This window comes from Roseivirga sp. E12 (genome assembly GCF_017592825.1).
Classification (GTDB): domain Bacteria; phylum Bacteroidota; class Bacteroidia; order Cytophagales; family Cyclobacteriaceae; genus Roseivirga.
In genome coordinates this window covers 1,557,131-1,614,801 of sequence record NZ_JAGFMD010000001.1, presented here as the reverse complement: position 1 = coordinate 1,614,801, position 57,671 = coordinate 1,557,131, and the positions used below count along the sequence as shown (strand labels likewise).

The following is a 57,671-nucleotide window of genomic DNA, read 5'->3' as shown; positions in this document are numbered from 1 at the left end:
GAATTTTCCATCGATAAGGACGGTATCGTAGGCACCTTTCAAGTGTACTGAGGCAGCGACAGTAATGGTGTCACCAATTTCATTCACTTCTTGACTAAAGATATCTATGTCATAAACTTTCATTCGCCCCGACTTGTAATTGTCAAGTTCTTGCGACTTAGTGATAACTTCTCCTGTAGGTATGGCAAAGCTCAATTGATCGTGCAGGAGTGACTCTAGAGTTAGAAAGTCAGCATTTAGCATTGCCTCCTTTAAAAGACCTTCGGCTTTGACTATTTGCGCTTTGTAGGACATGTTATCTTCCAATATCCTGAAGGTCTTTTTTGTAAGCTTCGAGCCTGGAGTCTTGCGTTTTTTCTGCTAGTTCAATTGCCTTTAAATAGTGTTTTTTTGCCTCAATGAGGTTGCCCTCGGCTCTAAATGCATCTCCCAGTCCGTTGACTGGCCTGGCATTTTCCGGGAATCGCTCAATCAGTTTTTCGTAAATAACCTTAGCGCCATTGGGCTTGTTGTGCTTTAAGTAGAACTCGGCATACCGCGTGTTCCACCCCAGGTTTATGTTTCCTAAAAAATCTGTTTCAATGAATTCGTTCATGAACCTCTCGAAAGTTGGATAATGGTCTGCATCCATCCCCAGACGGATTAAAAAGAATTTGCCCTCATGGGGTATTCCTGGAGCCAGGTTATACTTTTCAGCCCTTTGCTGGTAGTAGGACTGAACATGATCATGTCCTCCGGCTTCTTGAAAGTCTTCTATCGTATTGAACTCCAGTAAAGGATAGTCTGCATAGTGGTTTCGAAGTCCGTGATAGATGGTTCCCAGTGGAGTGGTTGTATGGCCTAATGCAGGAAGTTCTTCGTTTTTCATGACCTTGTATTCCCAGGAAAAATGCGTGGGAGCTTTGTCTTCAATAATGCTTGCTAGGCGTTGTACGTTCGCTTCGACACCATTCTCATTGAGTGAAGTGGTGAACAAGAGCGTTTGATCAAGCTCCGGCTTGGAGCTTAACAGCTTTGAAAAAGCATCTAATCGCTGATCGTTTAATGGGATAGGGCTAGCAGCAAAGTAGGCCTTGAATAATTCCGGTTTTCTAATCATCGTTTCAACCGTGAAGGCTGCTGCGAATTGCCATCCGAAGAGCATTCGGTCGTCATTTGTGCGATAGTTATCATCTACATATGTAATCACATCTTTTTCCAAGAAGTCAACTAGCTTACCTGAATTGGCAAAGAAACCAAAGCGGGGTGAGTCGCTAGTTTCGATACCGACAATGATGAACTTAGGTACATAGTCATATCGGCTCATCAATTGGTTTATGCTAACCGCATACGAGAACCAGTTTTGTCCATCTAATAAATAAAGTACAGGGTAGTCTTTTGTTGAGCTTTCGTAATCATCAGGTAAGAAAATGCTCAGGGCCCTTTCCTCGTTGAAAGCCTCGGATTTGATTTTTAGAGTTTGCCCGATCGTTATGTCCCTGTTTTGTCCTTGAATAAAGGTTATACAGGTAAAGAGGAGTACTAAGGCAAAGAGGGTTTTGGTCTTCATAAAAGTAAATATGACTTTATACTCCATAATGATTGCGGAGGTTATCGAATTAGCGATACTTGTGCTTGTTGGCATCCAAAAAGAATTAAATATCTTGTTCAACCGGAAAATGATCGCGTTCACCGATAAAATTTGAGCAGGTGCGACTTAGCCTGCACATTTGAGTCATCAAAAACTCAAAATATAAAATCTAAAGTCATGAAAAGAAAAATTAAAGTACTCGTAGCATTTAGCTTATTGATGGTTTGCATGAGTTCCTGTGTTGTTTACTCCTTATTTCCCATTTATACCCCCGACACCTTGGTGTACTTGCCTGAACTAGAAGGTACATGGCAAAGCGGAGATGACGAGGACGATCATATCACGTTTGAAAGAATGACAGAGAACGAGGCAGTTTTGCATGATGGTGAGCCTATTAGGGATGGCCAAATGATTACTGTAGAAAGTGAGTATACGGATTCCATCTCAGGCAATGGATGGTCGATTAAATCGGGAGATTCAATCTCTATAACAAGGAATGGTGTCAAGATCACGGATCGTGATGCTATAATAGCCCACTATGATACTCTCATAGGGGGAGGTAAGGAGAAAAACCACGTTGAAAAATCTCTGAGTCCACTCAGCGAAGGGATAAAGAAGCTTAATGAGAGTCTTAAAAAAGTAGAGACTAAGTTTCAAGGAACAGCTTATATAGTGAAAGACGAGAGTTACAAAATGACCTTTGTGGATGATGATGAAAGGTTTGTTTACCAAGCACATATCGTTCGTATAGGAGAAGACTACTTTCTCGACTTGTATCCACTGCCTGAGTACTCTAGTGGTGGTTTTGGCGAGAACCTTTTTCCAGTTCACACTTTTATGAAAATGGATGTGACAAGCGAAAAGCTAAATCTTACGCTATTTGATCTGGAAAAACTTTCCGATCTGTTCAAAAGTAATTTGGTCAGACTAAGACATGAGAATGTTGATGGAACTATCCTGATCACTGCACAACCCAAGGAGATACAGAAGTTTTTAGAACGCTACTCTGACGATGAGTCGGTTTTCGAATCTGTTGATACTTACAGCAAAATTTCAGGATGAGAATCTTCTACAAGATCATAAACTCAAAATGGTTACAGCACCCGGTCTTCTGGGTGTTGTCCATTTATGCAATTGGAGATTACTTCTCTATTTCCAATTTTTTTAAGTTCATCGACTTCTTCTATTCCTGCCTTTTTCATATCCCACTTTTCTTTCTGGTATATATAAATCTGGCGGTTCTTGTTCCACGATTTCTTCAGAAAGGCAAGTATCTCCAGTATGGTTTCTTAGCGATAGTGCTTATGCAAGCGACCTATGGGTTGCATGAGCTCACTTTTGAGGTTTTGTTACCACTGCTCCCAACAGAGTATTATATGGTTTCCTTTACCGATTATGAGGTATTGGTCACTGTTTTTCTCATCTACCTCGTGCTGACCACGCTGTTCAAACTCTCGAAATCTTGGTATCAATTGCAAAGGGTGGAAAAAGAGAAACTGTCTATAGAACTTAACTCGCTAAAGTCTCAAGTCAACCCTCATTTTCTCTTCAATAGTTTGAATAGCATTTATTCATTGGCATTAAGCCAAAGTGATCAGACAGCTGAGACTGTCCTAGAATTATCGAATTTGCTTAGGTATATGCTCTATGAGGTGGGTGACGATAAAGTGGAATTGAGCAAAGAACTTGAGATGCTTGAAAATTATATCGAACTGCAGAAACTTCGGGCTGATCAAAGCACCAAGGTGACTTTCAATATTTCTGGCGATCCGGCAGATAAACAAATAGCACCCTTGCTCTTTTTTCCTTTGATTGAAAATAGCTTTAAACATGGCGTTAAAGGTGTTTCTGATGACGGATTCATCGATCTGCAACTCGATCTTAGTAAGGGAATTGAATTGACCTTAAAGAACAACAAAGGTCAAGTGGATGATATGGAAGAAGGAAAGTATGGAGGTATTGGTCTGGAGAATGTGAAACGAAGACTTGCTCTTATCTATCCCGGTAAACACATTTTTGAAGTCAATGAGACGGATAGCGTATTTGAAGTGAAACTAACGATCCAATGATTAGATGCTTGATTATAGATGACGAACCGTTATCTCGAAATGTACTAAAGACCTTCACCAACGATCATCCTGATTTGACATTAGTGGGGGAATGCAAGGATGCTTTCGCTGCAATGGAAATACTTGCCAACGAGACTGTCGATCTTCTCTTTTTGGATATCAATATGCCGAAGCTTTCCGGGATTAATTTCTACAAATCACTAAATCAAAAGCCAGAAGTGATTTTTACTACGGCATACCCCGAGTTTGCAGTGGAAGGTTTTGAGCTGAGTGCAGTGGATTACTTAATGAAACCGATCGCTTTTGAAAGATTCGTTCAAGCGATTAACAAGGTGAAGACCAAGTTGAGTACCACAAAAACGCAAGACCCCGAACAAGATTATATCTTGCTCAAAGCAGATAAAAAGATGTATCGAACGCCTTTTGAGAATATCCTTTACTGCGAAGCGCTGGGGGATTATGTCAAAGTTCATTTAGTGGATAGAACATTGATTGTCACAACTACAATGAAAGGTATTCTGACTGATTTGCCAGATGACCAATTCGTGAGAACGCACAAGTCGTATATCATCAATAAGACCAAGTTTGAGTACATCGAGGGGAACCAGATTAAAATTGGAGAGCATATGGTGGCTATAGGGCAGTCATACCGAGAGCGAGTTCTTAGCGCCCTGAGCAACGGATAAGACTTTGGTGAGTTATGAAAGTTGGAGCGACTAGCTTTTTATTATAACTTCTGAGCTCATGAATATCCAGCAGCCTGTTTACATTCTTGCTTTCCTGTGTTTCCTGATATTTCTGAGCGAATGGTTATGCAAGTACACTAAACTTAAACATCTAAGTAGTTCACTTTTGGTCATCCTTCTAGGGGCCATTGCAGCGAATTTTGGTATGATACCTTCTGCCTCAAATGCAAGCCCGGTCTACGACTCAATATTTCAATATGTGGCACCTGCTAGTATTTTCTTTTTGCTATTGGGTGTAAACTTAAAAGAGCTACGACAAGCTGGAATGCCGATGCTGATTGCTTTTGGGGCAGGAGCTTTAGGTACAATGCTGGGCGTCACTGCTGCACTTCAATTCATCGACTACCAAGACGTTTTCGGAGAAAATTATGCCGCCATTGCAGGTATGATGACGGGTACATATACCGGTGGAAGCGCCAATTTTAATGCCATTGCCTTAGAATATGGAATGGCGAAGGAAGGTGCAATCTTTACGGGAATTGTAGTGGCTGATAACATCATGACTACAATATGGATGTTGGTAACATTGAGCTTACCCGCATTTATGCGAAAGCTTAGAAACAACCCCGAGACCATTTCGAAAAACGCATTGAAGACCACAGCCCATTCTGATAAAGAAGAGCTTTCCCCTTTAAATCTGGGCTTGCTGATAGCCATTGTCCTAACCGCTTTGTTTGTTTCCGATTGGCTTTCAGATTGGGCGAAAACGCAGGGTTTTGGAGTACCCTCGATTCTTATATTGACTACCATAGCTCTGGTTTTGGCACAGACGGATTTTATCAAACGCATACCTGGAGCCAAGCTTTTAGGTATGTTTTCGGTCTATTTGTTCTTAGTGGTGGTCGGTGCTTTCTGTGAGATAACCGCTCTGGCAGAGGTGGGTGCCGATGCAATAGATATACTAGTATTCACTGGAGCAATAGTATTAGTGCATGGCTTCATAATTATTCTGTGCGGCATAGTCTTTAAACTGGATTGGGCCATTGTAGCCATCGCCTCGCAAGCGAATATCGGAGGGTCAAGCACAGCATTGGCTTTAGCAAATACTTTTAAGCGTTCAGACTTGGTGCTGCCGGCAATACTAGCTGGTGCGTTGGGGACAGGAGTTGGTACTTACTTAGGTTTCTTGGTGGTGGGGATTGTCTAATCGATAATTTCAAAGATGCACCTGAGCCCTAGCCATGCTTCGGGAGACGTATATTCGAAAGTTTGTTGGTAGTTGGCCTTCTCATTAGGACCATACCAACTGCCACCCACGGCAATACCTTCCTCGCTCGTCATCTCTGCTACGTTATCGAATAGATTAAAGAAGCCAACCTTCGAATCTTTGGATTCATAGATATGAGATACTTTTTCATTGTTCTGCATGATCTTGGACTTTGAAAACTTGAAAGCCTTAAGGTTCCCATTAGCAATCTTATCCAGTCGCTTTAACATGGCTTTCTCTAGCGCCAGAAATCGCATTCTTGACCATTCACTGGCAGTTGGGAGTCTGAACCTGAACTTCTTCGGGAACTGAGCCCTTTCTCTCTTAGACATTTTTGCCAGCTCAGCTTCGAACATTTTTGTCCTCCAAACACAAAAGTCTTCGGCTTGCTGTCGGCTGATACCGACTATGGGCATCAATGCAAACTCATCAGTCTCGAAGAATTTTTCTTCTATGGCTTTTGCATCAAGTTTTTCAAAAACCGCTTCCCACTTGCTGAAGTCTGGAATTCTCTCTCTGAATTCAGCAGATTGTTCACCATCACTTTCAGCAGCAGTAGCCAAGTAGTCTTTATACATATAACCTGGTACTTCTGTAATGTCAATACAAAGCCTAGTGTTCATTGCCAAAGTATTGGCTGCACACATGTAAGGACTGTCTTGATCAGGTATGGAAGGCTCAGTATTTGGAATTGCCCAAGCGATATTAAAGAAGAAAACCAGAGCCAATTTTTTCATGTGGAGCATTGTATTGGCTCTAAGATAAATGATTTCAGCAAAGCTGAAAAGCTTGTCTCGCTATGCAGGTTCGAAAAGTGCACAGACAGCTCCGCCTGGATCTTCGATATAGCAAGTTCTACCATAAGAACCCATTGACTTAATCTCTGAAAGAAGTTTTCCACCTTTCTTTTCAACAGCCGCAACACTTTTATCTAGGTCAGGGACATTGATATATATCATCCACTGCGATGGGATGTCTTTATTAGGTCCGGTTTTATGACAAACTCCCGCTTTTGGTTGCCCATTGGCTGTCATACTATAGTCGTTGTAATCACCCATTGAAACCGGCTCAGGCTTCCAGCCTGTTACCTCTGCATAAAAGTCTTTTACGTCTTCTGCATTAGGAACAGTCAGGTCTATCCAACCGATGGTTCCGTAGATACTTTCGTCTTTGTCGCTCATAGTTTTTCTTTTAAAGGAAGAGGATTGGCTAGAATTATGGGTAATACTTTAGTATGATTTACCAGTTCATTCGCCTTTTTAGTGCTAGAATATGCTCAAGGTGATGTTTTCCGTGCCATGCGTACATACCAATTACTTCTTTAAGCACATTGACAGCCTTGGTTTCAGGGTGCAAGAAAGTTTTCTCTAGGTCTTCTTTGGTCATATTTCTCAAAAGGACTACCCATCGGGCATGTAAGGCTTTCAGTAATGACAAGGAGATCTCTATTGGTAATTCATTGTGATAAGGCAGGTTGGCAAAAGCCTTTTCATCATATGCTTTGATTATAGGGTTGTCCTCGGTAAGTGCCCAGTGAAACCGGCAATAACTACCAATGTGACTATCAGGTACGTGATGTACAACTTGACGAACTGTCCAGCCATCAGGTCTATAAGGAGTGTCTAACTGACCTTCGGTCAGGTCTCTCACGGCCGACTCCATCAATTCAGGCAACTCAGCTATTTCTTTAATCCATTGGTCAATTTGACTTTGATCAATAACTGAGGGCGCTGTAAACTCGCCAATAGGGAAGCTTAGGTTATTCATGCTTTTGTTTTTATGCTATGGTACATTTTCTCCTTTTGAAGCTACCCAGAGCTCGAACCATTGTTGTCTTGTAAGGTCAATGTCCAATGAAGTTACTGCAGCTTTTACTCTTTCTATCTTTCCTGAACCAACTAGCGGAATGATATTCGCAGGGTGTTTCAATAGCCATGCGTACATTATTTGATCGATGGTGACACCGTACTCATCGCTAATCTTGTGTAATACATTTCTAATGGTCAAGAATCTGTGAGTTTCCCCATTGAAAATACTACCACCAGATAGGGGCGACCAGGCCATAGGAGGAATTCCTACTTCCTGACAGAGGTCTATGGTGCCATTATCAAATTCTTGTAGTGCTGCTACCGAAATTTCTACTTGGTTGGTAACCAAGGGGAAGTCAAGGTGTGCTTGCAGGTTATCGAACTGACCCGGTAGATAGTTGGACACTCCAAACTCGCTAACCTTACCGGATTCTTTCAATTCAGAAAATGCTCGAGCGATTTCATTAGGGTCGCTGAACGGGTCAGGTCTATGAATCAGAAGGATGTCTATATTATCTCTTTTGAGTTTTTTGAGAGAGTTGTCTACTGACCAGACGATGTGCTCATAACTGGTGTCATAGTGTTTGATATAATGATCCGGTCGATTTTCGGAAAGGAGCTTTATACCACACTTGGTTATAATCTTTAGCCGTTTATTGAGGTCAGGAACCGTGCCGAGTGCATTGCCGAAGGCTTCCTCTACCATATAATCTCCGTAAATATCAGCATGGTCGAAGGTATCTATACCAAGTTCAAGGCATTGTTCTACAAAATTAATCAGTTGATCTTGTGTAAACCCCCACTCTGTCAGGCGCCACATACCATGAACAATATTGGAAATGGTAAGGTGCTCACTTATTTGGACTTGCTTCATGTATATAGTTTTCTGACACTAAAATTGAAATAAAATTGAAATTTTCGAGCTATTTAAACTTTTTTATCTTTGTATTGCGGTAGTACGCAAATTGGCAAAACACGGGTCTTATAAGATGAAATCAAGAAAGGTACATTCCTATAACGGAAAGCAGGCGTATTACGCGAAATTTGGAAGGAAATGGGTCGTTGAGCAAGATGGCATAGATGAAGAGTTCGTGAATATTGAAGCAATGATTGACAAGTACCCTGAGTTGCTCAATGTGACTGCCATTAATCTCTCATTCGAAAAGAGAAAAGCCGCAAGAGAAGAAGTTCTACCACCACCAATCGTCAGACATCAAGAGATCCATACGAAATCCGTGACTTGCTATTATTGTAGCGGGTCAGGTGAAATTGTGGGCGGAGTGCCATGCCCAAATTGTAATGGTAAAGGAACCTATGTCGTTTCAGACCGCGGTTTAGGCTAATTAAATAAGCATGCTACAGATTCTTCACAACCCTCGATGTAGTAAGAGCAGAGAGACTCTTCAAATCATTCAAGACTCAGATACACAAGTAGAGATCATTGAGTACCTAAAAGATGTACCATCAAGAGCAGCGCTTGAAGAGGTTGTTCAAAAGCTAGACATTAAGCCGATTGACCTGATCAGAAAAGGAGAGGACATCTATAAAGAACAGTTCAAAGGGAAAACCTTGTCGGATAGTGAGTGGATAGAAGCTATGGTTGCTAACCCGAAGCTTATTGAAAGACCAATAGTCATCAAAGGAGATAAGGCGGTAATTGGCAGGCCTCCAGAAACTGTCAAATCCCTGTTGTAGGGAAGTTTAGTACCCTAAAATGTTCAACATATCATTATGGTTTTGCTCTTCAGCAAAGACCGTTGTGACTAATTTTCCGTTTTCGTCCTTATCAATAAGTACGTGCTTAGGCGCTGGGATTAGGCAGTGCTGAATGCCGCCATATCCGCCAAGAGAATCTTGATAAGCCCCGGTATGGAAAAAGCCAACATACAGATTCTCATCCTCTTCAATTAAGGGCATGAATAACTCCGAAGAATGTGCCTCTGAATTGTAATAATCCATGCTGTCACAAGTCAATCCACCCATATTAATCTTCTGGAAAGGGTGATCCCATTTATTTATAGCCAGTAGAACGAATTTCTGGTTCATTCCCCATGCATCTGGTAGGCTTGTAATAAAAGATCCGTCCACCATGTACCAGAGCTCTTTGTCATTCTGGAGCTTTTGGTCAAGCACTGAATAAATAATGGCACCACTTTCGCCTACTGTAAATGAGCCAAACTCAGTGATGATATTGGGCATTGGCACATTACTCTTGTTGCAGATCCATTTGATGTTTTCAATGATTTGATCCACCATATAGGCGTAATCGTACTCGAACGTTAAGGAGGTTTTGATCGGAAAACCACCGCCAATGTCTATGGTGTCTAGCTCAGGGCAAATCTTCTTAAGTTCACAGTACTTGTACATGAACCGACTTAATTCACTCCAGTAGTATGCAGTGTCTTTGATGCCAGTGTTAATGAAAAAATGCAGCATTTTCAGCTTGGCATTGCTTCCTTTGATTTGATCTGTGTAGAGCGCATTTATATCGCTGTACCGAATGCCTAGCCGTGAAGTATAGAATTCGAAATTTGGCTCTTCGTCAGCAGCCACTCTAATCCCAATTTGAAAATCTTTTTCTATCCTGCCTTTATATTGATCTAGCTCGTTGAGGTTATCCAGAATTGGGATGCAATTGGTAAAGCCATCATTGACTAAATCCTGAATGTACTGGACATATAATGGACGTTTAAAGCCATTGCAAACCACCAAGGCGTCTTTGTCAATTTTGCCCTTTCTATAGAGGCTTTTTACAATCTGAAGGTCAAAAGCAGAGGAGGTTTCAATGTGGCAATCATTGTCCAAAACCTCGTCAAGTACAAATTCAAAATGAGAAGACTTGGTGCAATAGCAATAGGTGTAACCTCCTTGGTACTTATGCTTTTCGATAGCATCGCCAAACCACTTCTTAGCCCGCTGAATGTTCTCGGCAATTTTCGGGATGTATGTAATTTTTAAAGGAGTTCCATGCTCCTTGATGACTTCATGGAGAGGAATTCCATGGAATTCGAGATACTTTCCATTGACTTTGAATTCTTCAGTGGGAAACTCGAAGGTCTGGTCTATTAGATCAAAGTAGCTTTTCACTTGGTATAAGAATTAAAAAAGGTGCGCAAATATTACAACAATTCATCAATTCTAAACACAGGTAGGTTGGAAAATATTAACCAAAATTTCCAGCAAAAGAATTTATTAATAAGGTCGTGCATGAAGTGCCGATAAATTTTCACTTTTACCAAGTCAAAAATGTACCTTGTAGAATAGTAAGAAAACTTTAAAGGATGAGGAAAATTAGACTGGTAGAAGTGAGATCTGAACTTGCCGCAGGCACCCGCGGAGCGAGCATGGGAATAGATGCACTTAAGATTGCGAGTATTAAGAGACATTCGAATTTCTTTATGCGTTTTGAGCCTGTAAGCGTAAAAGATGAGAATCAATTACTTTTTGGCGATTCACAATTTGACTTTGCCAAGTACGGTGAAGGTGTATTTACAATGCTTAATAGAGTATGTGATACCATCGCTGACTTAAGAAGTGAGCAACTCTTTCCAATTGTTTTGGCAGGTGATCACTCCACAGCTGCAGGTACTATCTGTGGTATTAAGCAAGCTGACCCAGAAAAACGACTCGGGGTTATCTGGATAGATGCCCATGCTGATTTTCATTCTCCTTATACGACACCATCCGGCAATATGCATGGCATGCCTTTAGCCATGGTTACTGCCATGGACAATGAAGCCTGCGAGGTCAATGACGTAGAGGAAGAGACGGAAGCTTTATGGGAGCGAATTAAGAAAATTGGAGGCAGAGGGCCGAAAATATCACCCAGCGATGTCGTCTTTATTGGTGTCAGAGACACCGAAGCCCCTGAAGATCATATCATCCAAGAGCATGGTATTAGAAACTTTACGACAGAAGAGGTAAAAGAAAAAGGTGTTGAAACAGTTGCAAAGGAGGCCATGGAAGTCCTTAAGGATTGTGACCAAATCTATATCTCATTTGATGTAGACAGTCTAGATACATCTATCTCTATGGGTACTGGAACCCCAGTCGCCAATGGGCTCACAAAAGAGCAGGCTTTTGACCTGAATAGAGAGTTGATAAAAGATAAAAGAGTTTGTTGTTGGGAAATTGTCGAGGTGAACCCAACTTTGGACACTGAAAACCGGATGGCGGAGAGTGCTTTTGATATTCTCGAAGCTACAACCGACTCTCTGATTAAGAATTTCTAGTTAATGGAAGAACAGATTAAGCAAGGTGTTTCTGACGCCTTGAAAGCATTATATAGCCATGACGTGGCAGCTGATGAAATAGGCTTGCAGCCTACACGTAAAGAGTTTGAAGGAACATACACTTTTGTCACTTTTCCTTTTGCCAGATTTTCGAAGAAAAACCCTGAAGAAACAGGCAATGAAATTGGAGCTTATCTGGTAGATCATACCAATGTTGTCTCTGCATTCAACACGGTAAAAGGCTTTTTGAATATTTCTATTTCAGAAGCATCGCAAGTAGAAAGTTTTGCCCAAATGTTCAATGGAGATGATATTGAAGCATCGCCATTGTTTGCCGTTGAGCCTACAGGTCGAACTGTTGTGGTTGAATATTCATCCCCGAATACTAACAAGCCACTGCACTTAGGGCATCTTCGTAATAATTTTCTGGGTAATTCGGTATCAAGAATTTTGAAAGCCGCGGGTAATGAGGTGCATAAAGTGCAAATCATCAACGATCGCGGTATTCATATCTGTAAATCCATGTTGGCTTGGCTGAAATATGGAGAAGGGGAAACACCCGAGTCTTCTGGCCTCAAAGGAGATCACCTTGTTGGGAAGTACTATGTGGCTTTTGATAAGGCTTTCAAGGCAGAAGTAGCCGAATTGATGGGCAAAGGTTTTCAGAAGGAACATGCCGAAAAAGAAGCGCCTATTCTCTTAGAGGCTCAGGCAATGCTTAAAAAGTGGGAAGCCAAAGACCCAGAAGTCTATGCCCTCTGGGAGAAAATGAATGGCTGGGTTTATGAAGGTTTCAATACCACCTATGAAAAAATGGGAGTTGATTTCGATCAACTCTACTATGAGAGCGATACCTATTTGATAGGGCGCGATCGCGTGATGGAAGGACTCGAAAAGGGTGTTTTCTTCAAAAAAGAAGATGGTTCCGTTTGGGTCGACCTGACAGACGAAGGGCTTGACGAGAAACTATTGCTTCGTAGTGACGGTACTTCGGTTTACATGACCCAGGATATTGGTACAGCCTTGATGCGTTTTGACGATTATCCAGGCTTGAGTCAACTGATTTATACAGTTGGTAATGAGCAGGAGTATCACTTCAAAGTGCTCTTCCTAATTCTCAAAAAGCTTGGCTACGATTGGGCTTCTTCATGCTACCACCTCTCTTATGGGATGGTAGACCTGCCTTCCGGAAAGATGAAGTCCAGAGAAGGAACCGTTGTTGATGCGGATGATTTAATGAAGGAGATGGCAAATACTGCTCAATCAAGAACCGAAGAGCTTGGTAAGATTGATGGGTTTTCTCCTGAGCAAGCCAGTGAACTATATGAGATGCTTGGTTTGGGCGCTATAAAGTACTTCCTTTTGAAGGTAGATCCCCGTAAGCGGATGCTTTTCAATCCTGAGGAGTCTATTGAATTTCAAGGAAATACAGGGCCATTTATTCAGTATACGCATGCCCGAATTAGCTCTATTCTAAGGAAGGCAAATCAATTGGGTGTGAGTGTTGACAATGTGAATTTCGAAGAGGTCAAAGACATCCATCAGATGGAAAAGGATTTAATTTATGCTTTAGGTCAGTATCCTGAAAAGTTGAAAATCGCAGCTGATACATACTCTCCAGCAGTGATGGCACAATACATTTATGATCTCGCAAAGGATTATAATCGTTTCTATGCTGAGCTCTCTATTTTCAACGAGTCGGACAAGACCCTACAACAATTTAGAGTGGCTCTTTCTGCACTTACAGCACAAACAATTAAACTAAGCATGGGTTTGTTGGGCATTAATGTGCCTGACAGAATGTAAATGAAAAATTGGATAGCAGCATTCAGGCTAAGGACTTTGCCCTTAGCATTAGCTTCCATCGGAATGGGAGCTTTCTTGGCAGCGGCAGCAGGTGCTTTCAATGGTTTAGTTTTCGGCTTGTGTGCCTTAACTACCATTTTTCTTCAAGTGCTCTCCAATTTGGCCAACGACTATGGCGATTCCATTCATGGAGCAGATAGTGTTGAAAGAGAGGGACCTTCACGTGCCGTTCAAACAGGTGCGATTAGTAAAGAAGCAATGAAAATGGCTATTGTCATATTTGTCCTGCTTTCATTGGCTAGTGGGATTGCTTTGATCTATGTCGCCTTTGGTTGGCTAACTTTCAACTTTAACTTGTTCCTAGGGATTGGCGCCTTGGCAATCATTGCTGCCATCACGTACACCGCAGGTTATCGTCCTTATGGCTATGCAGGTCTTGGAGATATCAGTGTTCTTATATTCTTCGGTTTTGTGGCTGTTATGGGAAGTGCTTTTCTATATGAACAGTCAGTAAGTATGAACTATATACTTCCGGCTATTTCTGTAGGGTTCTTTTCAGTAGCCGTGCTAAACGTAAATAATATCCGCGATATTGAATCTGATGTAAAGGCGGGTAAGCGTTCCATCCCCGTTCGGCTGGGCAGAGCCTCGGCCGTCAGGTATCATTGGTTTCTTCTTTTCTCAGGCTTTGTAGCAGCTATGGCATATGTTGTACTAAACTACGTAGCTATCACCCAGTTTCTGTTCGTGTTAAGTTTGCCGCTTTTGCTAGTCAATGCAAAGGCAGTATATACAAAACATAAAGCCTCAGAACTCGATCCATTTTTAAAGCAAATGGCATTGTCTACTTTGCTTTTCGTTGTTCTTTTCGGTGTAGGGAATCTCTTATAATACTTCTGCCTAAAAATTTTGAGGTTGACCAAGTGTGGACTACTTTAGTAGAAAATCCATTCTATGAGTCTTAATAAATCAAGTCAATTGAATGTTCAGTGTCAGTTTTGCAAATCGCGTGCTGACTCTCACTTTGCAGACTTGCCTGATGAAGATTTGAGTATTCTTTCTGCTCATAAGTCTTGCGTGACTTATAAGAAAGGCCAAAACCTTTTCTACGAAGGAACCCGACCAATGGGGATTTTTTGTATCAACTATGGTAAGGTTAAGGTGTATAAAATGGGCTCAAATGGTAAGGAGCAGATTCTTTTTATTGCCCAACCTGGAGATTTTCTTGGATATAGGTCTCTACTGAGCGAGGAGTTCTACGGAGCCTCAGCAGCAGTGATTGAGCAAGCAGCCATTTGCTTTATTCCAAAAAGTGATTTCCTGACTATTCTTAATAAGAATCCAGCTTTCTTCAGTAAGCTTATGAAGGCCGTTTGTCATGAGCTGGGTGTAATGGAAGATAAACTGGCTCAGCTTGCGCAAAAGTCGGTGAGAGAGCGTTTAGCGGCTACTATTCTAATGCTGAAGGAAACTTACGGCATGGAAGGTGAAGGCAGCGACTTAATTGATATAGCGCTCTCCAGAGAAGATCTAGCCAATATTGTCGGTACCGCTACCGAAACGGTGATCAGACTGCTTTCCGAATTCAAATCCGATGGTTTGATAGGTTTGGAAGGCAAGAAAATCAAGGTAATCGACTCTCAGAAATTGGTTCACGAGGCGGACTTCTATGGATAAACATGACTTTTATCATGTTTTTCTCTGATACCCATCAATAGCCCTCCTTCCTAGCTCAAGTACTTTTGATTCAATACTTAGAATTAAAGGTCTTGAAACATAAAATACTCCTAGCCACAAATGCGACTGATGGTTTTGACAATCTTATCGAAGATATGTTGAAACTCTTGAATAAGACGCACAGGAAGTACGTTTCGGCCTTCTCTCCCTACAACTATCAGAGTCAGAGCTTAGTCACCATCAAGGGAGGTGTCCAATCGGCCAGTACTCAGTTGGATGATCTCGTTGATAGTTATGAAGTTGAATCCATTTTAGAGCACAAAGCAGAAGAATTTAATCTAGACTTTGAATGGATCAAAGGAAGGATAGATGATCAAAAGTTATCACGGCTAAGTACGGTATTTGACCTATTAATATTAGAGCAGAATGCCTTTAAAGATTCTGAGGTACATGTGGTCGATGAGATATTAGCTTCTGTGAAATGCCCTGTGATGTTGTTACCTCATGATTGGGAAATTGAGAACCTCGTAGTTTACCATGATGGCTCGATGGATTCGGTAAAAATGGTCAAGGACTTTTTAAACCTTTTCGATCCGTCATTAAGAGACTTGCCACTTTCTGTTTTGGTGAGTCAGCCCTCTGGAGGATATGATGTAGAAGCAGAAAAAGTGTTCATAGATTATCTCAAGTTATTTTTTGACAATATCGGAGTGCAACTAATTCAGGGAGATATTTTTGATAGCCTAACCGAAAAGGTAGTCTATAATAGTCATAAACCCTTCTTGATGTTAGGTATTAAGGATGGTGAAATATCTGGTGAAAAAATTCTTGAGTCACCAACTTTTCTCTTTAAGGGTTAGACCATGGTAGCAGAAGAGATAGCCCAAAAAACGGTTTGTTATCATTGTGGGGACGAATGTGCCTCAGATAAGATAGTGCACGAAGAAAAGTCTTTCTGCTGCAATGGCTGCAAGACGGTTTTTGAGGTACTGAGCGAAAATGACCTGTGTGATTATTATAGCTTAGAGTCCACTCCTGGGGTCACCCAAAAGATAGAGAAGAATACTCTTTTTGACTTTCTCGATAATCAGGATGTCAGCAGACAATTACTCGAGTATGCCGATCAGGAGCAAGAGAGAGTGACCTTATTGATTCCGAACATTCACTGCAGTAGTTGTATCTGGCTTCTCGAACATCTTTCGAGACTTGAGCCTGCCATTATGAATTCCACTACAAACTTTAGTCAACGCAAGCTTACCATAAACTATAAAGTGGGCGATTTTTCGCTGCGCAAACTTGCCGAGTTACTGGACAGAATTGGTTATACGCCAGTTGTTAATTTAGAGCAGGCAGATGAGAAAGGCCCGGAGAGAACCTTCAATAAAAGCCTCCTAGTCAAATTGGGTATTGCAGGATTCTGTTTCGGCAATGTGATGTTGTTGAGTTTTCCTGACTATCTGGGGATTTCTGCACTAGAGCAGTCATATCAGCAAACCTTCCGTTGGCTCAACTTGCTATTGGCTATTCCTGTCGTTTTCTATTCAGGCAGTGAGTACTTTGTTTCAGCATTCAAGAGTCTCAAACAACGGTTTGCAAATATTGACGTTCCGATCGCTCTAGGCGTGATCGTGCTTTTTTTGAGGAGTGTCTATGAAGTCACATTCGATATTGGCCCAGGCTACTTCGATTCTTTAGTGGGGCTAATCTTCTTCTTGTTGATTGGTAAATGGTTTCAAAACAGAACCTACGATGCGCTGTCTTTTGAGAGGGATTATAAGAGCTATTTTCCTCTGGCTATTCAGACCAAGAGAGGAGAAGCATTTTCTTCAATTGCCGTGCAAGAAATTGTCAAAGGAGATGAAGTCTTGATCAGAAATGGCGAGTTGATTCCTGCAGATGCCATATTGATTGAAGATAAAGTCTATATCGACTATAGCTTCGTTACGGGAGAATCTGCGGCCGTAGAAAAGGCGAAAGGCCAGTATGTGTTTGCAGGAGGGAAGCTTTCCGGAAAGCAGGCCAGGTTTATTGTCCAAAAACCTGTCTCACAAAGTTATTTAACCAGCCTCTGGAATAATGAGGCCTTCAAAAAGGAAAAAGAACATACACGGCTGGTGGATCGTGTCAGTCAGTATTTCACGATTACCATTATCGCGATTTCGGTGATGGCCGCTATTTTCTGGCAGGTTACCGACCCTTCTAAGACCTGGTTGGTATTCTGTTCAGTACTTATTGTCGCTTGCCCTTGCGCCTTGGCCTTGTCTACACCTTTCACAACAGGTAGTATTTTAAGAGTATTAGGAAGGAACAAGGTTTATCTCAAAAATGCTGATGTAGTCGAAAGGTTGCAGAAGATCGACACCATAGTCTTTGATAAAACAGGAACCATCACGAACGCGTCCGAAAGAGATTTGAGCTTTGAAGGCGAGGGACTCACCTTAGCTGAAAAGCAACTCGTTTTTGCCGCGGTCTCGAGTAGTACGCATCCCTTAAGTCGATTTGTAAAATCATATCTAGAGGGAACCGATAGTGGGAAGTATGTCATTGAATCATTTACTGAGCATGTGGGTCAGGGCATTCAGGCAGTGGTGAGTGGGGTAGAAGTTAAGCTCGGATCATCCCGTTTTGTGGATTTTAATGATGCACAGACTAATCACTCAGCTTCTTATGTATATCTTAAGTTGGGAGGTTCGCAACGAGGAAGATTCGTTATTCGGAATGTTTACAGAGGTGGTTTAAGGGGTGTTATTCAACAACTCAAAGAGAAATTTAAGTTGGCGATACTCTCAGGAGATTCTGACGCTGAGCGTCAAAACTTAGCTAAACTCTTTCCTGCCAGTACTCCGATGCACTTTTCGCAAAAGCCGGATGATAAGCTGAACACCATCAAAGCGATGCAATCGGCAGGTCAGTCGGTGATGATGGTCGGTGACGGCCTCAATGACGCAGGCGCTTTGAAGCAGAGTGATGTGGGCATGGCGGTGTCCGAAGATATCTCAAACTTCTCACCTGCCTGCGATGCGATTATGCATGCTGATACTTTCCATAGGCTCGATGCGATAATTGATCTGGCTAAACGCAGCAAGCATGTAATCTATGCTAGTTTCTTTTTGAGTCTGGCTTACAATATTGTCGGTTTGAGCATAGCAGTAGCGGGCTGGTTAACTCCTTTAGTGGCGGCTATTCTTATGCCATTAAGTAGTATATCAGTGGTGGTATTGACCACTTTTTTCGTCAAGATTCTTTCACATAAACTGAGGTTGTAATGTCGGTGATCCTCGTCTTAATTATCACAAGTATTGTAGTTGCTGTAGTCTTTCTGGGGGCCTTTTTCTGGGCTGTAAAGTCAGGTCAGTATGATGATACTTACTCACCATCCGTACGAATGCTTTTCGAAGACAAAGTCAAAAAGAAGAAATAGAAATGGGGAAATTAGAGGAAGACTTAATTGCTAAATATGACAAGCCTGTACCGCGTTATACTAGCTATCCGACAGTGCCAGACTGGCAACTAGAGGCATTTTCTAAAGAGGAATACTTAACAAAGCTTTCTGACAGTTTTGTAGCAAACAATGATGAAGGACTCAGTCTCTATATTCATTTGCCCTATTGTGAAAGCTTATGTACTTATTGCGGTTGCAATACGCACATCTCCGTGAACCATCAGGTTGAGTACCCATATATTAAAGCACTGTTGAAGGAATGGAAGATGTATTTAAAGACCTTTGGCCAGAAACCAAAGTTGAAAGAAATTCATCTGGGTGGAGGTACACCCACTTTCTTTGCAGCCGATAACCTTAAGTTCCTAATCGAAGAGATTGTTGCCTCTGTGGAATTGCTACCAGGTTATGAGTTCAGTTTTGAGGGACACCCGAACAACACGACTTATGAGCATTTGAAGGTGCTGAAGGAAGTTGGCTTTTCAAGAGTGAGTTTCGGTATTCAAGACTTTGACCACAAGGTTCAGCAAGCCATTAACAGAATTCAACCTTTGGATCAAGTAACAGAGGTGACTGAATGGGCGAGGTCATTAGGATATGAGTCTGTCAATTTCGACTTGATCTATGGATTGCCCTTCCAAAATGAGGCTTCCATCATAAACACTATTCAAAAGGTTAAGATGCTGAACCCCGATCGAATTGCATTTTATTCCTATGCCCATGTGCCATGGAAAAGACCGGGCCAGCGAGCGTATTCGGAAGCTGATCTTCCGAGCCCGTCAATGAAGCGAAAATTAAATGTGCTTGGTCAAGATCTACTCCGCCAAAGTGGTTATTTGCCTATTGGAATGGATCATTTCGCCTTGCCCAAAGACAGCTTGGTAAAAGCCTTTGAGGAAGGTCGACTGCATCGAAACTTCATGGGATATACGACCAGTAATAGTGAGCTACTCATTGGTCTGGGTGTTTCATCCATATCTGACACTGGCCTAGGCTATGCCCAAAACGCAAAGTCGGTGAAGGGCTACTTGATGCATTTAGATAAGGGAGAACTACCGATAGTCAAGGGCCATATTATGACAGCAGAAGATAGGAAGATCAAGCGCAAATTGCTGGCGGTGGCTTGTGAACAGAAAATAACCACGAAAGACGCTTTGAAACTTTACCTAGAGCAGCGAGAACAATTGGAAGATTTGATCGCGGATGGACTGTTGGAGAAAACTTCAGAGGGCTTTGAGGTAACTTCAACGGGAACTCAGTTTCTGAGAAATATATGCGCCCTTTTCGACCCTAATTTCGGCAAGCAAAATGGAAAAAAGGTTTTCAGCCAAGCAATTTGACTGAAAACCTCAGTGACTATCTTAAGTAGATGCTTGCGCCTATGGTTATGTTGGTGAGGTTGAAGTTTAAGCCGTAGTTATCTACGGATTGGTCTAAGCCGTTACCTTCTGTCTTATTGGTGCCATAGAAAATGCCACCCATGTTCATCTCCATTGCAATCTTGTCCGATATGAAATAGAGTACTCCCGGTACAATGTTGAAATTGAAAGTGCTGACATCAAAATCACTAGCAAAGTTGGGATTCTCCTGAGTTCCTATACCAAAGCTGATGTCTGGTTGCAAGAAGAGGTAGAATCGATCCGCTACATTTTTATGAAACCGAGCAAATGCTCCGAAGGTAAAGGTGTCTGTTGAATTGTCACCAGCGCCTTGATTAGTGGTGGTACTGGAGTAGCCAAGGCTTAGACCAATACTTGTATTATCATTTAAGAATAATGCCGCCCTAGGGGTTAGTTGAAATACTGATGCTTCAAACCCAGGGCCATCTGTTTTTGAATATCTCAAGTTGCCACCCAACTGGATGTCACCTTTTTGAATTTGGCCAAAGGCAAATGAACTTACTAAAGTCATTGCCAGGAGTAGTACTGCTTTTTTCATTGTTTTTGAGTTTTATGTTAAAATTTGACTACTTCATAGGGCTCAATAAGTGTGCCTATTGCTTCTAATTGGGATTGATGGTCTCAAAAATTGATATATGGTAATTCAGTGAATAACTGAGATAAAATGGACTTTATAGATGGCCAGAAATGAACAGGCTACGTCTGTAAATGGACGCCTAAAAGACTAGTAGGTTTTACTTTTTGCCTTCTTCAAGTCTGTGCTTGAGCAATCCGTAGGCTTCTTGCAACGCACTAATGGTTTCTTGCTGTTGCTTAATCAATCGCTCTTTTTCCTTGAGTAGCTTTCTTTGTGCCTGAGATTTTGTGACATAGATGGATTGTGGTTCTTCAACCATATTGGGCAAAGCCTGGGAAGATTCGACTAACTCTCTCTCACCATCACCCGTAATGAGCCAGCGTAAATTTAGATCTTCAAACAATTTTGTAATCCCGGCCAATACATCGAAAGATGGTCGCGCACTAGGGTCCCTTTTAAGCCGATAGAGCTTCTCCGGTTTATCATATCCCAATGCCTCAGAAAGTGCACTTACATTCTTTACACCCTTAGACTGTGAATAGGATAAAAGCCTTTCAAAAAAAGTAGATTCTTTTGACATACTATTTTGTAATTATACAAATAATATTGTATTTTAGTATAGCTGGTAAGAAATTGTTTTCAATATAGAAAGAAATGCAAAGAGAGAATATTGCGTTTCTGTTTACTCTAATTTTATGCACACACCAATTGACAAGCAAGCCCTAATTATCAGACTCCTTGTAGAAGATTATCGGTTTCAGCAAATCATCCACAGGATGGCTCAGATCAATTTTCATTTTGATCAATCCCTTGACTTAATGTCCGTCATTGCTGACCTGATGTACGATCAAAAGAAGGAACCAGATCTCCTTTGGCTGCATGCTTATGCAGAAGGCCTGGAGCAAGCCTACAATACAGATTTCTGGAATGAAGAGGCTTTACTCAAAGTAGCGGAAGCCTCCTTTGATCGCCTTAGCGCCAGGTTTTTGTCCTGAGTTCAATCAGTTTCTTGTGAGAAATGAGCATGCCAAACAGGCTACGTTATCCCGTTTGAATATGGGCTTTACTTGCCAGATTAAAGGCGCTTCATAAAACATGACTTAAATCAGTTTTTTAACTAATACGGGTCAGGTCATCTCCTCATAGTCGCAATTACCTTCGGTCTAAATTTTAAAGAACCCAAAGCGACTATGGAAATAGAAAAATTTGAGTACGACAATAAAATTGTTAAGTACTTCTCTATCGCAACTGTCATTTTCGGGATCATTGGTATGCTGGTCGGCCTTCTGATAGCTACTCAATTGTTCCTGCCTCAATTGAATTTTGGAATTCCCTATACCACTTTTGGTAGAATAAGGCCACTGCATACCAATGCAGTGATTTTTGCCTTTGTGGGTAATGCCATGTTTGCTGGGGTGTACTACTCCATGCAGCGCTTGTTGAAGACGCGCATGTTCAGTGACACACTCAGTTATATCCACTTCTGGGGATGGCAATTAATCATTTTGGCTGCAGCCATTACATTACCTCTTGGTCTCACTACTTCTAAGGAATATGCTGAGCTTGAGTGGCCGATCGATATTGCGATTACCGTCATCTGGGTGGTCTTCGGCATCAACATGATTGGAACCATCCTCAAGAGAAGAGAGCGACATATGTATGTAGCCATTTGGTTCTACATAGCCACATTTGTGACGGTTGCAGTGCTTCACTTGGTTAACTCATTTGAGATTCCAGTGACGCTATTTAAAAGTTATTCATGGTACGCAGGTGTTCAAGATGCATTAGTGCAATGGTGGTATGGTCACAACGCTGTGGCATTCTTCCTGACTACGCCATTCCTTGGGTTGATGTACTATTTCTTACCCAAGGCGGCTAATCGGCCAGTATACTCATATAAGCTGTCGATTATCCACTTCTGGTCGCTCATTTTCATCTATATCTGGGCAGGACCTCACCATTTGCTTTACACCTCATTACCTAACTGGGCGCAGTCTCTTGGAGTAGTATTCTCAATCATGCTTATCGCACCATCTTGGGGTGGTATGCTCAACGGTCTTCTTACACTTCGAGGTGCATGGGACCGTGTGAGAGAAGATCCAGTATTAAAATTCATGGTGGTGGCAGTTACTGCTTATGGTATGTCAACGCTCGAGGGGCCACTGCTATCCATTAAGAGTGTTAATGCTATTGCACACTTTACAGATTGGATTGTTGCCCATGTTCATGTTGGTGGTTTGGGATGGAATGGTTTTATGATCTTTGGTATGCTGTATTGGTTAGTACCAAAAATGTGGGGCACCAAACTATGGTCTACGAAGGCAGCCAATCTACACTTCTGGTTAGGTACGTTAGGTATCATTGTTTATGCATTGCCAATGTACACTGCCGGTGTTGTGCAAAGCTTAATGTGGAAGAACTTCAATGCCGAAGGCTTCCTCGAGTATCCGAACTTCCTGGAGACAGTTACTCAAATTGTACCGCTCTATATGATGCGTGCCGTTGGAGGTCTTCTATACTTTTCCGGTGTAATCATTATGGCCGTGAACCTCATCAGAACTGCCAAGAAAGGAAGCTTCGTGGCAAATGAGGCTGCTGAAGCACCTGCTTTAGAGAAGAAAAAGATTATTGGAGGTTACTGGCACAATCGCCTGGAGCGCAAGCCAGTCATTTTCACTACCCTCGTTTTAGTGGCCATTGTAATTGGAGGAGTTGTAGAGATGGTTCCGACTTTCTTAATCAAATCCAATATACCGACCATTGCGAGTGTCAAGCCATATACTCCGCTAGAACTCCACGGTAGAGATATCTACATCAGAGAAGGCTGTAACAACTGTCATTCTCAGATGGTAAGGCCGTTCCGATCTGAGACCGAGCGTTACAAAGGTGAATATTCTAAAGCAGGAGAGTTTGTCTATGATCATCCACACTTATGGGGGTCTAAGCGAACCGGACCAGATTTGCATAGGGTAGGAGGAGCCTATAATAATGTGTGGCATTTCAACCACATGCTAGATCCAACTTCCACTTCGCCTGGATCGATTATGCCACCATATCCGTGGTTGTATGAAGACCAGATCAATCCAGATCGTACTGCGGGTAAGATCAAGGCCTTGAGAACAGTTGGCGTTCCGTATGCCGAAGGGTATGAAGACATCGCGAATCAAGATTTGAAGAAGCAAGCACAAGGGATTGTTGCTGACCTGAAAAGCTTTGATGTAGATATTCCAGAGACGGCTGAGATTGTGGCATTGATTGCCTATCTGCAGCGATTAGGTACTGATATTAAAGTTAAACCTGTAGCCCAAAACCAATAAGCCATGTTTAAACAATATTTCGAACAAGTTGAAAATGTCGCGATCTGGCCTATCATTTCGCTGACCATATTCTTTGTCTTCTTCATTGGCTTGATCATCTATGTGTTCAAGATCAACAAGGGCTATATCAAGCATATGGCAAAACTACCTTTGATCGAAGATCAGGATGGAATCAATAGTGTATCTAACTCTAAACATCAGAATCATGGATAATTCAACACTTTTTAGTCAAGAAATGATGATCTACATCACCTTTGGATTAGTCATTGTAGTGGCACTATTGGTATTGGTTGTCGCAGTTTATGTGCTCCAATTGCTCAAAACCTTTATGAGGCAAGGGATGAGCGAGGAGGCGTTAGCAGCAGAATCGGCAAAACCAAGCATGTTTGCCAGCCTATGGGATAAATGGAATGCCCTAAAGCCTCTTGAAGAGGAAGAAGCCATTCTACTTGATCATGATTATGATGGTATCAAAGAGTTGGATAACCACTTGCCACCTTGGTGGAAAGGGCTTTTCTATCTGACCATTGTGTATGGTGTTATCTATATTCTGATCTTCCACGTGTTCCAAAGCTCTCCATTACAAGAAGAACAATACGAGATGGAGATGGCTGAGGCGGCTGCCCTAAAAGCCAAGAATGAAGCCGATTTGGTCTTTGACTTTGACGAGAACACGGTAACACAATCTACTGATCCGACAGAGTTAGCTGATGGTCAGGCGTTTTTCGAAGCCCAATGTGCCATTTGCCACAAGGCTGACGGAGGAGGTCTAGCAGGACCAAACCTGACGGATGAGTACTGGAGAAATGGTGGTAGTGTATCAGATGTTTACAAGGTGATCAAAAATGGAGTCCAAGGGACAGCAATGATTCCTTGGGAGTCTCAATTGAACCCGATCAAACTTAGAAATGTGACTTCCTATGTAATGAGTTTACAAGGTACTAACCCTCCAGGAGCTTTAGGCCCTGACGGAGAGTTGTACACACCTGAGAACTAAAAGGGAGAGAACGTAGGGATGGCTGAGGATAGTAAAATCAAGGACTTATACCATTACGATGAACAGTTTCGTGATGCTATAGCCACCGTGGATGAAAAGGGTAAACGCATCTGGATTTACCCTAAGAAGCCCAAGGGTAGGTATCACAACAAAAGAGTCATTGTAACTATTGTTCTTTTATCGATCCTTTTTGCCGGACCCTTTATTAAAATTGGAGGAGAGCCTTTCTTATTGCTCAACGTTTTTGAGCGCAAATTCTCAATCCTTGGGGCCGTATTCTGGCCCCAGGATTTCTTTATTCTGACGCTGATTGCCATTACTTTCTTCGTCTTTATCATTCTATTTACTGTGGTATTTGGCCGAGTGTGGTGTGGATGGGCCTGCCCTCAAACGCTTTTTATGGAAATGGTATTTAGAAAGATAGAATACCTTATTGATGGCGATGCCGGGCAGCAGCGCAAGCTTAAAAAGATGCCATGGAATGCCGAGAAGATTCGAAAGCGACTCTTAAAACATTCTATCTATATCGTGATCGCTGTGCTGATCGGCCACACGGCAATGGCTTACCTTATTGGTATTGAGGAAGTCAAAGAGATTGTCACTAAATCTCCAAGCGAGAATCTGGCAGGGTTCATTGGGTTGATTGCCTTTAGCGGAGTTTTTTATGCTGTTTTCGCTTATCTCAGAGAACAGGCTTGTATTGCTATTTGTCCTTATGGCCGCCTGCAAGGAGTGCTCTTGGTCAAGAATTCAATGGCAGTGATGTACGATTGGATTAGGGGTGAGCCTAGAGGTAAGCTTAAGAAAGCAGAACCACAAAAAGAGAAGGGCGATTGCATAGATTGCAAGCTATGTGTTCACGTATGTCCTACTGGGATCGATATTCGTAATGGTACCCAGTTAGAGTGTGTTAATTGTACAGCTTGTATCGATGCATGCGATGATGTAATGACTAAGATCGGCAAGCCGACAGGTTTGATAAGGCCTACATCGGCTACCGCGGTAGAGGAGGGGCGACAGAAAATCTTCACGCCTCGAGTTGCGGGGTATACGGGTGTACTGTCCGTACTGATCATCTTACTAACAGTTTTTGTCTCAGGACGTGCCGATGTGGAGGCCACAGTATTGAGGGCGCCAGGAATGATCTTTCAAAAGTTGGATGATGGACGCATTCAGAATATTTATAACATCCAGTTCCTCAATAAGACTGCTGAAGGTATGAATTTAGAAGTGACCATTAAGGACATGCCGAATGCGACCATTGAAAAAGCAGGTGGCGGTACAATTAACTTGGCTGCCAAATCTAAATTTGCTGGGGTCTTTATCATCAAGATCCCAGCAGAAGAACTAGATGACCGAAAGAACCGGATAGTATTAGAATTGCGATCAGGCGAAGTGGTGATCGATGAGTTGAAAACAAATTTCCTTGGACCAGTAAAATTTTAATTATGAATTGGGGTAAAAAGATCATTCTATCATTCGTAGTGTTTATTGCTTTGATTTTCACACTGGTTTACGTGAGTGTCAACACTGATTTCTATTTGGTTGAAGAAGACTACTACGAGCAAGAGTTGGCCTATGAAGATCAAATTCAAAGGATCAAGAACCATGATTCACTGATAGAAAAGCCAGTATTTAATATCGACCGAAGGGCGTTTACGGCTGACTTGAAATTCCCGATTCAATTGAAGAAAGATATGGTGGAGGGAAAAGTCCTCTTCTACCGTTCAAACTCCGCCAAATTGGATAAGGAATTCGAATTAGAATTGAATGAAGCGGGAGAAATGATAGTTGACATTTCGAGATTTGCCGTTGGCGCCTGGAAGGTGAAGATTAAGTGGGCAGATGGTCAAAAAGAATACTATAAAGAAATCGCTTTCGTCATCTAATGTTGCTTGCCACTGCCATAGTATTTGGTTTTTTGGGCAGTCTTCACTGCTTGGGGATGTGTGCCCCTTTGTTGTGGGCCATTCCTGAAAACCCAGAAAAAAGAGCCAAATGGTGGTTGAATAAGCTTATTTATAATGCCGGTCGTGTATCGGTATATGCCTTACTTGGCTTAGTCGTGGGCCTTGTCGGTCAAGGAGTCTCTTTGGTTGGGTGGCAACAGCATATTTCATGGATTACCGGGGTGGTCTTAATACTTGGCTTGGTTTTGAGTATTTGGGGTAGTCGTATTCGCGCCTTCAGTTCCTTCTCAAATCAATTCAATCGAAAAATCAAGAAGGGACTCTCAAAGACGCTGGCTCGCAAGAGTTATAGCTCACAACTTATGTTTGGCGTATTCAATGGCCTCTTGCCATGTGGTTTAGTCTATATAGCGCTCATCGCAAGTCTTTCTATGACTTCCATTGGGGGAAGTATGGCATATATGGCACTCTTTGGTTTAGGAACCATTCCGATGATGTTGGGAGCGGCAGTTTTCAAAAAGTCAGTTCAGTCACTAAAAGGCATCAGCTTTAATAAGCTATATCCAAAAATTGTGTTGACCGTTGCGATCCTCTTAATTGTTAGGGGAATGAATTTGGGGATTCCCTACCTGAGCCCCAAAGTGGGTAATCCCTCCGAGATTACTATCTGCGAGACTCCATAGAAATTATGAACTTATGACTTTGGTCAGGTGTTTTTAATATGTAATTCACCAACTTGACAATAGTTCAATCACTTAAATTTTTAAGCTATGAAAACCATACTTGTCCCAACCGACTTTTCTTCTCAAGCTAATAATGCACTTGATTTGGCAGTTCAAATCGCCAGAAAATCTGGTGCTAAAATATTGGTGATTAATGTAATTGAAGGCCTTCGTGACTTCTCTTTCAATACCATGGGGGAAGCCGAAAATGATGCGGCAGAAGAAGTTTTTATTGTCAGGAAATTAATTGATCAAGTGAAGCTGCGCTTAAGCGAGATTGTTAACAATGAAGGCTATGCGGATGTGTCAATCGAGTCTGCCGTGGAAATGGGTAATGCTTTTGAAAGCATCTCGAAAGTAATTGCAGATCATGACGCAGACCTTCTGGTGATGGGAACCAAGGGTACCAGCGGACTGGAAGAAGTTCTGATCGGATCGAATACTGAGAAGGTGGTGAGATATGCTAAATGCCCCGTAATTACCGTAAAGGATCGAGTTAAACTTGGCGAGATCAAGAATATTGTTTTTGCCAGTAACCTCCAAGATGAGCAAACAGAGCTGGTAAAGCGATTAAAAATTATTCAAGAAGTCACTGGTGCTACTTTACACCTTGTAAAGATCAACACACCTAACCACTTCAGTACACAGCGCCAAATGATGAAAGAGTTCAGCAACTTTATTGATAAGCATGATTTGTCAAATGCCTCTACTAGCATTTACAATGAAGCAACAGAAGAAGATGGTATTCTCTACTTTGCTGAAGATCTTGGTGCTTGCATGATTGCAATGGGTACTCACGGAAGAACAGGGATTCTTCACCTACTCAGCGGAAGCATCGCAGAAGACCTAGTAAACCACGCCCAAGTGCCCGTCTGGACGCTCTCCCAGAAGAGGAGAAAGTAGAACATTGCAGAAACTGACGCTAAAGTCATTCGGTCTTTGACTGAATGACTTTTAGTTTTTAGTACTTTTGGTCTTATGGGTAGAAAGAATAACCGTGATAAGGGAAGGTCTGGAGTAGTTTATTCTACGAACTCGGACTATTCATATGACTATGAAGGAGATAATGAGGAAGATACTTTAGCCCCTTCCGACCAGAACCTAAAAGTGATGCTCGATAAAAAGAGCCGTGGTGGAAAGCAAGTGACACTGGTGGAAGGTTTTGTCGGAACCGATGATGACCTTAAAGATTTAGGTAAGACCCTAAAATCAAAATGTGGAGTGGGCGGCTCGGCCAAAGATGGAGAAATACTTATTCAAGGTGATCACCGAGACAAAGTGATTCAAATACTTCAAAAAGAAGGTTATAGGGCCAAAAGAGTTGGAGGATGATAAACTTCAAATCCAGTAGTATCGCCTTAATTCTTGCGTTTTTGATCACCGGTTGTTCTGTGGACAGGCTGCCTGTGATTGAAGGTACTTTAAAGATCAATGGCTCGGATGTCTTCTACAAAACCATGGGAGATGGCGAACCTTTGTTGGTAGTTCATGGCGGTCCCGTTTTGGATCATTCCTATTTGCTTCCCCATTTCAAGGAACTTTCGAAAGACTATAAGTTGATCTTTTACGACCAGCGAGCCGCTGGTAAATCTTCTCTTAATGTGGATGCTACCACAATGACTTTGGATGGTTTCGCAGAGGACATCGAAATTCTAAGAGAGACTCTAGGCTTGGCAAAAATCAACTTGCTGGCGCATTCTTGGGGTGGACTGATTGCAATGAAGTATGCCCTTCAATATGACCAAAACCTTGATCACCTGATCCTGTCGAACTCAATGGCGCCTAGTGCAGTAGACTGGCAGGCCGAATCGCAGGTGGTGGCTCAAAAAACAACTAAAGAGGACCAAGACAAACTCAATAACCTCACGAGCAGCGGTCTACTTAGGACAGAGGACCCTTCAGAGGCAATTCAGGAAATGATGATGATCTCTTACAAAGTTCATATGTACGACATAGCGAATATTGAGAAGCTTCAGCTTTACATTCCCAAGGACTTCATTTTAAGAAGCCAGAAGTATGGTAGTCTGAATGCCGACATGGTTGGTTATGACTTGTATGATCAGTTAGTAGGAGTAAAAACACCAACATTAATCATGTATGGAGAAACCGAACCGGCTGTTGACCTACATGCTAATAGAATGGCCGAATCATTTGCAGATTCAGAGTTATATATTGTTCAAAAGTCCGGCCACTTTCCATTTGTTGAGGCTAAAGAGGATTACCTGAATAAGGTGCGCTCATTTTTGTCGAACTAAGCGCACCGCTTGCTTCAGGATTGAGTATTTAGCTGGCTTTTGATATAAAGGAGTTTAGTTGGTTTTCAAACTCCGTTCTAAGAGATGCATCCGTAATACCGGCTTCATCTGAGAAGTTCTGATTAAAGGAAGGTAGAGAGAATTCTCCTGAAACATCACTTCCTTGGTATGGAAAAGTTTGTGATGCTTGCTTCAAGACTGTTTGCCCACCACGCGGTCCTGGAGAAGTGGCCATAATAAACATAGGCTTGTCCAACCAAATTTTGCCATCCAGTCGGCTGTTCCAATCCATAACGTTCTTGAATGCACTAGAGTAACTACCGTTGTGCTCCGCAAATGATATTATTATACCATCTGCATCGGCAAGGTGCTGTCTAAAGTCCTTCGCTAATTGAGGAATTCCTGCTGCTTTTTCCTTGTCTGTGCTGTAAATGGGCATTTCATAATCGTTGAGATCAAGTATGCTTACCGATGCTCCTTCAATTTGATTAGCTGCAAACACTGCCAGTTTTTGGTTAATGGAACTGCTACTTGAGCTAGCTCCAAATGCTACAATTTTCATTATTTTATTCTTTAAGTTTCTTGATTATTCGTGTGAGGTCCTTTGCTTCTTTTTCTGAGATTTTGGACATCATTGGCTTATGGAAATCCGTGACTTTCTTGTCAAGAAGTTTCAGAAACTCTATTCCCTCAGCCGTGATGTTGATATCCATTTTCCTGCGATTTGTTTGGCACTCTTGCCTGCTGACCAAGCCTCGTATCAGGAGTTTATCTATTATCCGAGTCACATTGCTTGACCTATGAATCATAAGACTGGCTATGACCTCAACTGTAATGGGTTTTCCTTTTTGACCTTTTAGAATCCTCAATACATTGAATTGAGGTTCAGAAATATCATATTCCTTAAGCTCTTGAGAGACCATATCGGTAATCCAGTGTCCGGTTTTTATGATTTCAACAATGGCACTGAAGTAGGTTTTATTTTCCATATACATGTGTACAACTATTGTATATACAAGAATAGTTCCAAGACTAGAAACTTTTTTAATAATCTCTCATGGTATGGAGAATTTACCGTTGGCAGAATTTTGAATAGTTATGCATTCAACCTGATTTATATTGAGTTCTATTCAAAATCTTACCTCATGTATTTCAGAAGAATAATTCAATCACTTCTACTTCTAGTATTCACCTCTGTCATGGCTTTAGCCCAGACCGACCTATCAATTTTCGAGACGATGAAACCTCGATCTATTGGACCAGCAGGAATGTCAGGAAGAGTCACTTCCATTGATGTAGTTCGGCATAACCGAAATATCATTTATGCCGGCACGGCTTCAGGAGGCCTATGGAAGTCTGTAAGTGGCGGAACAAGTTGGGAGCCGCTTTTCGATAAGGAAGAAGTAGCATCCATAGGCGTTGTGACCATCGATCCCTCAAATGCCAGCACCATCTGGGTGGGGACAGGAGAAGGCAATCCAAGAAACTCATTGAATGGTGGGTATGGAGTTTATAAAAGTCTCGATGCGGGCCGTACCTGGCAACATATGGGACTGAAAGAAACCAAGAATGTACATCGTTTAATTGTACACCCGGATGATCCGAATACGGTTTGGGTAGGTGCAATTGGCTCTCCATGGGCAGAACATGAGGAAAGAGGAGTTTTTAAATCTACAGATGGTGGCAAAACTTGGAGAAAAGTACTTTATGATATTCCAGGGGCAGGAATTGCCGATTTGGTGATTGATCCTAGTAACCCCAACAAGTTAGTGGCAGCCATGTGGGAGCATCGTAGATGGCCTTGGTTCTTCAACTCTGGAGGGCCTGCCTCAGGTATCTATATTTCTTATGATGGAGGTGAAAACTGGGATAGAAAAACTTCTGAGCATGGCCTGCCGAAAGGCGACTTGGGTAGAATAGGTCTGGCCATCTCACCATCAATGCCCGATCGTATCTATGCCTATGTAGAGTCGAAGGAGAATGCCATTTATCGCTCTGACGATGGTGGTAATCAGTGGAGAAGGGTTTCTAATAAAGGAGAAAGCGGTATTGGGAGTAGACCATTTTACTATGCCGATCTTTATGCTGATCCTGAAAACGAGAATAGAGTCTATTCCCTTCATACCACAGTTACTTCTTCGGAAGATGGCGGTAAGAGCTTTAGCACTTTTGTGAACCCGGGCTTTATCCATGTAGATAATCATGCGTTTTATGTGCACCCAGATGACCCGAACTTTATGGTTTTGGGTAATGATGGTGGTATGGAAGTGAGTAGAGACCGTGGAGGCAGTTGGCACTATATGGAAAACCTGCCGATAGGCCAATTCTATCATGTAAGTTATGACATGGAAACGCCTTACAATGTAATGGGAGGAATGCAAGATAATGGAGCTTGGTTGGGGCCAAGCCAACTCTTGAAGCAAGGAGGAATTCGTAATGGTTACTGGGAAAGAATTGTCGGTGGAGATGGCTTCGATGTAGTACCAGACCCACTAGATACTCGTTTTGGCTATTCATTGAGCCAGGGGGCGAATATTCAGCGCTACGATAGAAAGACGGGTGAAATGGTAGGTATACGTCCAGAACATCCAGATGGAGAACGGATTCGCTGGAACTGGAATGCTGGAGTCAATATTGATCCATTCGACAAAAAGACAATCTACCTCGGAGGACAGTATTTGTTCAAGTCCCCCGATCATGGAGACACTTGGGAGGTAATTTCTCCAGACCTGACGACAAACGATCCTGAAAAACAGAAGCAGGCGGAGACTGGTGGTAAACTGAATCTGGATAACTCTGGTGCTGAGATGCATACCACCATCACGGTAGTAGAACCAAGTGCTCTGGCGCAGGGAATGATTTGGGTAGGTACAGACGATGGTAATGTTCAACTGACAAGGGATGGCGGGGAAAACTGGGCGAATAGTGCAGGCAAGTTCCCAGGGCTTCCTGCCAATAGCTGGGTGCAGCAGATCAGAGCTAGCACCTATGATGCTGGCACAGCTTTCGTGGTGTTTGACGAGCACAGAAGAGACGATTGGAGCCCTTATGTTTATCAGACTACAAATTATGGTAGATCGTGGAAAAGAATTGTAAATGAGGGAGATGTCTTCGGCTTTGCTATGTCTATAGTTCAAGATCCGGTAGAACCTAACCTAATGTTTTTAGGCACAGAAAGTGGACTTTATGTTACCATGGATGGCGCTAAAAGCTGGGCTAAATGGACCCATGGGTATCCAACTGTTCCGACAATGGATTTACAAATCCACCCTAGAGAACATGACTTAATCATTGGCACCTTCGGTAGAGCATTGTGGATTCTAGATGACATTCGCCCCTTGCGTGAAGCTGCTCAATTGGGTGTGGCAAAACTCAAAGAAGAAACGATCCATACTTTTGCTATTCCAGATGCTACCAATGCCATCATTGGACCATATTGGGGGTATAGGAGTACTGGGCATGGATTATTTATGGGTCAGAACAAGCCTTTCAATGCGGCCATAAGCTTCTATGCACAGAAGAAAGGTAAAGTAACCATGGAAGTCGCAGATGCCACGGGAAAGACGATCCGTACTCGAACTTATAATGCTGAGGAAGGTGTGAACCGCGTATACTGGGGTTTTGAAGCAGATGGAATTAGACAGCCAGGTTCTCGCAAGCCAACCAGTGCGAATGCGACCAAACCAAGTGGCTATGATGTTTTACCAGGCACTTATCAAGTGAAGCTATCCATGAAAGATGCGAGTTCAAGTCAACCAATTAGTGTGCTAAGAGATACACGAAAACCTTGGGATCAAGCAGAAATTGACGAAAAGCAACGTTTCATCACCCAGTACTATGATTTGGTATCATCAGTAACAGCGGCAGTAGATCGCATTGATGAAGCCACAAGTATTGCTGATAAAGTGTTGGCCATTGACAAGGACAATAAAGATTTGAAAGATAAGGTTACGGAAGTCAAGAAGAGCTTAAAGGATTTACGCGGAATGGTGTCTGCACCACGGAGAGGGCAAGGATTGGCTAGAAATCCTGACTTGATTTCAAGTCAGTTGGGAAATATTAGAGGTAAAATGCAAAGCAGTTACAAGCCAGTGACTCAGCCGCAACGATTTGCCTATGAAAATGCAAAGAAGGCGGTAGAGCCTTTTGTTGAGCAGGTAAATGAATTCTTTACCAATGATTGGAGCGCCTTCAAGACTTTTGTAGAAGGGTTAAACTTGGAGCTGGTAAAGGGGTTTAATGACTAATTCGGATTGATCGCAATATCATGCAAATAAGAAAAGCTACTAAAGATGATCACGAGGCCATTTGGGGAATCACCGAGCAAGTAATTGCTACCTGTGAAAGCTTAGTTTTTGCTCCAGATACGAGTAGAGAACGGATGTTGGCCTTTTGGTGTAATCGAAAGAAACACGTCTATGTAGCCGTCATAAACGATAAGTTAGTAGGTACATTCTTTATAGCAGACAACCAGCCTGGAATGGGCGCACATGTGGCCAATGCAGGATATATGACTGATCCATCATCAGAAGGGCAAGGGATAGGCTATCAAATGGGGGAGTTTTCCATTCAGGAAGCCAGACGTTTAGGCTATAAGTCAATGCAATTCAACATAGTGTTAAAGAGTAATGAAAGAGCTGTAAGGCTTTGGCAAAGACTAGGCTTCGAAATAGTAGGAGAGGTGCCCGAGATTTTTGATCACCCAAGCAAGGGGTTAATCAATGGTTACGTGATGTGGCAACGACTTTAATTTCTCTATTTCCTCTGCGAGGTTTCAGTTTTATAATTCTGTTCTTGATTTACCTTTTCAGCCTGGTTTTGAAGATAGAACCCGAAAAGGAGCAATACGATAAGAAGTAATAGCTTTCTCATAACCTTTGATTTTTGACCTGTTGTTGATCAAATATCACCAGATGTTATGAATCGTAGGTTTAAGCTTAGGTAAACCACCAGATTTACTCGGTAAACGACATATTTATCCAGTGGTTTTTTTGAACCTCATTCCTATTCGGTTAAAAATGAGCCTCTAAACGAGCTTTTCTTTGAAGAAACCGATGGTCCTTTCCCAAGCTAGCGTTGCAGCCGCTTCGTCATATCGAGGGGTAGTGTTATTATGGAATCCATGATTGGCACCTTCATACACAAAAGCCTGATGTTCTACATTATTGGCCTTGAGTGCTTCTTCGAAAGCCGGCCAGCCTGCGTTGACTCTTTTATCTAACCCACCATACTGAAGCATCAATGGTGACTTAATCTTAGCGGTGTCTTCTGCAGAAGGTTGCCCACCGTAGAATGGTACCGCTGCCGAGAGAGTAGGAATTCTTACTGCCATCATATTAGAGATCCAGCCTCCAAAGCAGAAACCTACCACCCCTACTTTACCATTACAATCAGGGTGCTTCATTAGGTAATCATAGGCGGCAATAAAGTCTTCCAGCATTTCATTACGATCGCGTTTACGTTGCATCGTTCTACCTTCATCATCCGTACCAGGATAGCCGCCTAGAGGGGTTAAGGCATCTGGAGCTAAAGAGATAAAACCATCCACAGCTGTTCTTCTGCCCACATCCTCGATATAGGGATTTAGACCCCTGTTTTCATGAACCACTACCACTCCAGGCACTTTACCCGTTGTGCCTGTGGGCTTAGAAAGTAATCCTTTTATGCTACCACCGCCGTTTGGCGAGTCATAATTGATGTAATCCGAAGTAAGCCTTTCGTCACCCTCCTTGATTAGCCTGGTGGTTTCGTAATCAGGCATCATGCTGCTCATTAAAGAAGATAGCGTTAATCCGCCAATGGCATAAACAGAGAGTTTTTCTACGAATTTTCTTCTATCGATCTTATTATGAGCGTAGTCATCGTATAAGTCGAATACTTCTTGATCGATTTCTTCTTTAGAGAGCTTCTTCATGGCAGTTGTAAGAGTTGGTCTTGATTAAGACAGTTGATTTTGATTAAGGTTTAATTTAAGGGTCAATCTGCCATTTCAGATGCAAGGATTACCGTAGGGGTAGTGTTGTGTTCTACGGGTGCTACTGTTTTTAAATAGCGATACGTTGATCTAAGAATATCTTCAATGGTTTCCAGAAAATATCATTGTTTGAGGAGGCAAATAGGTCCATTGATTTCTATAATTTTGAGATATGAGTAAAAGAGCGCTTGTAAAGTATCTTCAGTCATTGGATAAGCAGGAATTGGAGGATCAAGTTTTAGACTTATACACTCGCTTTAAACCTGTGCAGACCTACTACAATTTTGTCTTCAATCCTAAAGAAGACAAGCTGGTTGAGGAGGCGAAAATGAAGATTGCTAACGAGTACTTTCCACTAAAGAGAAGAAAACCAAGGGCCCGAAGGTCCGTGGCGCAGAAGTATATAAAGCAATTCTTATTATTGGGATTAGACCCTGCCTTGATTGCTGAGGTGATGCTCTTTAATCTCGAGACAGCTCAAAGATTCAACCAGAAGAAAAGAATTAACCAAGACGCATTCTACAAGAGTATGTTCAACTCTTTCGATCAAGCCATAGCGCATATAGAATCGAATGGCTTGAGAGCCGTATTTAAAGATCGCATCCGAGCTGTTGTCGAGACCGCCTGGGATCAGGAATGGTTTAATGCAGAGGGGCTAGAGGATAAAGTGGCTAGCTGAGCTTAGTCTAACAACTCATCCAAAACATCAAAAGCTTCTTCTGTATCACCGACAAATCGATTAAGGATTTCACCTTCTGGGCTTAGAATAAACTTGGTGGGAAAACCAGCTACATTCAGCTGTAGAACAAGGTCTTGATCTCCACTAGCAGCTAAGATTTGGGTCCAGTCATAAGATTTGGGTTCAGTAAACTTGAGTATCTTTTCCATGGTATCACCACTGTTCACTCCAAGAATCACAAGCTTGTCAGCATACTTCTCTTTATACGCCTTAACCTTCGGCATTTCAGCAATACATGGAGCGCACCAGGTACCCCAAAAGTCTATCAACACATACTTTCCTCTCAGACTATTCAGTTCGAATGTTTCACCATCATTGGTAGCATTGGTCGTAAAGTTTGGCATAATCTTGCCAACCTTGGTAGACTCGATACCTTCGACACGCTGTGCCACGGCTTGATAAAAAGGATATCCACTCAAGCTGTTGTCTAGAGATTTGAAAAAGGCAATTGACTCGTCCTGAGAAACATGGCTGCGGATCATCATGTCGGACAGATACCAAGCAGCGGCCTGTGACAATGGGTTAGAGGTTACAAAGTCTTTTTTAACCTGGATCACCTCTTTGTCAATTTTAGCCATAGATGCCTGCAGCGTTTCACGCTTTGGGTCGGACTCTTCTAACTTGTTGATCTCCAATTGCATATTTACGGATTGATTCATCAGCGGGAAAATTTTCTTGTTGATCTCAGCTAGCTCATCATTACCCTTGGTTCCCGTAGGGTAGGCGTTTACGAAGTCAGTGATTTCTCCTTCAAAGACAATCTCATCACCAGGACTGGCTAGAAATGCGAATTGTGAGGACTTTGCGGGGTAATAGCCTCTTCCAGTTCTCTTGATAGTGCTTTCAACATTTGGCCAGAAAATGATATGGGTAGGCTCATCGATTTGGCCTGTATATGTGAACTTGTTGTCTTTGACAAAGACAGAGTCGCTGACTCTTTTTCCATCAGCATCTCTATAGCTGTAGGACATGAATTCTGTGTCGAGTCCAGTAATATTCCCGGAAACTGTGAAGCTATTGCTTAGGTCTTTGGTTTCAGTAGTACAAGCAAAAATTGACACAAGCAATGCCAGTGACATGCTAAATCGTAATAGAAAAAGTTTCATAGTCTAAGGGTTGATATCATAAAGAAGCGAAGCTTTCCTTAAACATGCTAATGAAATTCTTTGAGGGGTATAATAAGAAAGCGTCATGAAACTCTTCTAGAGGCCACTCCAAAAGAATAGCATGACGCTTTTCTTTATCTATCAATAGTTTTACTCCGATCGCAGGGCATCTACAGGGTTGGTGCGTGCAGCCTTAAAGGTTTGAAAACTCACTGTCAACCAGGAAATGGCCACTATTATTGAGCCTGAAAGTAAAAAGTGCCATGGTGATAGTGCGATACTATACTTGAAGTTTTCCAACCAGCCCTGAGCAATGAAGTAGCTCAATGGTAAGCCTATGACTAGGGCGACAAGCACCATTTTTGCAAAGTCTAATGATAACAGTCCCACGATCTTCCAATTGCCTGAACCTAAGACTTTACGTATTCCGATTTCTTTAGTGCGCTTTTCGGCTGTAAAGGCGGTTAAGCCCAGAAGCCCTAGGCAGGAAATTATGGCAGCTACAATGGCAAAGAACTTTGATAGGGAGGAGATCCTTTTTTCACTTTGATACATCGCTTGATAATCTGAATCCATAAAGCTGAATTCAAAAGGCAAGCCATTGCTAAACTCCTCGAAGCGCTCCTCAATGCTTGCAAGCGTATTGGGTATGGTCTCTTTCTGGATTCGGACAATTGTACTATTTAAAACAGGATAGGCCTGAATGAGGGTGGGTTGAATGGTTTCATAAAGAGACTCTGCATGAAAATCCTTGACCACTCCAATGATCTCTTTTTCACGACCCCATAGATTGATAATCTTACCGACAGGATCTTCAAGGTCCATTTGTTTAATGGCGGTTTCATTGAAGATAATTTTTTTGTCTTCGTTTATTCGGCCGCGTTCGAACGTTCTACCTTGCACAAGTTCTATTCCCATGGTTTCGATAAACCTAGGACTCATTTCAAGATTGATGAACATGGTCTTGTCATCGGTTTTTTTTCCAGGCCAACTGAGTCGGGTACTTCCGTGATCACCAGTCAAGTCATGTCCGGTTGATGCGGTACTAAGCACTCCGGGTATGGACTCCAGAGATGACACAAAGCCGGGATAGGCAGAGTCATCAATTCCAGTATTGTCGAACTTGACGATATTTTCGCGGTTATAGCCAAGGTTCTTGTTTTGAATATAATCGATCTGTTTGGAGACTATTAATACACTGAAAATCAGTATGATGGAGGCAGAAAATTGAAAAATAACGAGCCCTTTACGAACGAGCAATTCGCTAAAACTTTTCGCAAGTTTCCCCTTTAATGATTCGGTCGTTTTTAGTCGAGATAAATAGAGGGCCGGATAACTTCCTGCTAGTAAACCTGTGAATAATAGGATGACCCCAATGCCTATAGCAAGTTCGGATGTGAAATTGATATTCAGTGCTTTTCCAGTGATTTGGCTGAATTGGGGTAAAAGTGACCGCGCCATAATCAGAGCCATGGCCATACTTATAATTGTCATCAAAAATGATTCCGTGTAATACTGGGTAAGGAGGGCTTTTCTTTTTGCACCAAGCGCCTTTTTTACACCAATTTCTTTAAGCCTTCCGGTCGCTTTTGCCGTACTCAGATTCATAAAGTTGATACATGCAATGGCGAGAATGATCATGGCAACAATGGAGAAAAGACGCACATAGACTATTCTACCACCAGAGACGGTACCGTTCTCATAAGAGCCCTTGAGATAGCGATCTGAGAACTTTTGGATGAAGAGTGTACCACTTGATTTGGGGCGCTTGGCTTGAATAAGCTTTGTGATTTTGGCATCGAATTGATCCGCAGAGGTGCCTTCTTTAAGTAGTACAACCACATCGGGATTGGTATTGCCCCATTCCTCCATGTATTTGCGAGCATCTATCATCACTTTGGCGTTCAGCAACATGTCGAATTGCATGGATGAATTATCAGGAACGTCTTCGAAAATCCCGCTGATCATGTAGTCTCCTGACATTTTTCCCTCGTTCCAATGGAGGGTCTTACCAATCAGATTGTCGATCGTTCCAAATACTTTTTGAGCCAAAGATTCTGAGATGAGCACTTCAGTCTTGCTTTTCAAAGCGGCATTTGGATTACCAGAGACCAATGGTACTGACATGATCTTCATAAAGCCAGCATCAACGTATTGTGCTTTTGCCCTGATCTGTTTGTCTTCCATTGAGATGTATCCTTTGCTGCCAAAAAACTCTGGAGCCCAAATCATAGAGGCAGATTCAACCTCCGGATAGTTGGTCCTCAGTTCTTCTGCCAGCGGACCGGGCATCGTAGAAGTGGTGTTTATTATGCCATTTTGGTTTCGATTTCGCATGACCTGATAGATTTGGTCATCTTTTTCATGGAATTTGTCTATCGACATTTCATCAACTACCCATAAATAAATGAGCAGGGTGGAGGCCAGCCCTGTGGCCAGTCCGATGAGGTTGATAAAGAAAGTACTTTTAAAGCGCTTAAAGCTTCGGATAGAGATTAAAAGGTTGTGTTTTAACATGGCAATTTTATTAGTTGAGTATTGACTTTTGCCTTTAAAAAAAAGATGGATGATGATGCCAAATACTTCCATGGTATAGAAGAGTCTGGCTTTGCTGAGTCCTTTGACTTTTATGTTATGATGAAACAATTCTTCCAGGTCCCATAGAGCCGTTGACAAGAAGTCATAAGAGCAGAAACTTTTTAGTAACCATTTGGCGAACCGTGGTGGTCGTGCATTTTTGTGCTTTATGCCCATGATTTATTCGCTCCTCAGACTATCGGTTATATTAATTTTGACCGATTTGGCCGTTTGTGCTGCAATAGTTAACCATGCCACAATGAGCATAATCAAGCCTGAAAGAATAAAGTAGAAAGGCTGCAAGTCTATTCTGAATGCAAAGCCATCTAGCCAATCTTTCATCAAGTAATAGCCAATTGGGAGGGCAGCTGTGATCGCAATTGCTATTAGAATCAAGAACTCTTTGGATAGCAAGTGAATGATGCCCGAGTTCTTAGAACCAAGTACTTTTCGTATGGCTATTTCCTTAAATCTTCTTTGCGTACTAAAAGCGGTCAAGGCCAAAAGACCTAGACATGAGATGACTATGGCGACCATAGCAAAATAGTCGGACAACGAAGAAATTCTTCTTTCCTCATCATAGAGTTTTTGATAATTGTCGTCTATGAATCTAAATTCGAAGGGATAACCAGGATTGAAAGAGGAATGCAATGCTTCTATCTTCTTCAACGTTTTGGCCTGATTATCTCCTGATAGCTTTACCATGATGTTTCGAGAACCGGAGTCAAGCCTAAAAAAGAAGGGTTGGATTTTTTCATGCATTCCTTGAAAGTGGAAGTCTTTGATTATACCGACAATTGTATACGCTGGCCCGACATATAACTTTTCTCCAATTGGATTGTCAAACCCAAGAACTTCGGCCGCAGTTTCATTAATTACTATTGCTTTCTTATCAGATGGAAAATCTGTGGAAAGGAGGCGTCCGGATTTGAGTTCAACTCCCAACATTTCAGCGATATCATATCCGCCATCAACGAAATGGAACCAGATACCCTTGTCGTCAGGGTTCTGACCTTTCCATTCTAAATTATAACGTGAACTAACCTTAATGCCCAGATTTCCTCCCATACTCGAAGCATTAGCGACTCCGGGGATGTTCTTGACTTCTTGTATAAAGATTTCCGGAGAGTCACGAAGTTTACCTTCTTTTTGGAATGAGATTAAGTGTTCGGTGTCATAGCCCAAATTAAACTGTTGAACGAAATTGATTTGACTATGAATCACCACGGCCGAAATAATTAACGTGGCCGAAATCATAAACTGGAATACTACTAATACTTTACGCAACGATAAAGCTCCAGAGCCAGGATTTAGTTTTCCTTTCAAAGCCAATACAGTATTGAAACCGGATAGATAAATTCCAGGATATATGCCTGAAACTAGACCTGTCAATAACGTAATACCTAAAACGGGTAGAATAACTCCAGATGCTCCGAAAATGGATAAATCCTTAGCCGTAATTTCGTTGAATTTAGGCAATAGCAAGAGTACAATTCCGACTGATAGTATCAATGAAAGAGAGGTCATGAATATGGATTCGGCAAAGTGCTGGTAGACCAAGCTTCTACGTTGAGCCCCAACTGCCTTTTTAATACCAATCTCCTTGATTCTTCTAGAGGCCTGTGCAGTGGAAAGGTTCATGTAGTTGATACAGGCAATTACTAGTACAACTATGGCTATAAGAGAAAAAATTCTAACATTGACCATCCTTCCTGCTGTGGGTTCTCCGTTTACGTACTGTCCATAGAGGTATCTGTCAGTGTATTTTTGAATAAACAACGTCTGTGATTTGCTCTGAAATTCTTTAGTATGGAGGTAGTCTTTAATTTTCGAGTTGAACAGCTCGATGTCCACTCCCTCTTTCAATACCAAGTGAGTCTCAGTTCCTCCGTTATACCATTTTTTCATTTCAGGACGAGCAGTAAGAAACTGATCAAAACTCATTAGTATGTCGAAGTCTAAAGAGATGTTTTTATCAGGTCTGAATACTCCGGAAACTGTGTAGGGTCCGTTGAAGTTTACACTTTTGAAGTCAACCGTCTGACCAATGGCGTTGGCTGAATTTCCAAACAAACTGATTGCCATGGATTCTGATATAGTAATGCCATTTTTATCATCAAAGGCAGTTTCTTTGTTTCCCGAGACAAAATCGCATGGGAATACATCAAAATATCTGCTGCCAACAAAAAGTTGTTGGGCTCGTACATATTGGTTTTTATACGATAATATGCCCTGGTAGAACTTTACATTAACAATAGGTATTGTATAATCAATTTCTGGCAATTCAGAGGCCATCGCTTGTGACATAGGAGTTGGTGCCATCGTCTTTGTCTGAATTCCGCTAGGATGAGCCGTATTGACTAAAATTTGATAATGCCTATCACTATCCTTTTCACCGAGCTGATCCATATGCAGTTCGTCATTTACCCAGAGGTAAATCAACAGTGCGCTAGCCAGTCCAATGGCCAATCCGAACAAATTGATAAGGAATGTGCTTTTAAAGCGCTTAAAGCTTCGGATAGAGATTAAAAGGTTGTGTTTTAACATAGCTGTTTTGTTAGTTGAGTATTGACTCTTTCCTTTGAAAAAAAGATGAATGATGATGCCTAACACTTCCATGGTATAGAAGAATCTGGCTTTGCTGAGTCCTTTGACTTTTATGTTATGATGAAACAATTCTTCCAGGTCCCATAGAGCTGTTGACAAGAAGTCATAAGAGCAGAAACTTTCTAGTAACCATTTGGCGAACCGTGGTGGTCGTGGACTTTTGTTCTTTCGACTCATGATTTAAGCAGGTCAAGTTTAGCGTTTGGCAGGCGGTTGAAGAGACCGTTTCGCATAGCGCGTACTTCATCCAATGCCATCATCCCTTCTTTGGTGATGTCGTAGTACTGCTTTCTTCGCCCGCCCTGTTTTTCGGTGATTCCGCCAATTCTGGAATTGACCCAGCCTTTATCTTCTAATCGTTGTAGTGCTGAATAAAGAGAGCCAAGGCTTATTTTCTTCTTAAGTTGACGCTCAAGCTCCAGTTTAATGGTAACGCCATAGGCATTGTCCTGGAGTACACCTGCCGTGAGGAGTACCAGTTCTTCAAAGGCACCTAAAGTGATTTTTTTCATTTATTCTCTTTTTCGGAATAAACATACGAATAAAAAGTATGTTACGGAAAAGAGAAGAAATATTTCTTAGGGTTGCATGAAATAAAGGAGGGTATGATTTTTTACGTCATTGTGAGCAAAGCGAAACAACCCTCCTGCCTGCCGGACAAGTATTGTTCAGCATTGAGGACATCGTTTCGGTCGTGCTTTCCTCACAATGACGGTTGTGGTTTGGGTTACTCTGTTCTTAATGACTTCAACGGGTTGGTCATGGCTGCACGCACAGTCTGGATACTTACAATCATGAGGGTGACTGCTAACGATCCAAAGATTGCAACTGCAAAAATCCACCACTCCAGGCTAATACTGTATTCATAGGAATCGAGCCATTGACTCAACGGTGAATAGGAGATAGGTACTGCGATGGCGGAGGCAATGCCAATTAAAATGACAAAATCAGTTGACAAAAGCTTCCATAGGTTTCGTAGGCTTGCCCCTAAAACCTTGCGGATGCCTACTTCTTTAATTCGTTGCTCCATAACAAAGGAAGCTAGTCCGTAGAGGCCGAGTGTGCTGATAAGGATAGTCAAAACACTGAAGAAGGTAGCAAGACTGGATATTCTCTCTTCTTCCTTGAATTTTAAGCCGTATTCATCATCCACAAAGCTATATAGAAAGGGATGTGTAGGTGCTAACTCACGCCAGGTATTTTCGATTTCTGGGAGGGCTTCTGAGAGACTCACCTGAGGGTTAACTCTAATGAACAAATAACCCAGGTCAGCTTCAATTGGGAAAAGAAGAGCGGGTAATGGCGCCTCAAAAGGAGATCCTTTAATCATATCACTTGCCACTCCAATGATGGTGTATTCGTTTTTACCATTCCAACCGTTTTTCGCTTTTATTTTCTTTCCAATTGGGTCTTCAAGGTTCATTACTTTTAATGCGGATTCACTGATAATGACACCGTTCTGCATGTCAGATACTAGTTCTCGGTCGAAGTCTCTTCCTTGAAGAATTGACCAGCCCACTGTTTTACCATATTCAGGTCTTACAAAAACTGTATTGAAAATAACTTCTCTTTCCTCTTCAAGGCCCGTCCAATCAAATCCACCAGTTTGTCCGCGTGTGTTGGTTAATGGATAATTGGCTTGGGCTATTTCAGTAACCATGCCCATTTTTTTCAGCTCTGTCTGTAGCGTGTTAAAGATCCCCACATATTGCTGATTTTGATACTCTATGGTAATCAAACCTTCTTGACTATAGCCGACAGGTCTGTTTTTAGCGAACTGCGTTTGATTGTGGATAGTAATAGTGCCTATGATCAATGCGATGCTGATGGTGAACTGAAAAACCACCAACACTTGTCTTAATTTGGTTCTTCCCTTACCAAATTTGATGGACCCTCTAAGTGCCTGAATGGGTCTAAAGGATGACAGATAATAGGCAGGATAAGCACCCGCCAGGAACGCAGTAATAATGATAAAAGCAAGAGAAGAAAGCCAGAAGCTTGAGTTGGCAAATGGCACTTGAATACTCTTCTCTGAAATATCGTTAAACCAAGGAAGTAGTGCTGCCAGCAAGACCAGCGAGAGTCCAAAGGCTAGGAACACAAACAGAAAAGATTCTGAAAGAAATTGTCTCGTTAGCTGTGTTCTTAACGAGCCAATCGCCTTTCGAACTCCAACCTCCTTCATTCTTTGTTGAGAACGGGCGGTGCTTAGGTTCATAAAATTGATACAGGCCAATAGGAGCACAAAGATGCCCATGGCACTGTAAATCCATATAACTCTTATTCTAGGGCTGGTTTTTTTGATACCATTCTCATAATAAGAATTCAAATGCCAATCTTTCATTGGCATGACAAAGGCTCGGGGCTTGCTTTCACCCTCCATATGTGGGAACATGGTTTCTTCAATTGCTGTTGAAACATCTTCGTGTTTAATTCCCGGCTGTAATTCACCGAAAACAGCCGTATTGTAATTATCCCACTTGAAGAAACCAGGATCGTTGCCATAGGAGAGTTTTAATGGACAAATGAAGTGAGCATCATTAAATGCTGAATTCTTGGGGATGTCTTCGTAAATACCTGTGACAATAAGATCTGTTTTTGCTTTAAACTGAACCAATTCTCCTATTGGGTCAACATCTCCGAATAGTTTTTTTGCCAAGCTTTCACTAAGCATAATTGAGTTTACTTCTTTAAGACTAGCATAGGTCCCTTGTATCATTTTTAACCCCAACAATGACGGCCCATCTTCTTGCATGAATCGTCCAGTCTGGTTGAAGGTGTTACGATTAGTGGATAGGAGCAATTCTTCGGTTCTGTAAGGCATCATTACTACCTCTTTAAAGAAATGACCAAAATTTTCTTTTAAGTGAGGGCCTAATTGGCTTACCTGTGACATATTGGTCATCACCTCCCCATTGCTTCTCTCTCGCTGGTGCATTACCTGAACAATCCTGTCATACTTGTCATGATATTTGTTGTAAGAGAGTTCGTCATTTACCCAGAGGCCAATAAGAAGTGCCACGGTCATACCCAATACCAGACCTCCGATATTGATGAAGGAATAGGCTTTGTGCTTAAGTAGGTTACGATACCCGATTAACAGATTGTGTCTAAGCATGATGTTGTGATTTGAGTGGTTGAACAATGTTTTCTTGGAGGCGAAGGGTCTTATATAGTTTAATACCTGCAACCAGTAATTTCTTTTTGCCTTAAATCTGGAGCGACTTTTTAATGTGAGGAAAAACTTTTCATCCAAATCACCTTGTACTTCTTCTGCCAATTCATCTTTGAGAAACCAGAGCAATAGCTTCTCAGCTAGTTTTGGTGGGGTGATATGGCTGTTATTCCTTTTCATCGTTTTTCGTCATCCTGAGGGAGAGGAGCGACTGGAATTCCTCCTCCGCCCTTTGGGCACCTCCTCCAAAGGAGGACAGGCCAGTGCTCAATCTATTCGCTTCTCAAACTTTCTGTGACATTCACTTTGGCTGATTTGGCCGTCTGTGTCATGATTGTAAGCCAAGCCACAACCATCATAAGTACTCCCGCTATGACGAAATACATTGGGTCCAACCCAATTCGGAATGCAAAGTCATTGAGCCAATTTTTCATGAGGTAGTAACTTACTGGCAGTGCGATTAGGATAGCTAGAAATACTAAGCGGATAAAGTCTTGAGAAAGAAGCCTGACAATATCCGTCCCACTGGAGCCTAAGACCTTTCTGATCGCAATTTCCTTAAACCTCCTTTGTGTGCTAAATGCTGTTAAGGCCAATAAGCCCAGACAAGAAATAGCAATGGCTATGCCTGCAAAATATTTGGAAAGTACTGAGATACGTTCTTCTGAAGCATAAAGTGCCTGATAGTCATCGTCCAAAAACTTGTACTCAAAGGGATAGCCTTCGTTCAAACCTTCATAGAGCTCTTCAATCCGTGAGATGGTTTCTCTTTCGGTGCCTGCTTGTATTTTCACAACGAATTTTTCTGCTTGATCACTTAAGCGAAAAAAGAGCGGCCTGATTTCTTCTTGTAAGGACTGAAAATGAAAATTTTCTACCACACCTATGATCTCTTTCGTTCTGGCATTTGGGTTAAAATTCCCAAATTTTTGACCAATCGGATTTTCTAACTTGGTCATTTTAAGGGCTGTTTCATTCAAGATGTAGGCATCTTTGTCTGTCGGGAAGTCACGTGAAAAATCACGCCCTTCTTTAAGCCTTATCCCAAGCAGGTCGATCAGATCGTAGCCTCCACTAATAATGTGGAATCTTAAATTTTTATCTTCTTCGCTCATGCCTTCCCACTTGAATCCTTGTGAAAAACCAATTCTGCCAGGAAGTTCACCATTCATTTGCGAGGCATTTACTACCCCAGGAATATTTTTGACCTCTGTAAAGAATGCTTGGGCGTCTTTTTGGAGTTTTCCTTCTTTGGCAAAAGTGATGATATGGTCTTTGTTGTAGCCCAGATTAGTCGTCTGGATAAACTCTACCTGTTTGTAAATGACGATTACAGATACTATGAGTATGACTGATATGGCGAATTGAAAGACGACAAGTCCTTTACGTAGCCATACGCCTTTTATCTCGCTTTTTAACTTTCCCTTCAATGCCACAACAGGGTTGAAGCCAGAGAGCAAAAGAGCAGGGTAAATGCCTGATATTAGCCCTGTGAATGCCGTGATTCCGAGAATAGAAAGTATAGCATCGCTGCCCAGATTAAATGTTAATTGCTTTCCGGTAATCTCATTGAATTGTGGCAGGAGAAGAAAAGCTATACCTATGGCTATGATTAAGGAGAGGAATGCCATAAACAGAGACTCACTGAAATATTGAATAATCAATGATTTTCGTCCTACACCAATCGCCTTTTTTACACCAATCTCTTTGATTCTTCTAGATGCCTTGGCAGTCGAAAAATTCATATAGTTGATACAGGCAATGGCCAATACAAAGAGAGCGATAATGGAAAAGAGTCTTACATAAATGATTCTACCGGCCACTGGTATTCCTTGTTCGTAATTTCCATAGAGGTATCCTTCAGAATAGGGTTGAGCGTACAGAATGAAATTAGAATTCTTCCATACTGTTTTCAAAAAATCCTTGATTTTAGCATTGAACTGGTCTAGGTCGACACCTTCTTTGAGTACTAAATGTGCTTGGGTGCCACCGTTATACCATTTCATCATTTCGGGATTTCGAAAGAGTTCGTAGCTAAATAAAGCGTCAGAGGCAGTTGAAGAATTGGGGCTTGATTTAAAAACTCCCGAAACCAGGTATGAGCCACCATAACCTTCATTCTTTAATTCTACTAGTTGGCCCATGGCCTTTTCCGTAGATTGAAATAAACTCAAGGCTAGTTTTTCGGAAATAGCAACCTCTCCTTTGTCTGATAGTATTTTGTGCTTGTTGCCGTGGATAAAGTCGCCAGGAAATATATTGAAATAGCCATTCCCAATAAATTGAAATTGTGCTCGTGCACTGTTGTCACCAGCAGAAAGAACACCTTTGTAATAAGGGTCTATAACCACTGGTACAGCGTACTCTACTTCCGGCATTTCTTCAGCCAGTGCCTCAAATAGGGGGTTGGGGGCCCCATTGAGTTCAGTTTGGATGGTTCCGGAGGTGGGATAACTATATATTATCTGGACATGACGCTGACTATCTTTTTCATTGAAGTTATCTACATTCAATTCGTCATTTACCCAGAGGTAAATTAATAATGCACTTGCTAAACCAGTGGCAAGTCCAAGGAGGTTGATGCCAAAAGTGGTTTTGAAGCGCTTGAAGCTTCTGAAGGATATTAAAATGTTGTGTTTAAACATGGCTGTTTGATTTGAGTTGATTGACCGGTTATGCTTCAAGGCAAAAGGTCTGATGTACTTCAAGACCTGATACCAATAATTTCTTTTTGCTCGACTTACCGATTTTGTGATAATCGTTGAGCTGAATTTTTCTTCCAGATCACCTAAGACCTCTTCTGCTAACTCATCTTTGAGAAACCACAGTAGTAGTTTTTCTGCTAATCTAGGAGGGGTGATATGAGATGGGTTTTTCTTCACCGGATGCTATTCACTTCTTAAAGATTCGGAAGGATTTCTGCTTGCCGCTCTCCAAGTTTGAGAACCTATTGCCAATAGGGCCAACAAAAAGAGCATGCCAATAGCTATGGCAAACTCGAAGAATCCAACATTTACATGATGATGAATTTCTGGTAGAATGACTTTTTGAAGCAGTATGTAGGCCAATGTGCCACCAACAAACCCAGAGATTATAATTAAGAATAGATAGCTTTTGGATAGTGTATAAATGAGCTGATTTACACTGGCACCAATGGCTTTTCGAATGCCTATTTCTTTAACCCTTGTTTCTGCTGTAAACACTGCCATGCCCAAAAGTCCAAGACAGGCAATACTCACAGCAACGAGCCCTAAGAAGCCGAAGACTCTAACGAAAATCATTAAAAAGGCATTAGACTCTTCTAGTTCCTGATCTAGAAACTTTAACTCAAGTTCGGTCTCTTCATCTACTGCAGTCCAAGCCTTTTCGATTTTGTCAAAGACATTTGGCAGATCCGATGCCTGAACATTCAAGTTTAGAAATTCATAATTACTTGGTGAATCAAAAAGAATCAATGGCCTGATTGGCTCCTCGATCGTCTGAAAATTAAAGTCCTCTAATACTCCGGTAACAGTAAGAAGGGATTGGTTCATGTAAAAGACTTCACCAATAATATCATTTACCTCATTATAACCATGAACGTGAGCAAACTCCTCATTAACCAGCATCTTATTCAGTATTTCATTTTGCTGGTTTGCTGGATACACCTCTCCTGAAATAAGTTTGAGGTTGTGGATGTCCATGAAATTGGGGTTCACTGATAGAAAGTTGACCCTGACCGAATCAACCCCATTAGAACTCTTAACCATGGTAGTATTGCTGGCAGTTGTACCTGGTACTGCTGATGAACCAGATAATTGACTTATCTCAGGTATTTTCTCAAGTTCCGCGATGAGACGCTCGTGATCATTGCCGTTAAGAGATAGATTGAGAATGTTTTCCTCTTTGAATCCCATATCGTAAGCCATGGCATATCTATATTGTTTGAACACTACATTCATAGCGATTAGAAATAGCACTGACAGGCTGAACTGAAGAACAATCAATGCTTTCCTAACTTTGATATGTGAGAAGAGCCTTATCGAACCGTTGCTTCTCAGAGCATTTAGTGGTTTAAGCCTTGAAAAAAATAGTGCTGGAAATAGTCCTGAGACCAAGCCAATGACTACTGCAAACAGTAAGAAGTAGAGCATCAGAACAGGAGAAGTATTGAACTCCATTATTAAATCAATTCTAGGTATGCTCGTGATGAAAAGAGGCTTGATAACAAGAAAGAGAAGTGTTGAAAAGAAAACAGACAAGATTGTCATCACAACTGTTTCGACAGAAAACTGGATGAAGATTTGACTTTTCGAGCTACCAACAATTTTGCGAACCCCGATTTCTTTTGATCTCCTCATTGCTCTGGCAATGCTAAGGTTGGTATAATTAAAGCATGCTGAGAGAACAATGGCTATAGCAATAATTGACAGAATTATGATTGGAAGGGGTATCAGTTCAGCTCCAATTTGATTGTTGAGATCTTTCCCCGGAACAATTGAAGTAATGTTCTGTGTACTGAAAGAAACTTCAAGACGCTCATTGGAGGCATACTGACTTATGCTCATTTCATTCAGTCGATTCTCGACTGCCATGATTTGCTCGGTGTCCTTTACAAGAAAGTAGACATAGCTCGTGTTGAAATCTTCCCAATTCTCTGAACTGGCAAAGATTAATTCTTTTTCCTCCAGTGGTTTGACTGTCTTGAAAGATGTGATTAACTCAAATTTCATATGAGAATGCGCTGGAGGATCTTCTACAATTCCAGTCACAAGAAACTCACCTCTATCAGGAATTGTAAGGACTTGTCCCATAAGGTCTTCTCCCGGCCTGAGTTTTTCTGCGAGAGTCTGTGTAAGAACCAGGTCGTATGGATTTTGTAGAGCAGTCTCGGGGTTGCCCTGAAGTAAGCCGAAAGAGAAGACCTTGAAAAAGCTGTCATCAGCATAAATGCCTTGCGCAAAGAGGCTTCCATCTTCCTTCTTAACTCTACCAGAAAAACGTCTCCTAATACGCACTACTTCCTCAATACCAGGTATATCAGTTTCGAGAAAAGAAGCTAGGGGGGCAGGAGCAGTAGCATTTTCATCCCAGGCATGACCAATATGTTTTGGTGTGCTTAATACTCTATATATGCGATCTTTTTTAGTATGAAATTGATCGAATTTGAGTGCATCAAAAACGAGGTTGATAATGAGGAGAGCCACAGACATTCCAATGGCCATTCCTGTAATATTTATGAAGGTGAAAAGCTTGTTTCTAGATAGACTGCGAAGAGCAACCTTGGTATGATTGATGTACATAGTGTTGTTAATCCGTTTTGATCTTATTCGCTTTAGGGCGAATGGTCTTAAATATTTGAATACTTGATAACAGTAATTTCTGTTGGCTTTTCTGAGGCCATTAGTTTTCAGAATATCCTTGAATTTTTCTTCCAGATCACCTAGGACCTCTTCTGCTAACTCATCTTTGAGAAACCACAGTAGTAGTTTTTCTGCTAATCTAGGAGGGGTGATATGGTCTTTGCCTCGGCTCACTCAGACCTTAATCTTGTAGCAGGATTTATAAGTGCTGCTTTGATTGATTCAAAGCTTACCGTAATGATGGCAATGACAAGTGCCATTAGCGATGCCAAAGCAAAAACGGTCCATGATAGACTGATGCGATTGGTCATGTCGCCTAGTAACTCATCCATGAGCAACCATCCCACTGGAATTGCAACGGCTATTGATATTAATATCAATTTGATGAAATCTCCAGCGAGCAATTTGAAAATCATTTGGGCACTTGCTCCAAGTACTTTTCGTACACTGACTTCTTTAATTCGCTGTTCTACGGAATATGCAGATAAAGCGAATAACCCAAGGCAGGCAATCGTGACAGATAGAATGGAGAAAATGATCAAGAGGGTTTTGGCCTTAATCAGATCTTCATACATGCGTTGAAAGCGCTGGTTCATAAAGCTATATCTGATGGGCTGGTTGGGTTTAAATCCTTCCCAGATCGAATTGACAGCAGCTAAAGTCTGTTCTATATTAGATGAATTTAACTTTATGGAAATTGTTTCTCTTCCCTTACCACGCACCATTGCCAAAGGTCGGACTGTACTGGTCAATGACTCAAAATAAAAGTCTTTGACAACTCCAATGATGCGATAAGTACCATCAAACATATCTACCACTTGGGTATCAATAGGGTCGTCAAGGCCGAATTGATGTGCCATACTTTCATTAATGATGATCGATGTTTCGTCCAGGGATTGATCGGTGAAATTTCTACCACTGACTAATTCCATACCCATGGTCTCTAAATAGTTTTCGTCAACCATCCATCGGGCTGCCTCGAAACCTTCTTCCAAGCCCTTCTTTTCAACCAATTCGAAGCCAAAATTAGTGTTACGTCCACCTTCTACGGGTAGGTAGTCGCCCAAACTCGTACTTTGAATTGCCGTTATCCGCTCTAGTTCTTCCTTAAAAACCTCCCTTTCATTTTCCTTTAGGCTATTTAATCCGAGTATGTTTACGACTTGTTCTTTTTCAAAACCCAGAGACTTGTTCATGAAGTGTTGGAACTGCTTCTGTGTAACAATGGCAGCAATGATTAGAATTACAGTTACCGTAAACTGAAAGACGACCATGCTATTTCTGAAGAAAGAAGTGCTTGCGCCACTGCTGGCCTTGCCTTTTAAAACCTCAATGGGATTAAACTTGGAGAGGTAGAAGGCAGGGTAAATACCTGAAAGAAAACCAATCAATAGGGCTCCGGACAAAAGGGTGGGGGCAAACCACCAAGAGGTCCAAGGAATGACTAAAGCTTCTGCCGAAATTTTATTGAATAAAGGCATCAGACCCCAGGCAATCAAAGTGCCTAAAACCACAGATAAAAGGCTGTAAAACGATGATTCAGTTAAGTGCTGAACGATTAAACCAGACCGTTGTGAGCCCACGACTTTTCTTAAGCCAACTTCTTTGGCTCTTTTGATAGATTTTGCAGTAGAAAGGTTGATGAAGTTTAAACAGGCCAGTAAGAGAATGGTCAGAGCAACTCCGCCAAAAATCCAAACCAGGTCGTGAGAGCCATGAGTCATATTGTCACCAATATTCTGTTTATTCAAATAGATGTCTTGAACAGGTTGTAGATAGTAAGATTGATGTTTTTGTAAGTCGTCTAAACCATTTTTACCAATTTCCCTGTATTTGTCCATGATATAAGTGTCCCTGACATTGGTTAATTTTTGCTCTATGGCTGTCTTGCTTGCATTAGGCGTTAGCTTGACGTAAAAATTATAGTTGGTGCAACACCAACCCGAAGTACCTGGACCAGACTTACGGTCTTTCAAAGTCATGATGAAATCACCTTGGAGGTGAGAGGTTGAAACGAAATCTTCAAATACCCCACCAATGGTATAGGCTCTTTCTGTATCATCATTGAGTATGAGCTGCTTTCCCACAGGGTTTTCATTAGGAAAGTATTTGTCTGCCTTTGATTTAGAAATGGCAATGCTATTTGGGGCGTTCAATGCCTCCTTTTGGCTGCCATAGACCATGGGTACCTCAAGTATTTCGAATAACTCAGGGTCGGAATAGAAGAAACCACCTTCGTATATGTTGTTAAGTGTGTTGGATGGACGGATATGGTTTTCCCCAACTTTCCCCCACCTCCAAAGTACGACTCGTGCTACAAGATCGATTTCCGGGATATTACCCTCCAAGACAGGCTTGAATGGTCCTTCGAGGTTGGTCCACATCTCGGAGTATTCCTCACTTTGATAGTTGTTGGCTATTCGATAAATGCTTTCCTGATCTTGATAGTGCTTGTCATAGCTCAACTCGTGATTGATGTATAATGAGATGAGGATGCATGCTGCTATACCGACAGCGAAACCTCCAATTTTAATAGATGAGAAAGCTTTGTCACGAAGTAAGTTTCGCCATGAAATCTTAAGATAATGTCTTTGCATGGTTGCTATTTTGGGTAACCTGAGTCTTGTTTTTTTGATGGCAAAAGGTCTGAAGTATTTCATGACCTGAAGCCAATAAATTTTCCGTGCTCCACGATGTCCTTTTTCTTCAAGAACCTTGTAGAACTTCTCATCCAAGTCGCCTAAAACCTCTTCTGCAAGTTCACTTTTCAAGAACCATAGAAGGAGTTTTTTGGCAATCCAGGGAGGAGCGATATTTCTATTGCTATTCAGTTCTTAATGATTTTACAGGGTTTGCCACCGCGGCCTTAAGTGCCTGAAAACTTACCGTAACAATTGTGATTAGTAGTCCACCAAGGGCACCCGCGGCAAAAATCCACCAGTATAACTCGGTTTTTACTGCATAGCCTTGAAGCCAGCCGTCTAAAACAGAGTAGGACAGCGGTATTGATATCACACAGGATAAAAGCACTAGAAGTGCGAAATCTTTCGATAGCAGCCTCCAAAGTGTAGTGACGCTGGCGCCAAGTACTTTTCTAATTCCAATTTCTTTGGTTCTTTGTTCTGCCACATATGAGGCTAAGCCAAACAAACCAAGAGAGCTTATGAATACGGCTAAGATGCTGAAGAACTGAGCCAGGCTACTAATACGCTGCTCTTCTTCAAACTTCGCATTGTAATCATCATCAGCAAAAGTGTAGTCAAATGGTGCCTCAGGGAAGACTTCGCTGAAAGCCTTTTCTATTACCGGAAGGGATTGGCTTGCGCTAACATCAGGGTTGAGTCGAATGTATAACCATTGCATGAAACCTTCATCGAGGAACATTACCGATAGCGAAGTCTGATCGAAAGGAGAACCCTTGATCATGTCTTCCACAACTCCAATGATAGTGTAGGTACGGGCTTCTCTCCAGCTAGGGTTGTAAGTAACAGTGGTGCCCACTGGGTTTTCTAACTTCATGGCCTCCATGGCCGAGCGATTAATGATGATGGCTCTGTTGTCGGTTTCGAGTTCCTCAGAAAAATCTCTTCCAGCAATGAATTTCATGCCGACAGCATCGCCATACCCATGTGATATGCTAATGGTGTTGAATGATTTGGTGAAGTTCGGGTCCATGCCTTCCCAAGTGAAGCCTGGGTTCCAGCCCAATGTACTTGTTACTGGGTAATTAGAATTTCCGACTGCAACAGCCATTCCTGTCTTCAATAACTCCTCCTTAATCACTTTTCTTTTAGAGATTAAGTTAGGCGAGGCGGGTCTTATCGAAAGCATCCCTTCTGGCGAATAGCCGACTGGTCTTTGCTTGGCTGTTTGAATTTGATTGTTCACTGTTATTGTCCCAATGATCAGTGCAATTGATATAGTGAATTGGAAGACCACTAATACTTTTCTAGGGATAGAAGCTCTTTTACCTCCGGTAAGGACTCCTTTTAGAGCCTTAATAGGTTTGAAAGAAGATAAGTAGAAGGCTGGGTAAGATCCGGATAGTAGTGAAGTCAATACAACAAACCCACTGGTTAATAACCAAAACTGGGTGCTTTGCCATGGTGCCGAAATCTCTTTGCCTGATACGCCATTGAACCAAGGGAGCAAGGCAAAGAGTAGTAGTAATGATAAACCGAATGCCAGGAGACTATATAGGAAAGATTCGATGTAGAACTGGGCAATCAGCTGCTTTCTAAGAGAGCCCAGTGTTTTTCTGATGCCCACTTCCTTAGCTCTTTTTTCCGATCGAGCTGTACTAAGGTTCATGAAGTTAATGCATGCCAGAACTAGGACGAAAAGACCAATTACGCCATACAGCCAAACAAAATTCATAGCCTGACTTCTAACCGGCTGACCGTCTTTCCATTCTGAATTTAGGTGCCAGTCTTTCATAGGATGAAGGAAGAACTCCATTTCAGTTGATCTGGCGTAGTCATTTAAGTTGGGTTGGAAAGCCTCGTTGATGAGCACATTAAGCGCTTCGGGCTTTACATTGGGCTTGAGTTGAATATAGATGTTGACGTTATAGTTTTCCCATATATTCATGTTGTCTGGGCCTATTATCCATTCAATTCTAGCAAAGTACTTGCCTTCTGAGAATTTTGAGTTGTTGGGAATGTCTTTATAGACACCGGTCACCATTAGATCGGCTCCAGCATCCATTTTGACTAGTTTGTTCATTGGATCCTCGTCTCCGAAAAGCCTTTTGGCAAAAGACTCTGAGAGTAGAATGGAGCTCATGTCGGTCAAGCCATCATGAGTTCCTCTAATCATTTCAAGACCAAGCATGGCAGGAGCACCTGCTTGCATAAAGTGTCCAACTTGTCTGTATTTATTATCACCATTACCAATTACCCTATTTTGGGTCCTGGCTCGAGAAATCACCGTATTTTCGACCATGTCAGGGTAATTCGTGCTGATATAGGTGCCCATGGCTGTGACCAAGGCATTGTTGGTGTACGTCTCCCCATCTTCCTTCTCGTGTCGCAGGAGCTGGTACGTGGTTTCATAATTGCTATGAGACTTGTTGAACGCTAGCTCGTCCTGAACCCATAAACCGATGAGCATGGCAACCACTAGACCTATGGCAAGGCCTGATATATTAATAAAAGAGTAAGCTTTATTTCTCAGCATTTGACGATAGCTGATTTTGAAGTTGTGCTTTATCATACCGTTGTTGTTAAAGAGTTTTGACCTGAAATATTTGAAGGCAAAGGGGCGCATGTAGTTCACCACTTGATACCAATAGTTTCGTTTTGCTTTTACTTGAGAGTGTCTGTCTAACTGAGAGTAGAACTTCTCATCCAAATCGCCCAAAACTTCCTCTGCTAAGTCTTCTTTTAGAAAAAGAAGTAGCAGTTTTTCTGCAAGTCTGGGAGGGGCGATATGTTGATTGTCGTTTTTCATTTTTGTCCCCCGCTGGCGGGGGTAGGGGGTGGTAATACCTCCTCCGCCCTTCGGGCACCTTCTCCTAAGGAGGAAATCATATGTTGAAATTGAGATTACCACCTGCCAAGGATGGGAACTGGTCCCATAGAGAGATTTTAAAGTCTCTTGATTCTTGCAAGGCCCTCTGACCAGAGGCTGTGATGGTGTAGATTCTCTTTCTTCTTCCACCGCGTTCAGCCGTAGAAGCACCCATTTCTGAGGTAAGAAAACCCTTATCACCCAACCTGTTTAATGTAGAATGAACAGCACCAATGGATACTGCTCTGTCTGTTTGAGCTTCAAACTCTTCTGCAATTTTAAAGGCGTATGCTTCCTTGTCAAGTATGCCTACTAGCAGAAGAATGGTCTCTTCGAAGTCTCCTAATTTTGTCTCCTTCATAATGTATGTTACTAGATTGTAGAACAAATATACGGATTGATATTTAATATGTTCTACTTTTTAGTAACTAATAGATTCGAATGGGTGCTCAGGGTTGCATGAGTTGATAAAAAAAGTTGAAAGAATGGTTTGCTGAAATGAGACAGGCGTATATTTCATTGGTTAAAACAGTCGTTTCGTACAAATAGGATGCTGCAGAATCTCGTACCTTGAGATTCTAATCTCTCGGTATGAAAAAAGGAAATGAAGGCAATACCTCGGCACTCTATGTCTGGAATGGCATAAGTATGTTTTGGGGAGCATCATTTCATACAGATCCTCATACACACAATACCTTACAGTTGGTCTTTGACATGGACAAAAGCTTTTTGTTGAAAGATGCCGACTCCGAATGGACTGCATACAATGCCGCTTTAATCGGGGCAAACCATTTACACCAATTGGATAGCAACGACAGCATACAACTGTTTATCTATCTAGACGCTGAAAGTGAATATGCAAAGTCACTTGACAAGAAATACTTAGTAGAAAAAAAGATGTGCCCATT

49 protein-coding genes and 3 pseudogenes (2 of these 52 running past the window's edge) are annotated in these 57,671 nt (G+C 41.8%); 28 read left to right on the top strand and 24 right to left on the bottom strand.

Annotated features, from left to right (window positions below; all coding sequences use genetic code 11):
- Both J4E76_RS07155 and J4E76_RS07150 read right to left on the bottom strand, forming a co-directional pair.
- Positions 1 to 294, bottom strand: the 5' portion of a protein-coding gene (locus J4E76_RS07155; protein ID WP_208502513.1) for a nuclear transport factor 2 family protein. It extends 90 nt beyond the left edge of the window; 294 of the gene's 384 nt are visible here — the first part of the coding sequence; it begins with the start codon at positions 292 to 294; the stop codon falls past the left edge of the window.
- A gap of 1 nt (position 295) precedes the next feature.
- Positions 296 to 1,624: an alpha/beta hydrolase-fold protein gene (locus J4E76_RS07150; protein ID WP_208502511.1), complete on the bottom strand. Its 1,329-nt coding sequence runs from the start codon at positions 1,622 to 1,624 to the stop codon at positions 296 to 298.
- 123 nt (positions 1,625 to 1,747) lie between these two features.
- Here J4E76_RS07150 and J4E76_RS07145 point away from each other — a divergent pair, with 123 nt between their 5' ends.
- Genes J4E76_RS07145 through J4E76_RS07130 form a run of 4 tightly spaced genes read left to right on the top strand, consistent with a single transcriptional unit; the run spans position 1,748 to position 5,532 of the window.
- On the top strand, positions 1,748 to 2,632 hold the full coding sequence (locus J4E76_RS07145) for a hypothetical protein (protein WP_208502509.1): 885 nt from the start codon (positions 1,748 to 1,750) through the stop codon (positions 2,630 to 2,632).
- Positions 2,629 to 3,639 (top strand): sensor histidine kinase, encoded by a 1,011-nt coding sequence (locus tag J4E76_RS07140; RefSeq protein ID WP_208502506.1) that lies wholly within the window; start codon positions 2,629 to 2,631, stop codon positions 3,637 to 3,639. The genes J4E76_RS07145 and J4E76_RS07140 overlap by 4 nt, the downstream gene beginning before the upstream one ends.
- Complete coding sequence (locus J4E76_RS07135; protein ID WP_208502503.1) at positions 3,636 to 4,325, top strand: LytTR family DNA-binding domain-containing protein; 690 nt, start codon at positions 3,636 to 3,638, stop codon at positions 4,323 to 4,325. The genes J4E76_RS07140 and J4E76_RS07135 overlap by 4 nt, the downstream gene beginning before the upstream one ends.
- Positions 4,326 to 4,383: 58 nt before the next feature.
- The gene (locus J4E76_RS07130) at positions 4,384 to 5,532 is read left to right on the top strand and encodes a DUF819 domain-containing protein (RefSeq protein ID WP_208502502.1); all 1,149 of its coding nucleotides are present in this window, start codon (positions 4,384 to 4,386) and stop codon (positions 5,530 to 5,532) included.
- Here the strand turns inward: J4E76_RS07130 and J4E76_RS07125 are convergent.
- Genes J4E76_RS07125 through J4E76_RS07110 form a run of 4 tightly spaced genes read right to left on the bottom strand, consistent with a single transcriptional unit; the run spans position 5,529 to position 8,274 of the window.
- A complete protein-coding gene (locus J4E76_RS07125; protein WP_208502500.1) occupies positions 5,529 to 6,329 on the bottom strand; it encodes an SUMF1/EgtB/PvdO family nonheme iron enzyme in 801 nt (266 codons plus the stop codon). The genes J4E76_RS07130 and J4E76_RS07125 overlap by 4 nt on opposite strands.
- A 60-nt stretch (positions 6,330 to 6,389) precedes the next feature.
- Entirely contained in the window at positions 6,390 to 6,773 is a 384-nt protein-coding gene (locus J4E76_RS07120) for a VOC family protein (RefSeq protein WP_208502497.1), read from the bottom strand.
- Positions 6,774 to 6,831: 58 nt separating this feature from the next.
- Complete coding sequence (locus J4E76_RS07115) at positions 6,832 to 7,359, bottom strand: YfiT family bacillithiol transferase (protein ID WP_208502496.1); 528 nt, start codon at positions 7,357 to 7,359, stop codon at positions 6,832 to 6,834.
- 15 nt (positions 7,360 to 7,374) lie between these two features.
- Positions 7,375 to 8,274: an aldo/keto reductase family oxidoreductase gene (locus J4E76_RS07110; protein ID WP_208502495.1), complete on the bottom strand. Its 900-nt coding sequence runs from the start codon at positions 8,272 to 8,274 to the stop codon at positions 7,375 to 7,377.
- A 115-nt stretch (positions 8,275 to 8,389) separates the two neighbouring features.
- On the opposite strand from J4E76_RS07110, the gene J4E76_RS07105 reads away from it, so the two are divergent.
- On the top strand, positions 8,390 to 8,743 hold the full coding sequence (locus tag J4E76_RS07105) for a hypothetical protein (protein WP_208502492.1): 354 nt from the start codon (positions 8,390 to 8,392) through the stop codon (positions 8,741 to 8,743).
- A gap of 10 nt (positions 8,744 to 8,753) precedes the next feature.
- Positions 8,754 to 9,095, top strand: a complete 342-nt coding sequence (gene arsC, locus J4E76_RS07100; protein WP_208502490.1) for an arsenate reductase (glutaredoxin) — start codon at positions 8,754 to 8,756, stop codon at positions 9,093 to 9,095.
- A 6-nt stretch (positions 9,096 to 9,101) separates the two neighbouring features.
- Here arsC and J4E76_RS07095 read toward each other — a convergent pair whose 3' ends face one another.
- Entirely contained in the window at positions 9,102 to 10,487 is a 1,386-nt protein-coding gene (locus J4E76_RS07095; RefSeq protein ID WP_208502488.1) for an arginine decarboxylase, read from the bottom strand.
- A 194-nt stretch (positions 10,488 to 10,681) separates the two neighbouring features.
- Between J4E76_RS07095 and J4E76_RS07090 the strand changes: the two genes are divergently transcribed.
- From J4E76_RS07090 to hemN, 8 genes are all read left to right on the top strand, one after another.
- Entirely contained in the window at positions 10,682 to 11,632 is a 951-nt protein-coding gene (locus J4E76_RS07090; RefSeq protein WP_208502486.1) for an arginase, read from the top strand.
- Between the two features lie 3 nt (positions 11,633 to 11,635).
- Positions 11,636 to 13,438: an arginine--tRNA ligase gene (gene argS, locus J4E76_RS07085; protein ID WP_208502485.1), complete on the top strand. Its 1,803-nt coding sequence runs from the start codon at positions 11,636 to 11,638 to the stop codon at positions 13,436 to 13,438.
- On the top strand, positions 13,439 to 14,329 hold the full coding sequence (locus J4E76_RS07080; RefSeq protein ID WP_208502483.1) for a 1,4-dihydroxy-2-naphthoate polyprenyltransferase: 891 nt from the start codon (positions 13,439 to 13,441) through the stop codon (positions 14,327 to 14,329). It abuts the gene before it with no gap.
- 63 nt (positions 14,330 to 14,392) lie between these two features.
- Positions 14,393 to 15,115 (top strand): Crp/Fnr family transcriptional regulator, encoded by a 723-nt coding sequence (locus J4E76_RS07075; protein WP_208502481.1) that lies wholly within the window; start codon positions 14,393 to 14,395, stop codon positions 15,113 to 15,115.
- 92 nt (positions 15,116 to 15,207) lie between these two features.
- The gene (locus J4E76_RS07070; RefSeq protein WP_208502479.1) at positions 15,208 to 15,975 is read left to right on the top strand and encodes a hypothetical protein; all 768 of its coding nucleotides are present in this window, start codon (positions 15,208 to 15,210) and stop codon (positions 15,973 to 15,975) included.
- Between the two features lie 3 nt (positions 15,976 to 15,978).
- Positions 15,979 to 18,381 (top strand): heavy metal translocating P-type ATPase metal-binding domain-containing protein, encoded by a 2,403-nt coding sequence (locus J4E76_RS07065; RefSeq protein WP_208502477.1) that lies wholly within the window; start codon positions 15,979 to 15,981, stop codon positions 18,379 to 18,381.
- A complete protein-coding gene (gene ccoS, locus J4E76_RS07060) occupies positions 18,381 to 18,536 on the top strand; it encodes a cbb3-type cytochrome oxidase assembly protein CcoS (RefSeq protein ID WP_208502476.1) in 156 nt (51 codons plus the stop codon). Before J4E76_RS07065 ends, ccoS begins: the two co-directional genes overlap by 1 nt.
- A gap of 2 nt (positions 18,537 to 18,538) precedes the next feature.
- Positions 18,539 to 19,894, top strand: coding sequence for an oxygen-independent coproporphyrinogen III oxidase (gene hemN / locus J4E76_RS07055; protein ID WP_208502474.1), 1,356 nt, complete (start codon positions 18,539 to 18,541; stop codon positions 19,892 to 19,894).
- Positions 19,895 to 19,910: 16 nt separating this feature from the next.
- Here hemN and J4E76_RS07050 read toward each other — a convergent pair whose 3' ends face one another.
- On the bottom strand, positions 19,911 to 20,492 hold the full coding sequence (locus J4E76_RS07050; RefSeq protein ID WP_208502472.1) for an outer membrane beta-barrel protein: 582 nt from the start codon (positions 20,490 to 20,492) through the stop codon (positions 19,911 to 19,913).
- A 196-nt stretch (positions 20,493 to 20,688) separates the two neighbouring features.
- A complete protein-coding gene (locus J4E76_RS07045; protein WP_208502470.1) occupies positions 20,689 to 21,111 on the bottom strand; it encodes a hypothetical protein in 423 nt (140 codons plus the stop codon).
- A gap of 115 nt (positions 21,112 to 21,226) precedes the next feature.
- Here J4E76_RS07045 and J4E76_RS07040 point away from each other — a divergent pair, with 115 nt between their 5' ends.
- From J4E76_RS07040 to J4E76_RS06995, 10 genes are all read left to right on the top strand, one after another.
- Positions 21,227 to 21,526 carry a hypothetical protein gene (locus tag J4E76_RS07040; RefSeq protein WP_208502468.1) on the top strand — a complete coding sequence of 100 codons (300 nt, stop codon included), beginning with the start codon at positions 21,227 to 21,229 and terminating at the stop codon, positions 21,524 to 21,526.
- 195 nt (positions 21,527 to 21,721) lie between these two features.
- On the top strand, positions 21,722 to 23,848 hold the full coding sequence (gene ccoN / locus J4E76_RS07035) for a cytochrome-c oxidase, cbb3-type subunit I (RefSeq protein ID WP_208502467.1): 2,127 nt from the start codon (positions 21,722 to 21,724) through the stop codon (positions 23,846 to 23,848).
- A gap of 3 nt (positions 23,849 to 23,851) precedes the next feature.
- Complete coding sequence (locus J4E76_RS07030) at positions 23,852 to 24,061, top strand: cytochrome C oxidase Cbb3 (protein WP_208502466.1); 210 nt, start codon at positions 23,852 to 23,854, stop codon at positions 24,059 to 24,061.
- Positions 24,054 to 24,845: a cbb3-type cytochrome c oxidase N-terminal domain-containing protein gene (locus J4E76_RS07025; protein WP_208502465.1), complete on the top strand. Its 792-nt coding sequence runs from the start codon at positions 24,054 to 24,056 to the stop codon at positions 24,843 to 24,845. The genes J4E76_RS07030 and J4E76_RS07025 overlap by 8 nt, the downstream gene beginning before the upstream one ends.
- A gap of 18 nt (positions 24,846 to 24,863) precedes the next feature.
- Positions 24,864 to 26,291, top strand: coding sequence for a cytochrome c oxidase accessory protein CcoG (gene ccoG, locus J4E76_RS07020; RefSeq protein WP_208502463.1), 1,428 nt, complete (start codon positions 24,864 to 24,866; stop codon positions 26,289 to 26,291).
- Between the two features lie 2 nt (positions 26,292 to 26,293).
- Positions 26,294 to 26,734, top strand: coding sequence for a FixH family protein (locus J4E76_RS07015; protein WP_208502461.1), 441 nt, complete (start codon positions 26,294 to 26,296; stop codon positions 26,732 to 26,734).
- Positions 26,734 to 27,438 (top strand): sulfite exporter TauE/SafE family protein, encoded by a 705-nt coding sequence (locus tag J4E76_RS07010; protein ID WP_208502459.1) that lies wholly within the window; start codon positions 26,734 to 26,736, stop codon positions 27,436 to 27,438. The genes J4E76_RS07015 and J4E76_RS07010 overlap by 1 nt, the downstream gene beginning before the upstream one ends.
- Positions 27,439 to 27,525: 87 nt before the next feature.
- Positions 27,526 to 28,380, top strand: coding sequence for a universal stress protein (locus J4E76_RS07005; protein WP_208502457.1), 855 nt, complete (start codon positions 27,526 to 27,528; stop codon positions 28,378 to 28,380).
- A 75-nt stretch (positions 28,381 to 28,455) separates the two neighbouring features.
- On the top strand, positions 28,456 to 28,809 hold the full coding sequence (locus J4E76_RS07000) for a translation initiation factor (RefSeq protein WP_208502455.1): 354 nt from the start codon (positions 28,456 to 28,458) through the stop codon (positions 28,807 to 28,809).
- The gene (locus J4E76_RS06995; protein ID WP_208502453.1) at positions 28,806 to 29,732 is read left to right on the top strand and encodes an alpha/beta fold hydrolase; all 927 of its coding nucleotides are present in this window, start codon (positions 28,806 to 28,808) and stop codon (positions 29,730 to 29,732) included. The genes J4E76_RS07000 and J4E76_RS06995 overlap by 4 nt, the downstream gene beginning before the upstream one ends.
- Positions 29,733 to 29,760: 28 nt before the next feature.
- On the opposite strand, the gene J4E76_RS06990 is transcribed toward J4E76_RS06995, so the two are convergent.
- Both J4E76_RS06990 and J4E76_RS06985 read right to left on the bottom strand, forming a co-directional pair.
- A complete protein-coding gene (locus tag J4E76_RS06990; protein ID WP_208502451.1) occupies positions 29,761 to 30,294 on the bottom strand; it encodes an NADPH-dependent FMN reductase in 534 nt (177 codons plus the stop codon).
- A gap of 4 nt (positions 30,295 to 30,298) precedes the next feature.
- Positions 30,299 to 30,721: a MarR family winged helix-turn-helix transcriptional regulator gene (locus J4E76_RS06985; protein ID WP_208502449.1), complete on the bottom strand. Its 423-nt coding sequence runs from the start codon at positions 30,719 to 30,721 to the stop codon at positions 30,299 to 30,301.
- A 156-nt stretch (positions 30,722 to 30,877) separates the two neighbouring features.
- Here J4E76_RS06985 and J4E76_RS06980 point away from each other — a divergent pair, with 156 nt between their 5' ends.
- Together J4E76_RS06980 and J4E76_RS06975 are read left to right on the top strand one after the other, a co-directional pair.
- A complete protein-coding gene (locus J4E76_RS06980; protein ID WP_236017291.1) occupies positions 30,878 to 33,979 on the top strand; it encodes a hypothetical protein in 3,102 nt (1,033 codons plus the stop codon).
- Between the two features lie 20 nt (positions 33,980 to 33,999).
- On the top strand, positions 34,000 to 34,482 hold the full coding sequence (locus J4E76_RS06975; protein ID WP_208502447.1) for a GNAT family N-acetyltransferase: 483 nt from the start codon (positions 34,000 to 34,002) through the stop codon (positions 34,480 to 34,482).
- Between the two features lie 276 nt (positions 34,483 to 34,758).
- Here J4E76_RS06975 and J4E76_RS06970 read toward each other — a convergent pair whose 3' ends face one another.
- A complete protein-coding gene (locus J4E76_RS06970; protein ID WP_208502445.1) occupies positions 34,759 to 35,646 on the bottom strand; it encodes a dienelactone hydrolase family protein in 888 nt (295 codons plus the stop codon).
- 232 nt (positions 35,647 to 35,878) lie between these two features.
- On the opposite strand from J4E76_RS06970, the gene J4E76_RS06965 reads away from it, so the two are divergent.
- Positions 35,879 to 36,385, top strand: coding sequence for a DUF6155 family protein (locus tag J4E76_RS06965; protein WP_208502443.1), 507 nt, complete (start codon positions 35,879 to 35,881; stop codon positions 36,383 to 36,385).
- Positions 36,386 to 36,387: 2 nt separating this feature from the next.
- On the opposite strand, the gene J4E76_RS06960 is transcribed toward J4E76_RS06965, so the two are convergent.
- The 12 genes and pseudogenes from J4E76_RS06960 to J4E76_RS06915 form a co-directional block, all read right to left on the bottom strand.
- On the bottom strand, positions 36,388 to 37,551 hold the full coding sequence (locus J4E76_RS06960; RefSeq protein WP_208502442.1) for a TlpA disulfide reductase family protein: 1,164 nt from the start codon (positions 37,549 to 37,551) through the stop codon (positions 36,388 to 36,390).
- A gap of 150 nt (positions 37,552 to 37,701) precedes the next feature.
- Positions 37,702 to 40,305, bottom strand: coding sequence for an ABC transporter permease (locus J4E76_RS06955; RefSeq protein WP_208502439.1), 2,604 nt, complete (start codon positions 40,303 to 40,305; stop codon positions 37,702 to 37,704).
- Between the two features lie 3 nt (positions 40,306 to 40,308).
- Positions 40,309 to 42,912, bottom strand: a complete 2,604-nt coding sequence (locus J4E76_RS06950) for an ABC transporter permease (protein ID WP_208502437.1) — start codon at positions 42,910 to 42,912, stop codon at positions 40,309 to 40,311.
- Positions 42,909 to 43,247 carry a PadR family transcriptional regulator gene (locus tag J4E76_RS06945; RefSeq protein WP_208502435.1) on the bottom strand — a complete coding sequence of 113 codons (339 nt, stop codon included), beginning with the start codon at positions 43,245 to 43,247 and terminating at the stop codon, positions 42,909 to 42,911. Before J4E76_RS06945 ends, J4E76_RS06950 begins: the two co-directional genes overlap by 4 nt.
- Before the next feature lie 215 nt (positions 43,248 to 43,462).
- Positions 43,463 to 46,090: an ABC transporter permease gene (locus J4E76_RS06940; protein ID WP_208502433.1), complete on the bottom strand. Its 2,628-nt coding sequence runs from the start codon at positions 46,088 to 46,090 to the stop codon at positions 43,463 to 43,465.
- 92 nt (positions 46,091 to 46,182) lie between these two features.
- Entirely contained in the window at positions 46,183 to 48,792 is a 2,610-nt protein-coding gene (locus J4E76_RS21155; protein ID WP_208502430.1) for an FtsX-like permease family protein, read from the bottom strand.
- Positions 48,793 to 48,798: 6 nt separating this feature from the next.
- On the bottom strand, positions 48,799 to 51,426 hold the full coding sequence (locus tag J4E76_RS21150) for an ABC transporter permease (RefSeq protein WP_208502428.1): 2,628 nt from the start codon (positions 51,424 to 51,426) through the stop codon (positions 48,799 to 48,801).
- Positions 51,423 to 52,922, bottom strand: a pseudogene (locus J4E76_RS21145) (FtsX-like permease family protein); the annotation flags it as partial. The pseudogene J4E76_RS21145 and the gene J4E76_RS21150, both read right to left, overlap by 4 nt.
- Before the next feature lie 201 nt (positions 52,923 to 53,123).
- A pseudogene (locus J4E76_RS21140) lies at positions 53,124 to 53,849 on the bottom strand (ABC transporter permease); the annotation flags it as partial.
- 39 nt (positions 53,850 to 53,888) lie between these two features.
- Positions 53,889 to 54,050, bottom strand: a pseudogene (locus J4E76_RS21135) (permease prefix domain 2-containing transporter); the annotation flags it as partial.
- 25 nt (positions 54,051 to 54,075) lie between these two features.
- Positions 54,076 to 56,703: an FtsX-like permease family protein gene (locus tag J4E76_RS06920; protein WP_208502424.1), complete on the bottom strand. Its 2,628-nt coding sequence runs from the start codon at positions 56,701 to 56,703 to the stop codon at positions 54,076 to 54,078.
- A gap of 76 nt (positions 56,704 to 56,779) precedes the next feature.
- A complete protein-coding gene (locus J4E76_RS06915) occupies positions 56,780 to 57,124 on the bottom strand; it encodes a PadR family transcriptional regulator (RefSeq protein ID WP_208502422.1) in 345 nt (114 codons plus the stop codon).
- A gap of 230 nt (positions 57,125 to 57,354) precedes the next feature.
- On the opposite strand from J4E76_RS06915, the gene J4E76_RS06910 reads away from it, so the two are divergent.
- Positions 57,355 to 57,671: the 5' portion of an AraC family transcriptional regulator gene (locus J4E76_RS06910; RefSeq protein WP_208502420.1), read on the top strand. The gene runs 553 nt beyond the window's last position; the window shows 317 of its 870 coding nt (coding positions 1–317); the start codon lies at positions 57,355 to 57,357; its stop codon lies beyond the right edge, outside the window.

Coding starts and splice junctions, on each gene's coding strand:
- J4E76_RS07040 (WP_208502468.1), top strand. CDS start 21,227: ATGCACACACCAATTGACAAGCAAGCCCTAATTATCAGACTCCTTGTA.
- J4E76_RS07150 (WP_208502511.1), bottom strand. CDS start 1,624: ATGCCAACAAGCACAAGTATCGCTAATTCGATAACCTCCGCAATCATT.
- J4E76_RS06990 (WP_208502451.1), bottom strand. CDS start 30,294: ATGAAAATTGTAGCATTTGGAGCTAGCTCAAGTAGCAGTTCCATTAAC.
- J4E76_RS07080 (WP_208502483.1), top strand. CDS start 13,439: ATGAAAAATTGGATAGCAGCATTCAGGCTAAGGACTTTGCCCTTAGCA.
- J4E76_RS07000 (WP_208502455.1), top strand. CDS start 28,456: ATGGGTAGAAAGAATAACCGTGATAAGGGAAGGTCTGGAGTAGTTTAT.
- J4E76_RS07050 (WP_208502472.1), bottom strand. CDS start 20,492: ATGAAAAAAGCAGTACTACTCCTGGCAATGACTTTAGTAAGTTCATTT.
- J4E76_RS06950 (WP_208502437.1), bottom strand. CDS start 42,912: ATGAGTCGAAAGAACAAAAGTCCACGACCACCACGGTTCGCCAAATGG.
- J4E76_RS07145 (WP_208502509.1), top strand. CDS start 1,748: ATGAAAAGAAAAATTAAAGTACTCGTAGCATTTAGCTTATTGATGGTT.
- J4E76_RS06980 (WP_236017291.1), top strand. CDS start 30,878: ATGTATTTCAGAAGAATAATTCAATCACTTCTACTTCTAGTATTCACC.
- J4E76_RS06970 (WP_208502445.1), bottom strand. CDS start 35,646: ATGAAGAAGCTCTCTAAAGAAGAAATCGATCAAGAAGTATTCGACTTA.
- J4E76_RS07125 (WP_208502500.1), bottom strand. CDS start 6,329: ATGAAAAAATTGGCTCTGGTTTTCTTCTTTAATATCGCTTGGGCAATT.
- J4E76_RS07105 (WP_208502492.1), top strand. CDS start 8,390: ATGAAATCAAGAAAGGTACATTCCTATAACGGAAAGCAGGCGTATTAC.
- J4E76_RS06985 (WP_208502449.1), bottom strand. CDS start 30,721: ATGGAAAATAAAACCTACTTCAGTGCCATTGTTGAAATCATAAAAACC.
- J4E76_RS07090 (WP_208502486.1), top strand. CDS start 10,682: ATGAGGAAAATTAGACTGGTAGAAGTGAGATCTGAACTTGCCGCAGGC.
- J4E76_RS07045 (WP_208502470.1), bottom strand. CDS start 21,111: ATGTCAAAAGAATCTACTTTTTTTGAAAGGCTTTTATCCTATTCACAG.
- J4E76_RS06965 (WP_208502443.1), top strand. CDS start 35,879: ATGAGTAAAAGAGCGCTTGTAAAGTATCTTCAGTCATTGGATAAGCAG.
- J4E76_RS07110 (WP_208502495.1), bottom strand. CDS start 8,274: ATGAAGCAAGTCCAAATAAGTGAGCACCTTACCATTTCCAATATTGTT.
- arsC (WP_208502490.1), top strand. CDS start 8,754: ATGCTACAGATTCTTCACAACCCTCGATGTAGTAAGAGCAGAGAGACT.
- J4E76_RS07115 (WP_208502496.1), bottom strand. CDS start 7,359: ATGAATAACCTAAGCTTCCCTATTGGCGAGTTTACAGCGCCCTCAGTT.
- J4E76_RS07075 (WP_208502481.1), top strand. CDS start 14,393: ATGAGTCTTAATAAATCAAGTCAATTGAATGTTCAGTGTCAGTTTTGC.
- J4E76_RS07065 (WP_208502477.1), top strand. CDS start 15,979: ATGGTAGCAGAAGAGATAGCCCAAAAAACGGTTTGTTATCATTGTGGG.
- J4E76_RS07130 (WP_208502502.1), top strand. CDS start 4,384: ATGAATATCCAGCAGCCTGTTTACATTCTTGCTTTCCTGTGTTTCCTG.
- J4E76_RS06960 (WP_208502442.1), bottom strand. CDS start 37,551: ATGAAACTTTTTCTATTACGATTTAGCATGTCACTGGCATTGCTTGTG.
- ccoG (WP_208502463.1), top strand. CDS start 24,864: ATGGCTGAGGATAGTAAAATCAAGGACTTATACCATTACGATGAACAG.
- ccoN (WP_208502467.1), top strand. CDS start 21,722: ATGGAAATAGAAAAATTTGAGTACGACAATAAAATTGTTAAGTACTTC.
- J4E76_RS07015 (WP_208502461.1), top strand. CDS start 26,294: ATGAATTGGGGTAAAAAGATCATTCTATCATTCGTAGTGTTTATTGCT.
- ccoS (WP_208502476.1), top strand. CDS start 18,381: ATGTCGGTGATCCTCGTCTTAATTATCACAAGTATTGTAGTTGCTGTA.
- J4E76_RS07025 (WP_208502465.1), top strand. CDS start 24,054: ATGGATAATTCAACACTTTTTAGTCAAGAAATGATGATCTACATCACC.
- hemN (WP_208502474.1), top strand. CDS start 18,539: ATGGGGAAATTAGAGGAAGACTTAATTGCTAAATATGACAAGCCTGTA.
- J4E76_RS06955 (WP_208502439.1), bottom strand. CDS start 40,305: ATGGGCATAAAGCACAAAAATGCACGACCACCACGGTTCGCCAAATGG.
- argS (WP_208502485.1), top strand. CDS start 11,636: ATGGAAGAACAGATTAAGCAAGGTGTTTCTGACGCCTTGAAAGCATTA.
- J4E76_RS07120 (WP_208502497.1), bottom strand. CDS start 6,773: ATGAGCGACAAAGACGAAAGTATCTACGGAACCATCGGTTGGATAGAC.
- J4E76_RS07005 (WP_208502457.1), top strand. CDS start 27,526: ATGAAAACCATACTTGTCCCAACCGACTTTTCTTCTCAAGCTAATAAT.
- J4E76_RS07135 (WP_208502503.1), top strand. CDS start 3,636: ATGATTAGATGCTTGATTATAGATGACGAACCGTTATCTCGAAATGTA.
- J4E76_RS06940 (WP_208502433.1), bottom strand. CDS start 46,090: ATGAAAAGGAATAACAGCCATATCACCCCACCAAAACTAGCTGAGAAG.
- J4E76_RS06915 (WP_208502422.1), bottom strand. CDS start 57,124: ATGAAGGAGACAAAATTAGGAGACTTCGAAGAGACCATTCTTCTGCTA.
- J4E76_RS07010 (WP_208502459.1), top strand. CDS start 26,734: ATGTTGCTTGCCACTGCCATAGTATTTGGTTTTTTGGGCAGTCTTCAC.
- J4E76_RS06920 (WP_208502424.1), bottom strand. CDS start 56,703: ATGAAAAACGACAATCAACATATCGCCCCTCCCAGACTTGCAGAAAAA.
- J4E76_RS07140 (WP_208502506.1), top strand. CDS start 2,629: ATGAGAATCTTCTACAAGATCATAAACTCAAAATGGTTACAGCACCCG.
- J4E76_RS07030 (WP_208502466.1), top strand. CDS start 23,852: ATGTTTAAACAATATTTCGAACAAGTTGAAAATGTCGCGATCTGGCCT.
- J4E76_RS06945 (WP_208502435.1), bottom strand. CDS start 43,247: ATGAAAAAAATCACTTTAGGTGCCTTTGAAGAACTGGTACTCCTCACG.
- J4E76_RS06975 (WP_208502447.1), top strand. CDS start 34,000: ATGCAAATAAGAAAAGCTACTAAAGATGATCACGAGGCCATTTGGGGA.
- J4E76_RS06995 (WP_208502453.1), top strand. CDS start 28,806: ATGATAAACTTCAAATCCAGTAGTATCGCCTTAATTCTTGCGTTTTTG.